The sequence below is a fragment of the Bradyrhizobium sp. Leaf396 genome (assembly GCF_001424605.1).
Lineage (GTDB): Bacteria > Pseudomonadota > Alphaproteobacteria > Rhizobiales > Xanthobacteraceae > Bradyrhizobium > Bradyrhizobium japonicum_C.
This window is the reverse complement of sequence record NZ_LMQJ01000030.1, coordinates 1-53,298: the sequence shown is the minus strand read 5'-3', so window position 1 is coordinate 53,298 and position 53,298 is coordinate 1. Positions and strand designations below refer to the sequence as shown.

The 53,298-nt window shown below is 62.7% G+C and carries 61 protein-coding genes and 6 pseudogenes (1 of these 67 only partly in view); 37 read left to right on the top strand and 30 right to left on the bottom strand.

Annotated features, from left to right (window positions below; translation table 11 throughout):
• Both ASG57_RS24150 and ASG57_RS24145 read right to left on the bottom strand, forming a co-directional pair.
• Positions 1–1,206, bottom strand: partial view of an SMODS domain-containing nucleotidyltransferase gene (locus tag ASG57_RS24150; protein ID WP_230646809.1) — the 5' portion only. 144 nt of this gene lie to the left of the window's left edge; the window shows 1,206 of its 1,350 coding nt (coding positions 1–1,206); the start codon lies at positions 1,204–1,206; its stop codon lies beyond the left edge, outside the window.
• Positions 1,203–2,685: pseudogene (locus tag ASG57_RS24145) on the bottom strand (phospholipase effector Tle1 domain-containing protein). Before ASG57_RS24145 ends, ASG57_RS24150 begins: the two are co-directional and overlap by 4 nt.
• 220 nt (positions 2,686–2,905) lie before the next feature.
• Here ASG57_RS24145 and ASG57_RS24140 point away from each other — a divergent pair.
• From ASG57_RS24140 to ASG57_RS24130, 3 genes are read left to right on the top strand one after another with little or no spacing between them, the layout of a single operon-like run.
• On the top strand, positions 2,906–3,478 hold the full coding sequence (locus ASG57_RS24140) for a sigma-70 family RNA polymerase sigma factor (RefSeq protein WP_230646810.1): 573 nt from the start codon (positions 2,906–2,908) through the stop codon (positions 3,476–3,478).
• A complete protein-coding gene (locus ASG57_RS24135) occupies positions 3,475–3,906 on the top strand; it encodes a hypothetical protein (RefSeq protein ID WP_057197825.1) in 432 nt (143 codons plus the stop codon). Before ASG57_RS24140 ends, ASG57_RS24135 begins: the two co-directional genes overlap by 4 nt.
• Before the next feature lie 26 nt (positions 3,907–3,932).
• Positions 3,933–4,667 carry an ImmA/IrrE family metallo-endopeptidase gene (locus ASG57_RS24130; protein WP_244490941.1) on the top strand — a complete coding sequence of 245 codons (735 nt, stop codon included), beginning with the start codon at positions 3,933–3,935 and terminating at the stop codon, positions 4,665–4,667.
• A 42-nt stretch (positions 4,668–4,709) separates the two neighbouring features.
• On the opposite strand, the gene ASG57_RS39865 is transcribed toward ASG57_RS24130, so the two are convergent.
• The 4 genes from ASG57_RS39865 to ASG57_RS24115 form a co-directional block, all read right to left on the bottom strand.
• Entirely contained in the window at positions 4,710–5,093 is a 384-nt protein-coding gene (locus ASG57_RS39865) for a hypothetical protein (RefSeq protein ID WP_349510064.1), read from the bottom strand.
• Complete coding sequence (locus ASG57_RS39860; RefSeq protein WP_349510063.1) at positions 5,035–5,499, bottom strand: exonuclease domain-containing protein; 465 nt, start codon at positions 5,497–5,499, stop codon at positions 5,035–5,037. Before ASG57_RS39860 ends, ASG57_RS39865 begins: the two co-directional genes overlap by 59 nt.
• 297 nt (positions 5,500–5,796) lie before the next feature.
• Complete coding sequence (locus ASG57_RS24120; RefSeq protein ID WP_057197820.1) at positions 5,797–7,158, bottom strand: type II toxin-antitoxin system HipA family toxin; 1,362 nt, start codon at positions 7,156–7,158, stop codon at positions 5,797–5,799.
• Positions 7,155–7,436: a helix-turn-helix transcriptional regulator gene (locus ASG57_RS24115; protein WP_063997019.1), complete on the bottom strand. Its 282-nt coding sequence runs from the start codon at positions 7,434–7,436 to the stop codon at positions 7,155–7,157. Before ASG57_RS24115 ends, ASG57_RS24120 begins: the two co-directional genes overlap by 4 nt.
• Positions 7,437–8,216: 780 nt before the next feature.
• Between ASG57_RS24115 and ASG57_RS24110 the strand changes: the two genes are divergently transcribed.
• Complete coding sequence (locus tag ASG57_RS24110; RefSeq protein WP_057197818.1) at positions 8,217–8,813, top strand: AAA family ATPase; 597 nt, start codon at positions 8,217–8,219, stop codon at positions 8,811–8,813.
• Positions 8,814–8,874: 61 nt separating this feature from the next.
• Entirely contained in the window at positions 8,875–9,081 is a 207-nt protein-coding gene (locus ASG57_RS24105; protein WP_057197816.1) for a hypothetical protein, read from the top strand.
• Between the two features lie 301 nt (positions 9,082–9,382).
• Here ASG57_RS24105 and ASG57_RS24100 read toward each other — a convergent pair whose 3' ends face one another.
• From ASG57_RS24100 to ASG57_RS24090, 4 genes are all read right to left on the bottom strand, one after another.
• Complete coding sequence (locus tag ASG57_RS24100) at positions 9,383–10,138, bottom strand: 4Fe-4S dicluster domain-containing protein (protein WP_244490944.1); 756 nt, start codon at positions 10,136–10,138, stop codon at positions 9,383–9,385.
• 241 nt (positions 10,139–10,379) lie between these two features.
• Positions 10,380–11,006: 4Fe-4S binding protein (locus ASG57_RS36290; RefSeq protein ID WP_156402798.1), on the bottom strand; the 627-nt coding region annotated here is incomplete at its 3' end.
• 9 nt (positions 11,007–11,015) lie between these two features.
• Positions 11,016–11,225 carry a hypothetical protein gene (locus ASG57_RS37045; protein ID WP_230646816.1) on the bottom strand — a complete coding sequence of 70 codons (210 nt, stop codon included), beginning with the start codon at positions 11,223–11,225 and terminating at the stop codon, positions 11,016–11,018.
• Between the two features lie 94 nt (positions 11,226–11,319).
• Positions 11,320–11,736, bottom strand: a complete 417-nt coding sequence (locus ASG57_RS24090) for a DUF2249 domain-containing protein (RefSeq protein WP_057197809.1) — start codon at positions 11,734–11,736, stop codon at positions 11,320–11,322.
• Positions 11,737–12,214: 478 nt separating this feature from the next.
• Here ASG57_RS24090 and ASG57_RS40120 point away from each other — a divergent pair, with 478 nt between their 5' ends.
• Positions 12,215–12,415: a DUF433 domain-containing protein gene (locus ASG57_RS40120; RefSeq protein ID WP_082529040.1), complete on the top strand. Its 201-nt coding sequence runs from the start codon at positions 12,215–12,217 to the stop codon at positions 12,413–12,415.
• Between the two features lie 153 nt (positions 12,416–12,568).
• Here ASG57_RS40120 and ASG57_RS24080 read toward each other — a convergent pair whose 3' ends face one another.
• On the bottom strand, positions 12,569–12,757 hold the full coding sequence (locus tag ASG57_RS24080) for a hypothetical protein (RefSeq protein ID WP_057197804.1): 189 nt from the start codon (positions 12,755–12,757) through the stop codon (positions 12,569–12,571).
• Positions 12,758–13,382: 625 nt separating this feature from the next.
• On the opposite strand from ASG57_RS24080, the gene ASG57_RS24070 reads away from it, so the two are divergent.
• From ASG57_RS24070 to ASG57_RS39355, 3 genes and pseudogenes are all read left to right on the top strand, one after another.
• On the top strand, positions 13,383–15,872 hold the full coding sequence (locus ASG57_RS24070; RefSeq protein ID WP_162250078.1) for a bifunctional diguanylate cyclase/phosphodiesterase: 2,490 nt from the start codon (positions 13,383–13,385) through the stop codon (positions 15,870–15,872).
• Between the two features lie 784 nt (positions 15,873–16,656).
• Positions 16,657–16,800: pseudogene (locus ASG57_RS39855) on the top strand (hypothetical protein); the annotation flags it as partial.
• A gap of 30 nt (positions 16,801–16,830) precedes the next feature.
• Positions 16,831–17,301, top strand: coding sequence for a Fic family protein (locus ASG57_RS39355; protein WP_057197797.1), 471 nt, complete (start codon positions 16,831–16,833; stop codon positions 17,299–17,301).
• 9 nt (positions 17,302–17,310) lie between these two features.
• On the opposite strand, the gene ASG57_RS24055 is transcribed toward ASG57_RS39355, so the two are convergent.
• Positions 17,311–17,733, bottom strand: a complete 423-nt coding sequence (locus ASG57_RS24055) for a MerR family transcriptional regulator (protein ID WP_057197795.1) — start codon at positions 17,731–17,733, stop codon at positions 17,311–17,313.
• 86 nt (positions 17,734–17,819) lie between these two features.
• On the opposite strand from ASG57_RS24055, the gene ASG57_RS24050 reads away from it, so the two are divergent.
• From ASG57_RS24050 to ASG57_RS39845, 6 genes are all read left to right on the top strand, one after another.
• Positions 17,820–18,245, top strand: coding sequence for a mercuric transporter MerT family protein (locus ASG57_RS24050; RefSeq protein ID WP_057197848.1), 426 nt, complete (start codon positions 17,820–17,822; stop codon positions 18,243–18,245).
• A 20-nt stretch (positions 18,246–18,265) separates the two neighbouring features.
• Positions 18,266–18,559, top strand: a complete 294-nt coding sequence (locus ASG57_RS24045) for a cation transporter (protein ID WP_057197793.1) — start codon at positions 18,266–18,268, stop codon at positions 18,557–18,559.
• Position 18,560: 1 nt separating this feature from the next.
• A complete protein-coding gene (locus tag ASG57_RS24040) occupies positions 18,561–18,809 on the top strand; it encodes a hypothetical protein (protein ID WP_057197792.1) in 249 nt (82 codons plus the stop codon).
• 146 nt (positions 18,810–18,955) lie between these two features.
• On the top strand, positions 18,956–21,061 hold the full coding sequence (gene merBA / locus ASG57_RS24035; protein ID WP_349510065.1) for a bifunctional organomercurial lyase/mercury(II) reductase MerBA: 2,106 nt from the start codon (positions 18,956–18,958) through the stop codon (positions 21,059–21,061).
• A 481-nt stretch (positions 21,062–21,542) separates the two neighbouring features.
• On the top strand, positions 21,543–21,944 hold the full coding sequence (locus ASG57_RS39850) for a hypothetical protein (RefSeq protein WP_349510062.1): 402 nt from the start codon (positions 21,543–21,545) through the stop codon (positions 21,942–21,944).
• 204 nt (positions 21,945–22,148) lie between these two features.
• Positions 22,149–22,520, top strand: a complete 372-nt coding sequence (locus tag ASG57_RS39845) for a diguanylate cyclase (RefSeq protein WP_057197788.1) — start codon at positions 22,149–22,151, stop codon at positions 22,518–22,520.
• Between the two features lie 265 nt (positions 22,521–22,785).
• Here the strand turns inward: ASG57_RS39845 and ASG57_RS39350 are convergent, their stop codons facing one another.
• From ASG57_RS39350 to ASG57_RS24000, 5 genes are all read right to left on the bottom strand, one after another.
• Complete coding sequence (locus tag ASG57_RS39350; protein ID WP_057197786.1) at positions 22,786–23,007, bottom strand: hypothetical protein; 222 nt, start codon at positions 23,005–23,007, stop codon at positions 22,786–22,788.
• Positions 23,008–23,401: 394 nt separating this feature from the next.
• Entirely contained in the window at positions 23,402–24,658 is a 1,257-nt protein-coding gene (locus ASG57_RS24015) for a helix-turn-helix domain-containing protein (RefSeq protein ID WP_156402793.1), read from the bottom strand.
• A 73-nt stretch (positions 24,659–24,731) separates the two neighbouring features.
• On the bottom strand, positions 24,732–26,147 hold the full coding sequence (locus ASG57_RS24010; RefSeq protein WP_057197782.1) for a site-specific integrase: 1,416 nt from the start codon (positions 26,145–26,147) through the stop codon (positions 24,732–24,734).
• Between the two features lie 88 nt (positions 26,148–26,235).
• On the bottom strand, positions 26,236–26,934 hold the full coding sequence (locus ASG57_RS24005; RefSeq protein ID WP_057197780.1) for a hypothetical protein: 699 nt from the start codon (positions 26,932–26,934) through the stop codon (positions 26,236–26,238).
• 1,033 nt (positions 26,935–27,967) lie between these two features.
• Positions 27,968–28,309, bottom strand: a complete 342-nt coding sequence (locus ASG57_RS24000; RefSeq protein ID WP_057197778.1) for a hypothetical protein — start codon at positions 28,307–28,309, stop codon at positions 27,968–27,970.
• Positions 28,310–29,165: 856 nt separating this feature from the next.
• Here ASG57_RS24000 and ASG57_RS39345 point away from each other — a divergent pair.
• Together ASG57_RS39345 and ASG57_RS37020 are read left to right on the top strand one after the other, a co-directional pair.
• Positions 29,166–29,309, top strand: a complete 144-nt coding sequence (locus tag ASG57_RS39345; RefSeq protein ID WP_230646813.1) for a hypothetical protein — start codon at positions 29,166–29,168, stop codon at positions 29,307–29,309.
• 70 nt (positions 29,310–29,379) lie between these two features.
• Positions 29,380–29,478 carry a DUF2958 domain-containing protein gene (locus tag ASG57_RS37020; RefSeq protein ID WP_082529036.1) on the top strand — a complete coding sequence of 33 codons (99 nt, stop codon included), beginning with the start codon at positions 29,380–29,382 and terminating at the stop codon, positions 29,476–29,478.
• 254 nt (positions 29,479–29,732) lie between these two features.
• Here the strand turns inward: ASG57_RS37020 and ASG57_RS23990 are convergent, their stop codons facing one another.
• On the bottom strand, positions 29,733–30,101 hold the full coding sequence (locus tag ASG57_RS23990; protein ID WP_156402792.1) for a hypothetical protein: 369 nt from the start codon (positions 30,099–30,101) through the stop codon (positions 29,733–29,735).
• Positions 30,102–30,998: 897 nt separating this feature from the next.
• Here ASG57_RS23990 and ASG57_RS38440 point away from each other — a divergent pair.
• A complete protein-coding gene (locus tag ASG57_RS38440) occupies positions 30,999–31,232 on the top strand; it encodes a PepSY domain-containing protein (protein WP_057197773.1) in 234 nt (77 codons plus the stop codon).
• Positions 31,233–31,249: 17 nt separating this feature from the next.
• On the top strand, positions 31,250–32,152 hold the full coding sequence (locus ASG57_RS23980) for a DUF1259 domain-containing protein (RefSeq protein ID WP_057197771.1): 903 nt from the start codon (positions 31,250–31,252) through the stop codon (positions 32,150–32,152).
• A 787-nt stretch (positions 32,153–32,939) separates the two neighbouring features.
• Here ASG57_RS23980 and ASG57_RS38080 read toward each other — a convergent pair.
• Positions 32,940–33,335, bottom strand: coding sequence for a hypothetical protein (locus ASG57_RS38080; RefSeq protein WP_156402790.1), 396 nt, complete (start codon positions 33,333–33,335; stop codon positions 32,940–32,942).
• 159 nt (positions 33,336–33,494) lie between these two features.
• Between ASG57_RS38080 and ASG57_RS23975 the strand changes: the two genes are divergently transcribed.
• Positions 33,495–33,686, top strand: coding sequence for a CsbD family protein (locus tag ASG57_RS23975; RefSeq protein ID WP_057197846.1), 192 nt, complete (start codon positions 33,495–33,497; stop codon positions 33,684–33,686).
• A 227-nt stretch (positions 33,687–33,913) separates the two neighbouring features.
• Here ASG57_RS23975 and ASG57_RS23970 read toward each other — a convergent pair whose 3' ends face one another.
• Together ASG57_RS23970 and ASG57_RS23965 are read right to left on the bottom strand one after the other, a co-directional pair.
• The gene (locus tag ASG57_RS23970) at positions 33,914–35,314 is read right to left on the bottom strand and encodes a TAXI family TRAP transporter solute-binding subunit (protein ID WP_057197769.1); all 1,401 of its coding nucleotides are present in this window, start codon (positions 35,312–35,314) and stop codon (positions 33,914–33,916) included.
• Between the two features lie 46 nt (positions 35,315–35,360).
• Positions 35,361–36,659, bottom strand: coding sequence for an Nramp family divalent metal transporter (locus ASG57_RS23965; protein ID WP_057197767.1), 1,299 nt, complete (start codon positions 36,657–36,659; stop codon positions 35,361–35,363).
• Positions 36,660–36,862: 203 nt separating this feature from the next.
• On the opposite strand from ASG57_RS23965, the gene ASG57_RS23960 reads away from it, so the two are divergent.
• The 7 genes and pseudogenes from ASG57_RS23960 to ASG57_RS23930 all read left to right on the top strand — a co-directional run bounded on the left by ASG57_RS23960 (position 36,863) and on the right by ASG57_RS23930 (position 40,295).
• A complete protein-coding gene (locus tag ASG57_RS23960; protein WP_057197845.1) occupies positions 36,863–37,201 on the top strand; it encodes a DUF1236 domain-containing protein in 339 nt (112 codons plus the stop codon).
• A 91-nt stretch (positions 37,202–37,292) separates the two neighbouring features.
• Positions 37,293–37,712, top strand: a complete 420-nt coding sequence (locus ASG57_RS23955; protein ID WP_057197765.1) for a hypothetical protein — start codon at positions 37,293–37,295, stop codon at positions 37,710–37,712.
• A gap of 143 nt (positions 37,713–37,855) precedes the next feature.
• Positions 37,856–38,176, top strand: coding sequence for a hypothetical protein (locus ASG57_RS23950; protein ID WP_162250077.1), 321 nt, complete (start codon positions 37,856–37,858; stop codon positions 38,174–38,176).
• Positions 38,177–38,199: 23 nt separating this feature from the next.
• Positions 38,200–38,400 (top strand): hypothetical protein, encoded by a 201-nt coding sequence (locus tag ASG57_RS23945; RefSeq protein WP_057197762.1) that lies wholly within the window; start codon positions 38,200–38,202, stop codon positions 38,398–38,400.
• 16 nt (positions 38,401–38,416) lie between these two features.
• A pseudogene (locus ASG57_RS37010) lies at positions 38,417–38,824 on the top strand (hypothetical protein).
• Positions 38,825–38,924: 100 nt separating this feature from the next.
• Positions 38,925–39,134 (top strand): hypothetical protein, encoded by a 210-nt coding sequence (locus tag ASG57_RS23935; RefSeq protein WP_057197760.1) that lies wholly within the window; start codon positions 38,925–38,927, stop codon positions 39,132–39,134.
• 132 nt (positions 39,135–39,266) lie between these two features.
• Positions 39,267–40,295, top strand: a complete 1,029-nt coding sequence (locus tag ASG57_RS23930; protein WP_057197758.1) for a glycosyltransferase family 4 protein — start codon at positions 39,267–39,269, stop codon at positions 40,293–40,295.
• A gap of 97 nt (positions 40,296–40,392) precedes the next feature.
• Here the strand turns inward: ASG57_RS23930 and ASG57_RS23925 are convergent, their stop codons facing one another.
• On the bottom strand, positions 40,393–40,620 hold the full coding sequence (locus ASG57_RS23925) for a hypothetical protein (protein ID WP_057197756.1): 228 nt from the start codon (positions 40,618–40,620) through the stop codon (positions 40,393–40,395).
• A 50-nt stretch (positions 40,621–40,670) separates the two neighbouring features.
• On the opposite strand from ASG57_RS23925, the gene ASG57_RS38075 reads away from it, so the two are divergent.
• Entirely contained in the window at positions 40,671–40,937 is a 267-nt protein-coding gene (locus tag ASG57_RS38075) for a hypothetical protein (protein ID WP_156402788.1), read from the top strand.
• Positions 40,938–41,070: 133 nt separating this feature from the next.
• Here the strand turns inward: ASG57_RS38075 and ASG57_RS40115 are convergent, their stop codons facing one another.
• Entirely contained in the window at positions 41,071–41,349 is a 279-nt protein-coding gene (locus tag ASG57_RS40115; protein ID WP_422866805.1) for a hypothetical protein, read from the bottom strand.
• A gap of 136 nt (positions 41,350–41,485) precedes the next feature.
• On the opposite strand from ASG57_RS40115, the gene ASG57_RS40110 reads away from it, so the two are divergent.
• Both ASG57_RS40110 and ASG57_RS23910 read left to right on the top strand, forming a co-directional pair.
• Complete coding sequence (locus tag ASG57_RS40110) at positions 41,486–42,067, top strand: DUF1236 domain-containing protein (protein ID WP_422866806.1); 582 nt, start codon at positions 41,486–41,488, stop codon at positions 42,065–42,067.
• Positions 42,068–42,091: 24 nt separating this feature from the next.
• Positions 42,092–42,412, top strand: a complete 321-nt coding sequence (locus ASG57_RS23910) for a hypothetical protein (protein ID WP_057197749.1) — start codon at positions 42,092–42,094, stop codon at positions 42,410–42,412.
• A gap of 415 nt (positions 42,413–42,827) precedes the next feature.
• Here ASG57_RS23910 and ASG57_RS23905 read toward each other — a convergent pair whose 3' ends face one another.
• On the bottom strand, positions 42,828–43,193 hold the full coding sequence (locus tag ASG57_RS23905; RefSeq protein ID WP_057197747.1) for a response regulator transcription factor: 366 nt from the start codon (positions 43,191–43,193) through the stop codon (positions 42,828–42,830).
• Positions 43,194–43,415: 222 nt separating this feature from the next.
• Between ASG57_RS23905 and ASG57_RS37005 the strand changes: the two genes are divergently transcribed.
• A complete protein-coding gene (locus tag ASG57_RS37005) occupies positions 43,416–44,291 on the top strand; it encodes a sensor histidine kinase (RefSeq protein WP_082529034.1) in 876 nt (291 codons plus the stop codon).
• On the opposite strand, the gene ASG57_RS38070 is transcribed toward ASG57_RS37005, so the two are convergent.
• On the bottom strand, positions 44,292–44,447 hold the full coding sequence (locus ASG57_RS38070; RefSeq protein ID WP_156402786.1) for a hypothetical protein: 156 nt from the start codon (positions 44,445–44,447) through the stop codon (positions 44,292–44,294).
• Between the two features lie 148 nt (positions 44,448–44,595).
• On the opposite strand from ASG57_RS38070, the gene ASG57_RS23895 reads away from it, so the two are divergent.
• The 4 genes and pseudogenes from ASG57_RS23895 (at position 44,596) to rnhB (ending at position 48,443) form a co-directional block, all read left to right on the top strand.
• Entirely contained in the window at positions 44,596–44,982 is a 387-nt protein-coding gene (locus ASG57_RS23895; RefSeq protein WP_057197746.1) for a response regulator, read from the top strand.
• 392 nt (positions 44,983–45,374) lie between these two features.
• A complete protein-coding gene (locus ASG57_RS38810) occupies positions 45,375–45,545 on the top strand; it encodes a hypothetical protein (protein WP_200948583.1) in 171 nt (56 codons plus the stop codon).
• A gap of 99 nt (positions 45,546–45,644) precedes the next feature.
• Positions 45,645–46,112 (top strand): hypothetical protein, encoded by a 468-nt coding sequence (locus ASG57_RS23890; RefSeq protein WP_057197743.1) that lies wholly within the window; start codon positions 45,645–45,647, stop codon positions 46,110–46,112.
• 1,486 nt (positions 46,113–47,598) lie between these two features.
• A pseudogene (gene rnhB / locus ASG57_RS38435) lies at positions 47,599–48,443 on the top strand (ribonuclease HII).
• Positions 48,444–48,449: 6 nt separating this feature from the next.
• Here rnhB and ligD (ASG57_RS23865) read toward each other — a convergent pair.
• The 4 genes and pseudogenes from ligD (ASG57_RS23865) to ASG57_RS23850 form a co-directional block, all read right to left on the bottom strand.
• Positions 48,450–49,397, bottom strand: coding sequence for a non-homologous end-joining DNA ligase (gene ligD, locus ASG57_RS23865; RefSeq protein WP_057197736.1), 948 nt, complete (start codon positions 49,395–49,397; stop codon positions 48,450–48,452).
• 12 nt (positions 49,398–49,409) lie between these two features.
• Positions 49,410–49,973 carry an MOSC domain-containing protein gene (locus ASG57_RS23860; protein ID WP_057197734.1) on the bottom strand — a complete coding sequence of 188 codons (564 nt, stop codon included), beginning with the start codon at positions 49,971–49,973 and terminating at the stop codon, positions 49,410–49,412.
• Positions 49,973–50,674, bottom strand: a pseudogene (locus ASG57_RS23855) (PHP domain-containing protein); the annotation flags it as partial. The pseudogene ASG57_RS23855 and the gene ASG57_RS23860, both read right to left, overlap by 1 nt.
• A gap of 40 nt (positions 50,675–50,714) precedes the next feature.
• Entirely contained in the window at positions 50,715–50,930 is a 216-nt protein-coding gene (locus ASG57_RS23850; protein ID WP_230646814.1) for a hypothetical protein, read from the bottom strand.
• 314 nt (positions 50,931–51,244) lie between these two features.
• Here ASG57_RS23850 and ligD (ASG57_RS23845) point away from each other — a divergent pair, with 314 nt between their 5' ends.
• Both ligD (ASG57_RS23845) and ASG57_RS23840 read left to right on the top strand, forming a co-directional pair.
• The gene (ligD, locus tag ASG57_RS23845; protein ID WP_082529033.1) at positions 51,245–52,135 is read left to right on the top strand and encodes a non-homologous end-joining DNA ligase; all 891 of its coding nucleotides are present in this window, start codon (positions 51,245–51,247) and stop codon (positions 52,133–52,135) included.
• Positions 52,136–52,170: 35 nt separating this feature from the next.
• Entirely contained in the window at positions 52,171–52,476 is a 306-nt protein-coding gene (locus ASG57_RS23840) for a hypothetical protein (RefSeq protein WP_057197729.1), read from the top strand.
• Between the two features lie 424 nt (positions 52,477–52,900).
• Here the strand turns inward: ASG57_RS23840 and ASG57_RS39340 are convergent.
• Positions 52,901–53,138 (bottom strand): annotated as a pseudogene (locus ASG57_RS39340) (hypothetical protein); the annotation flags it as partial.
• Between the last annotated feature and the right edge of the window lie 160 nt (positions 53,139–53,298).

Sequence of the window (53,298 nt, the reverse complement as noted above, 5' to 3'; positions counted from 1 at the left end):
GCGGAAGTACAGGCTGCCTTGACCCTTAAGCAACTGGCCCGCGGCCACCATCCGTCCACCCTGCACGTGGCTGGCGGAGCGCCACTCGGCCGTCACGGCGATTTCCGCCGGATGCGCGACGCTGCGCCAAGGCGGCGCCTGGATGTGGGGCGGTCGCGCGAAGCCGGCCGGAAGGATCGACAATCCGTAGTCGCGGACCATGTCAACTATTCCCCCGAGATGGGCCGCGGTCGAGTCCAGGAAGCGGCCGACGAGGGAGGTGCCCGCGCTTTCGCTCATCCCGTCCGCTGCGGCCTTCACCACATCTGCCTTGGCGAACTCCGGTCCGAACACCTTTTGCCACGCCTTGATGGATTCCTGGCGCCCTTCCATCGCGTGAGCCTCGTCGATCCATTTCCGGTAGCGCGCGATGACCGTGCGGAAGTTCGAATATTGCTCGTCGGTGCCGAAGAGCGGCGAAAAATCCTCGCTCTGGAGTTTCGGGTTCGTCACTGTCGGCCTCGTCGGGTACATCCGGAGTCGATTATCGAGACGGCCCATCAGCGTCTTGAGGGTGGTCGGCACGTCGGCGAACTCGTCGGTGCCTTTTTCAAACCACTGGATCTCGTTACCGAGCAGGGTCGTGAGGAGGACGGACGGGCAGGTGAAGGTCTCCTTGATGTCGCGCAGATACTTCACGAGGCGCGTCACCTTGCGGAAGGAATTGTTCCCCGAATACGCGTTCCTCTCCTTCATCCACTCGGTGTATTCGACCGGCGACGTAAGTTCGAAGCTTCCCTTGCGGTTGCAGACCTCCAGACTGCCTTCCCACAGCCGGCTGACGACGCAGGGAGCGAGGTCTACCCTGCGGTCCCCGGCGTAGGTGATCGTGATGCAGTAGTCCCACGTCTTCGTCTTGTCTTCGTAGGTCTTGCTGTCAGAGAAGACGCGGCCGAGGCTCTCCACGTAGTCGGCCGCGGTCCACCCATCGACCGGATCCACCATGACGAGCAGGTCGGCGTCGAACTCGCCGCCGTCGACGGGACGGATGATCGTCTGGTGCGCCCAAGATCCCTGCTCGACGAAGCTGCGGACCTTCGGCTTCCAGTCGGAATCACGGACGAACGACCTGAGCGCCGGGATGCTGGCTTCCAGGAGATCGATCCTGGTCTTGTTGAGGTTGACCGTATCCTTCAGGGATTCGTCAACTAGCGAGACCAGCTTCATGTCGCGTCCGCCTTGGTCGGATAGTACCGCTTGAAGTCGTCGTGTCCGGCCAGCGCGTCCGGTCGATACGGAGCCGATCCTGCCGAGCACTGCACGACCGACGGAAGCTCGAACCGCCGGCCGACCGTCGAGTGGACCTTGGAAGCGTTGCCGATGTCGCGAATCTTGACCTCCCAGTTCTGACGGCCGAGCAGATGGCGCAGCCACCTCCAGTTAGGCAACGAGCCGGCCATGGCGTCGATGGTGTCGCGCATGCCGGCGATTTCGCAGTGCTGCACGCCGCCGGCGTCTGGGCGGATATTCAGCGCCTGGCCGACGTCACCGGACCCTTCCATCTTGATTCCGTCGACGTAGATGGGGCCGGTGATCAGGCCGTCGGGGACCGAGATCGCTTCCCGGCACATCCATTCCAGCGCGACATCGGAAAGCAGGGACTCGGGCTCCGGATAGGAGCCGCCGACGTCGGAATGATTGCCGGCGAAAAGCCACTGGCGCAGCCGTTCGTGCCCGGGGAAGACAGGGGGGCCCTCGTTGCCGCCGCCCCAGCCGACGCGGTCGAAGTCCTTCCACCGCTCGTCGATCGCGTTGGCGGAGCGCGCGAACGCGACGTGTCGGCTGAGGAGCCGGTCGAAGTTGGCTCCCTTCCACTCTGCCTTGTGCGAGCGGGATTCTCCGGGGGTGGGGTAGTCGACGATCGTCTTGGTCGTGGACTTGTTCTGCCAGTACCAGAACGCGCCGAGCGCGCCAGCGACGATGACGATCTGCGCGAGAAAGCCGCAGAGCATGAAGCCGGCGCCCAGCCACGAACACAGCAGCGCGATCCCGACGGCCGGCCGGAATCCGCCGACGAACGCCGCGGCGGCGACGCCGGCGGCCAGCCCCGCCTGGATGACGAAGTAGCGCAGGCCGCTCGCGCCGAGGGCCGCCACGGTGTCGAAGACCCCGATGAAGTAGGGTGCGACGTTGGAGTCACTGCCGTCTCCGGAGCCGTATTTGATCTGGAAGCGCCGCGCCAGTTCGAGGCGCTCGGCTTCGTAGTGCTCGCGCGGATGGCCGGCGCCGTGCTCTAGCACGGTGTCGACCGCCTCCCTGGCGATGTCCTTGACCTGCTTGCGGTAGCGCATCAACGGTCCGTCCGGGCCCTTGGTCGGCACGCCGCAGAGCATCAGGAGGTTGGCCAGACTGCGGACCGTGTAGGCGCCGCGGCTGAAGCCGAACAACATGATCCGGTCGCCGGGTTCGTAGTGGTTCACGATGAATTCGTAGCAGTCGGCAATGTTGCGCCGTCAGTGCCGTGGTGCCGCTGTCGGTGCCGAGGCCCGCGTCGTAAAACACGACCTGCCGCGACGGATCGATGCCGGTCTCGGCGTGATCGCGCGAGATGCGGTACATCTTGTAGATGTTGCTGATCCGCTGCTCTGGACGGGCACCACCGTCCTGGCCGATGCCGTCGGAGAAGACGACGATGTTCTTGGGCATTGCCATACACTCCGGTGAGCGCACGGTCTTGGTTCCGCGACGCTTTCTGGTACGATTGACCGGCCGGTCGACCTCGTTTCGGCGCCGTCACGCTAGGTATGCCGCCGGGGTCGGTCGTTTCGGACTCTCCGGCGAAATTTTCGTCCGACTGTCCGAAAAGGCGATCCAGACCGGCATACAGGGGCAGTAGCCGCTAAAACCTATGAGCGACACGGAAGCCGTGAGCGGTACCCGACCGCAGGATCCAGAGCATCTCGCTGCCGAGGAGGTGCTGAAGGCGCTCGAGGTTTTTTCCGCCGAGGACAAGTTGCGTCTCAAGCTGATCGAGCGACGGCGCCGCTCCGGCACCGATTTCGGTGAGGGCGAACTCTACCACGAAGCCCTCTGCCTCACCCTGATCGGCAGGCGGAAGTGCCCGATCGACGTTCCCCTGATCGCCTTCCTCGCGAAGACGATGCAGAACCTAGCCTACCACCGTCGTGCGAAGCTGAAGCGCGAGCGGAAGAACGCGAAATCGAACGCGGAGGACATCCAGGATCTGCAGGTCCTCACCGACCAGCACAATCCGGAACTGTCGCTCATCGAACAGGAAGATACCGACACCGTGACCGCGATCTACGGATGCCTCGACGGAGACGAGGAAGCGCAGTTCGTCGTCATGGCGCTCGCGGACGGAAAACGAGGAAAGGAATTGAGGGATGAGATCGGCATCGATCAGGCGGCGTACGACTACGCCATGCGACGGATCAAGAAGGCCGTGAAGAAGAGGTTCCCAGAAGGGCTTTCGTCATGACCAGGAAGAATCGCGGACGCAACGAACTGCAGCGCATTTCCGACGCCTTCGACGAGGACATCCTGAACGCCTCGCCGGCGCAACTGCGGGAGCTCTTGGCCGAAGAAGGCCTGGACCAGACCAAGATCGTCGCGGAAATGGACGCCATACTTGAGCAGGCGAAGCGTTCCTTTGGAAGGGCCAAGCTCGATCAGGCCAAGACCGCGATAGCCGCCCGCGGGTCGGAGCCCTCGAACGTTTCCGCGATCGATAGGGAGTGTGTCCGAGGCAAGCTCGGAGCTATACGTTCCGGCGCCGGCGAAAACATGGAAGGCATGATGACGGCGGCCCGCCAAGGAAAGAAGCTCTCGGCGCGCGACGAAGAGGGCGCCCTAGACGACCTGGCCCAACTGGAAGCGCTAGAGAACGAAGGCGACCCGGGGGAATGACCGCAATCACTCCCGCGGAACGCATCTTGATCGATCTCGGCATATCGCAACCGAAGGATATCGATCTGGACGCCATCGCGTGGACCAGAGGCGCGGTCGTCAACTATCGTCCGATGGACGGATGCGAAGCGAGGATCATCGGCACGAAGCGCAAGGCCGTGATCTCGGTGAACAGCCTCAGCATGCCCGAGCGGAGGCGGTTTTCCCTGGCCCACGAACTGGGCCACTGGCATCACCATCGCGGCCGCATTCTCTTCTGCGGCAAGGACGAAGTATGCAACTTTCGCGACGACGCCCTCAACCCCGAGCGCCAAGCCGACGACTTCGCCTCCGATCTCATCCTGCCGGACTTCATGGTCACTCCGAGCGTGCGCAAGATGAAGCGACCCACATTGTCGGCCATTCGCGAACTCGCCGACGAGTTTCGCGTCAGCGACACGGCGACGGCCGTCAAGATCGCGTGCCTGAATCGGTTCCCCATAATCGTGATCTGTCACGGCAAGACGCGTCGGCGCTGGTTCAGGCGCTCGAAAATGATTCAGAACTGGTGGTTTTCGTCGGATACGCTCGACCGCGAAAGCTATGCCGGACACATGCTGTTCAACGGCGAGGCCGAGCAGAACTTTCCCAGGAAAACGCCCGCGGAAGCCTGGTTCAGCTTCAAAGGCTGCGACCGTTCGGAGGTCGAGGAGCAGTCATTCCTGCTGCCGAACGACGAGATCCTGACGATCCTCAAGTTACCCGATGAAGCAGTCGCTTAGACCGCGTCCGTGTCACCACACAGCATCGGCCGCTTGAGTTTGCTAGATCCTCGCCGAAAACTTCGTGAAAGCGGTCAGCGTCTGCATCGTCGGCGAAATGTCGCGCTGATAGATCTCGGCTTTTAGGAACGCGATCTCGTCATCGAGCGCGGTCTCGCAGACGTCGACGTACCAGCTCTTCGGACGACCGTCCGCGCCGTCGGACCAGCGGTAGCCAAGGCGCTTCAGCGAATCCTTCAATTCAAACGGCGACTGCTCGGCCCAAAGCCGGACCGTCTTCTTCCGTGCCGTCTCAAGCAGGAGTGCCAGCGCCGGCGCGCCCGTGGTCGGAAGCTCGAAGGCGAGCACTTCGAGCAGCGCGTGGCAGTCATCGACGGTGCGGTGCGCGTGGTGGAAGTAGCCGGCACCGTTCAGCAGGTAACCCAACTGCGCGCCGGCGAATCCGTGCTTGCGCCCAGTCGATCTCGCTCATGCTGCAGGCCCAGGCCTTGTGCTCGAACACTGGCCTGTAGCGCTCGGCGAACTTCCTGTCGAACGCACTGTTGTGCGCAATGACGATGACCGCATCGTCCGCGAAGGCCGTGATGGCCGAGTCGTCGAATCTTTGGCCGGCCACCATCGCGTCGGTAATGCCGGTTAGTGCCGTCACTTCCGCCGAGATGGGAGCGCTAGGCTCGTTGAACGCGGAGAGCGTGTCTCGCAACCCGACGATCCGCCCGTCCGTCGTGTAGTCGAACTTGACCATCCCGAGCTCGATGATCTCGTCCTTGGTGTGATCGAGACCGGTCGTCTCGGTGTCGAGCAGAACGCAGGTCCTGACCTCCTGTCCCATGCTGGGGACCTATCTCGGGCGCGCAGCCAGACGCCGCAGGATCCGGTAGTCCGGCGACCGGGCCAGCGCGTCGGCTATCGCCGCCAGATCTGCTGTACCCTGAAACATCTCGGTTCGGAGGGGTTGCGGCAGTGCGTTCATCCGCCACTACAATACCCGGCGCGCCCGCGATGAGATACTGCAAAAACAGGCGATCCAAGTGCTTTTCGGGAACGTTCAGCCCGCTGCGGGCAATATCCGGCGGTCACCCGGATCATCCGCGGACGGCTTAAGAGTGTGTCTCCTACATTCAAGCGCTCAGGAAAAGCCCAGAGGGCGCGCGCCTTGTGGCTCCGGATCTTCCTCCGGCTCGTCCTCGACGTCGCTCTTCAGATTCCGCAACATGTCCCGACAATTGACGGCGACGCAGTCCGATATCTGCTGATAGACCGGCGACTTCTTGAGCGCGTTCAATTCATCGACGACGGACGGCAGCGCATCCAGCACCGCCTGGGAAAGCTCCCCGACGCGGCGCCTCACCTGAGCGCCGGAGATCTGGTTCTCCTCCGCCATGCGGTCCCAGTGGCGCGCATGGATGTAGCGACCGCGGTTCTTGCCGGCGATCTTCATGGCTAAATTCCGGGTCACGTCCGGATAGATGTCGCCGTTCATCACGTCGTAGAGCGGCGCCATGGTAACGGCGCCGCCGGGTAGCAGCAGCAGCGAATAGTTCTTCGAGTGCGCGTCGACGTTTCCGCAGAGGATGTTGAAGACGAAGAAGTCGAGGAAGCGCGCGGCGTTGGCCGCGCCGTTGTCCGTTTTCCGGATGACGTCGAAGCAGTCCTTCATGCTCGGCCCGCGCAGCCTCGTCGCCGGGTTGGCTTCGTATTTCGTGGATGGAATGTGGCCGGTCGCCTGGCAGAAATCCTCCTGATGCAGCCTGCGTAGGCTGCGTCCCTCAGGAACGCGGTCGTAGCGCCTCACCAGCAGATAGTCGAGGTCCTCGGCCTTGCCGATCGTGCACTCGGCGACGGGTAGCTTCACCTTCGCCGCCAGGCGAAGACAGAAGGCCTCGTTCTCGACCGCGCTGTGGAAGTGCTTGTTGGCCGGTTTGAGGATGTGCGTCGTCGGCGCGCCGTCGAGCGCGAGGCCGATGCCTCCGTCCGGATACCGGGCGACGGGAAGCTTGTCCTGCGCGCCGGCGAGCGACATGTGGATGCCTTCCTCGCCGACCAGAAGCGGCTTCTCGGGAAGGCGGCGGATGGCCGCGGCCAGCTCGGCTTCGGAAAGCCGCCTGTAGCGTGGCGTCCGCTTCGGCCGCTGGTCGGCGGGCCGCAAGACTTCGAGCGCACCGGGGAGATCCTCTCCCAACTCCTCAAGAAGCGCGAACACGTTGGCTTCCGGAATCTTGAGGATGGTACCGACCGTCTTCAGCGTCCGACCTTCGGGCAACAGGTTCAAGAACCATCGGTACACCACGTCCGGTTCGTGGACGGGCTTCGCAAGCGGCATCCGGGTCGAGACGGCGAACGCGTTCGGATCCTTCGTCCACGCCTCGTCGTAGACGAACTCGATGTCTTGGATCTCCTCCGAGCGCCGGCGCAGCAGCCCGACGAGCAGACCGCCGTACCGGACTTCGAGGGTCTCTCCGGCCTCGCCCGGCTTCGGTTTGCTCGTCATGGTGTCGGGGAGAAGTTGTCGGGATCGAATGCTTCGGATTCCTCGGCCGCCGGCGGTGGCGTCGGCACGGGACTCATCTCCGGCGTCAGTCGGATGCCGAGCGCCTGCAGCAGGCGGAGGACGAGGCCGATCTGGCTGGTGTCCTTGCCGTTTTCGATATCGACGATAAAGCGGACGCCTACGTTGGCCGCCAAGGCAACGTCCTGCTGCCGGAGCCCCAAGGAGGCGCGCCGGTTCCGGATCAGTTCGCCGAGTTCTGCGGTGGATGTTATTGCCATGCCAATTTTCCCGAGCGGGAATATAGATTGGGTAATCGGAAAATGACAAGCTTAATTTCCCGAGCGGGAATTTTTGCGGTTTTTTGAAGGAACCAGGACGCGAAATTTCCCGAGCGGGAATTTCTGACAGTGCTGGGAGGCAAGTTACCGCAGAATTTACCGGTCGGTAAATCGGCAATTTCAAGGAGCACGCCTCGCCGTGGCTCCTAGGCAGAATAACGATCGAGTGCTAGGAGCGGAGAGCCGCAGCGACCCCTGACCGCTTAGGCTCAGTGAACGCGCCCCTGCAGTTGTTTAATGATCTCCCGCAGATCGTCCGCGTATTCCTCGACCATCCGAAGCATCTCGTCCGGACTCGGCAGCGCCGGTTTCGGTGGCCTCCTGCTAGGCAGCCTCTCGTTAGGTGATTTCATCCTCAGGATCGACCGGCGGCCCGCCGGGACGATTGACCTGGATCAAAGATCCCGCGCCCTCGCTCGCCATAACGCTATTATGAGACCAGCCACCGTGCCTCCTTCGCGATTGCGTCAGCAGCGTTAAGGCCAACCTCACCAAACCGTCAGCTAGTATGGTGGGCGGTCGCGGCCTTTACGAGTCGTTCGACACTCTGTCCTAGCTTGTTGATCGGCTAGGGGTTTTTGGATGGACCTACTCTCGCGAACGCGTGACGCCTTCTGAGGGCGCGTACGAGCGCAGCCACGCGGCTGCGGTCGAGCGTATCGGTCTCGAACACAAGAAATACGCGGGCACCACCACGCACGCCCTTCGTCATGGAAGGTTTTGGAGCCGCGCCTGAACGCGATGCCGCCCAGTCGCTGGTCCGAGATCCTTGCCGAGCTGGCGGGGCCCGGGAGGGTTCTCCAGCCCGAGCAGAACGCCGCTGCGGTCCAGATCATGTCCCGCCCGCTGGCGTGCCTGGTCGGCGGTGCGGGCACCGGTAAGACGTTCACCTGCAAGCTGATCTGCGACCTGTGGACCCGCTTCGGCGGGGACGTGCTCCTGTGCGCCCTCGCCGGCAAGGCGGCGCTGCGGCTGTCCCGTTCGACCGGCCGGCTGGCAAAAACCCTGTCCAGGACCTTGGCTAAGCTCGCCGAGCGCGACGACCTCGAAGCCACTCTCGTCGATGAAAACGCGTCTGAGGACGAAAAGCAGAAGGCCAAGCTGAAGCTGGGCGGCCTCAGCCGGATCGCCGACAGCACGCTGGTCGTGGTCGACGAGGCCTCCAGGTCGATCTCCCGACGTTCGAACGCCTGGTCAAACGGCTCCGCCCCGGCTGCCGGCTGCTCCTGGTCGGCGACGAGGCCCAATTGCCGCCGACCGGCTTTGGCTTGGTTTTTCACAAGCTCGTCGGCGATCCCTCGGTCACCTCCCGCCTGATGCAGGTCAAGCGGGCGCCACCGGCATTCCCGCGGCGGCCTCCGCGATCCGGACGGGCGGGATGCCATACTTCTCGCCCTTCGATGGCCCTATCCACGGGATATCGTTCGTCGACCCCTCTTCGGAAAGCCTGGCTGGCGCCCTCGACGACGTCATCGGCCGCTTGGGTGGTCCTGCCGACGTTCTCGTCGTGACCGCCATCATCGGCGGTGCGGCCGGCGTGGAAGCCGTGAACGAGCGCCAGCACACCCCGCCACATCGCCACTGATCGCGAGGAGTTTCGCGGCTTCTTCGGTCGACGCTTCTCGGTCGGCGAGCCAGTGATCTTCGGCCGCAACGACTACCGTGCCGGCATGTTCAACGGACTGCTTGGGCATCTACGCACGCATTCATCGACGACGACGAGCGCGATGCGCGACTGACGTTTCCGAACGCGGATATCAAGATCGAGCGACGGAACGGGATTCCGGCGCCTTCGTCTTATTGGGAAGCGGTCGATCTGCGCAACAGCCTGGGCGGAAACGACATCTCGACCTTCGGCCGTTCGCTCTAGACCCGCTTCTTGGACGCTACCTCTCAACGAACCGGTCCGTGGCGTAGAGCGTGCTACCGGTCTCGTCCCGAGCCGTGAACACGACGTCCTTCTGCTCGGCGTCCGCCGCCGTCAAGGTGACGCGCAAGGACTCCGAGGCGTCGGCGGCGACCTTGATGGGAGCGACACCATCACTGCCCACGATGGAGAGCCTTGCGTCGATGCCGCCGACGGAGAGCGTGTAGCGATGAGGGCTCGCCGACTTGTTGAGCAGCTTCACGGTGTAGGCATTGCGCAACGACCCGTCCGATAGCCGGACAGCTACGGGATCGCGATCGTGCTGGACCGACAATGTCGCGGTGGTCCTCATCGCGAATGCGACCCCGATGGTTCCGGCCAACGCAAGGCAGGCCGCCGTCAAGCCGACTGTCTTGGGCCGCAGCAGACGGTTGCGAAGGGACTCCTTGCTGCGGCCCCGCTCGATGTTCGCCCAGCTTTCGTAATCGATCAGGCCTCTCGGGCGCCTGAGCTTCGCCATCACGCCGTCGCAGGCATCGACGCATAGGCCGCAATTGATGCATGCGAAGTTCGGCCCCTCCCGGATGTCGATCCCGATCGGGCAGACCGCCACGCACTGGCCGCAGTCCACGCAATCTCCTGCCGCCTCACCCCGCAGGCGCAACTCGGCGGCCTTCTTCGCGGAGGTCCGCTGCTCGCCGCGATAGTCGCGATAGTTGACGGTGTAGGCCTCCGGATCCCAGATCGCACCCTGCAGGCGCGGCCAAGGACACATGAAGGTGCAGACCTGCTCGCGCGCGAAACCCGCNCGATAGTTGACGGTGTAGGCCTCCGGATCCCAGATCGCACCCTGCAGGCGCGGCCAAGGACACATGAAGGTGCAGACCTGCTCGCGCGCGAAACCCGCAAGCCCGTACGTCGTGCCCGTGAACACCGCGATCCAGGTAAGGGCGTTGGCGGAAAAGTTGCCGGCAGCCAAGTCGCGCAGCAGGTCCGGCGCGTCGGTGAAGTAGAANCGTCGTGCCCGTGAACACCGCGATCCAGGTAAGGGCGTTGGCGGAAAAGTTGCCGGCAGCCAAGTCGCGCAGCAGGTCCGGCGCGTCGGTGAAGTAGAAGATCAGCGTGCCGCCCGTCGCCAGCGAGATCAGAAGCCACGTCGCGTGCTTTGCGACGATCCGGACGGCTCGTTTCGGCGTGAGCGGCACTCCGATATTCTTCAGGCGCTGGCGCCGATCGCCTTCGGTCAGGCGCTCGACGAGCAGGAACAGATCGGTCCAGACCGTTTGGGGGCAAGCGAAGCCACACCAGAGGCGGCCCGCCAGTGCATTCGTGAGGATCAGGATGGTCGAAGCGAGCACCAACAGGCCCGTGACGAGATAGAGATCCTGAGGCCATATCTCGACGAAGAACGCGTAGAGGCGCCCGTTGGCGAAGTCGAGCAGCACCGCCTGGTCGGGCGCGTTCGGCCCCCGATCCCAGCGGATGAACGGCGTGACGTAGTAGATCGACAGCGTCAGCAGCAGGATGCCCCATTTGATCCGGCGGATCGGCCCCTGGACGGCCTGCGGCACCACGGGCAAACCGGCCGCCGCCGCAGCCTTCGCGCGCGCCTTCGCATGATCGATCTCGAGAGTGACCGCCATACCGTCAGTTCACCGCGGCGAAGCCCAGCGAGGCTCGAACGGCCGGTTCGATGCGGTCGGGCGTCCAGGGGGCTCGAATGTCATCGTCACGTCGACGGAAACGGCCCGTGAAACCTCGGACGCCGCCACCTGCGCCCCTCCCTTCGGGAACGAGGTCGCGGGACATCCCGGCGTCGTCGCCGTCATTGTGATGCGGACTGCGCCTCCGACAACGTCGATGTCGTAGACAAAACCGAGATGGACGATGTTCCTCCCAGTTCGGGATTGATCACGACGCGCAGCGCGTTGCGAACGCGTGCGATGGACTGATCCGTCATGACGGCGCCCTCACTGTCAACTCGTAAGTGGTCCCGTCGTGGCGAAAGCCGCGCTTTTCGAGCTGCGAGAACAGGAAGACGGGCTCCCTCGGGAGGGGCGAGGTCGCGGTTGTCGAGCTCCACGACAGGCTCGGGCCAGGTGGCGAAGTGCGGGTTCTCTCCGGCGCGAGATCCGGTGTCCGCCTTTGCTCCGACAGGTGTGAACAGCACTTCCCAATCCTCTCCGTCGAGGACGCGGTCGGAGTGGGCAAACCCTTCTCGGACATGACGGCGAAGAGGGGGACCGGCTTGAACGGCGCATAGAGGCGAAGCCCCTGTCCCACTTCCAAACCCTCGAGCGCGGCCATGATGAGCGAGAACGGCTCSCCGCCGCGCAGGATCGGGCGGACATCGAGATCCAGGTACTGGGTCATGGCGATCTCCTTCTCAGGTGGTGGCCGACAGCAGATGAAGCGTGACGTTCCGTCGCATCTCGGGAACTCAGGAGTTCAGTTCGGCGAATGGGCCGGCGACTGGCGCTCGCGTGGGCACTGCGCCTAGAACGTCTTCGCGCCCTCCGATTGACGCGAGCCACGGTATCCCGATGTTGAGGGAAGGTCGTTGCGCCATCGCAAAGAATCGGCGGACCCCGAGGGAGCGGGCCTCGCGCCCGGAGCAAGGCCGCTTCAGCGCCGATCGATCAGCGAAACGATCGAAGGCCGTCTAAGCTGGAGAATAGGATTTCGAGTGAGGTCGTCGCCTCAGAAAGAGGTCGTTTTTGTTTGCCGGTCAACTATTAATATTTCCAAACAGTAGAGGCACTTGGGTTAGGCAAGTGTTCATGGAGAGGGTCAAATGGGCATTGCAGAGGGCGCCGACCGTAAAGGCTGAAGTCGTTAGCGATCCTCCATCATGAGCGGGCATCCGGTCGTTCGCGGTACCCGCGTGCATGCCGAAACCATTCTCGCGTATCTCCGCGGTGGCCACACCGCCCAAGAGATTTTCGAGGATTATTCTAGTCTACCTGTAGACGGCATCGACGCAGTCGTTCGCTGGGCCGAGGCGACATATGGTGCGGACTGGAAGTCCAGCCCGTCGCCGGCAGTGCGTTGAAGGATCGTTTCCTCATCGATGAGTTGTCTGACCTCCGGCATGGTCGCGGCGGCCAAGACCCGGGGCTCTTTCACGCCGATCATGTCACTCATATCGCAAAGAAGGGCTGGCAGGACTGGAATCTTGTCCCGTTCGCCTTGGAGAACGACTACATCATCGTAACCAACAACCGCCGAGCCCGGCGATGGCGTGCAGCGGGATGCCACGCGCGAGCACCGCTTCGCCGTTTTGCCTGGCCCATCCGGCAAGCGCCAGCGCCAATACTGCGCCGAACGCCACCGTCGCGCATAGAGACGCGAGGCCGATCAGGAGGAACGTGCCGGGCCTGTCGGGCGCGGCCAAGCCGTCAAACCGAGATCGACCACGACCAGGCCGAAGCTGGCGACCAGCAGCACGGCCCCGAACAGCAGAACCCATGGTGCGGAAGGCAGACGGCCTCCAATGCCATAAACCCCGCAATCAGCGAGGCCACCCGCCGTCAACAAGCCGAGAGCCGGCAAAACCCATCGTTCGCGGAACACTGGCCTCGCGACGAGGACGGGACGCACTGGAACTACATTGGAGTAGGTGGGATGGTAGCACTCTCGCTGCAGCAATCTATTCACCGCAAGCCGCAGGTGATCGTCGATGCCTTCTTGGCGCTAGAGCGTACAGCGAAGCGCCTGCCATTCGACTTGTACGAAACTATTGGCACCTGGTCCCTCGGTACACGCTTGAGAGACGTCTCGGAGGGTGGAGCCGTGCTATCGATCTTAACTGCGACCGCGTCCATCGCTGCACCGGAGGTCGGACAGATGCAGCATCCGAGTACGTACCGGTCTTTCTTCAAAATTCCGCCCATAAGGCGAGCGCCCACAGATTACGCCTTAGCTGGTCCGAATGATCTGTGATCCTGTTAAGAAGTCCTAAAGCATCAATTCTAACTTGTTGTTTCCCCGAGTTCATTAGGATGTTTATGGGGGAAGCCATGAACCACGAACTCATGTTCGCGGCATTGAACGCCACGAACGAAGCCATTCTACGTTCGACGAGTAGCTCCGAACTTTACCAGCGAGTTTGTGATACCGCCGTCCACGGTGGCCACATCCGAATTACAGCTGTCCTTATCCCAAATGATGCCGGATCGCTAGACGTCGTCGCTGCAACGAGCGAGACGGGATTCATCCCGCAGATTAGCATTTCCGTCGATGAGGCTTCGGTCCACGGCCACGGACTTGCGGGACGGGCCTATCGATCCGGGCGTCCTGCCCTCAGCAATGACGTGGTTCAGGACGACACGTTGAAGCCGTGGCGAGAGCATTCGATTGCCTGCGGCGTCGGTTCGACCGTGGCGGTCCCGATTATCCAGCGCGCGCGAAGCATCGGCGTCTTTCTATTCTGCTTTGCAGCACCCGACTCTATCACTAGCGAAATAAGTGCGCTCCTCGAACGTGTGGTCGAGAATGTCGCATTCGCTCTGGAGAGGTTCGAGGGGGTCGAACGGCAAAACAGGGCGGAGCTCGCGCAGCGCGAGGCCGAGAACAAAGAAGCTGCGTTGCACCGTATGTACATCGCGCTTTGCAAGACAAACGAAGCCATGATGCGCGCCGGCTCACGTGAAGAGCTCTACGATCTTGTTTGCGAGGCAGCGGTTCTGGGCGGGCATTTTACCTCGACGACAATTGCCTTGACCCAACCCGACGATCACTTCTTGAAGATTGTATCCACCAAAGGACAAAACGCCGATCGGGTTCGCAGCACGGCGTTTTCGGTCTTGGCAGGCCATCCTCAGGGAAAGGGGCTAACCGGCACCTCGCTTCGCTCGAAACTACCCTGCATCAAGAATGACTTCTTGCGCGATGCAGGAACAAGCCACTGGCACGAGCTTGCAGAAAAAGGGGGGACACGCGCTGGTGCAAGTTTTCCTCTCTTCAGGGATGGCGACGCCATCGGAGTCCTGCTCTTCCTCGCCAGCAAGGAAGGCATCTTCACTTGCGAAATCGTTGAACTACTGGCCAGGTTGGCGGAAAACGTTTCCTTCGCCCTCCACAATTTCGACCGGGCAGACGCAAACAAGATCGCCGAAGAGCGCATCCGCTTCCTGGCGACCCACGATGCTTTGACGAGCATTCCGAACCGCTCGATGTTCAACACGATGATCTCTGAAGCGCATCAGCGCGCGAGTAGGGCACCGGGTCGCCGGTTCGCGGTTCTTTTCGTAGACCTTGATCGGTTCAAGATGGTCAACGACTCGCTCGGTCACACTGCCGGAGATCAATTGCTCATCGAAGCATCAAAGCGTATGCGCGCAAATATCCGGGCGGAGGACGTGTTGGCCAGGTTGGGGGGCGACGAGTTCGTGGTTTTGGTTGACCAGTTGGCCGGCAAAGATCAGGTCACCGCGATTGCCCAACATCTTCTGGAAGCATTCGAGTCACCTTTCCTCCTGTGCAGACACGAATGCCGCATCAGCTGTAGCATCGGAATCGCCATTTTCCCGGATGATGCGTCCGATCCCGAGGAGCTCGTCAAGCAGGCGGACACCGCAATGTATGCGGCCAAGGCAGGTGGAAAGAATGCATACCGCTTCTTTTCGATTGAACTGCAGTCACAATCGCTGAAGCACCTTGTTCTCGAAGCTGACCTGCGCCGAGCGATTGAACGCGACGAGCTGTTTCTGCATTATCAGCCGAAGGTAAATTCCGCGCGTCGCATTGTCGGTGTTGAGGCGCTTCTGCGCTGGCAGCATCCGCAGAAGGGCATCATCGCCCCCGCAGCGTTCATACCGATGGCGGAGGAGAGCGGCCTGATCATTCCGATAGGCAGGTGGGTACTGGAAACAGCTTGCCGGCAGAGTATTGTGTGGCAGTCTCTGGGATTGCCGGCAATCCCTGTGGCCGTCAATCTCTCGCCGAAGCAGTTCACTGATCATGAGCTGCTGGAATTTCTCGATCGGGTCTTGCGCGAGACAGGCTTAGCTCCCGAGCTCCTGCAACTCGAGGTGACCGAGAGTATGGTGATGCAGGACGTCACGCATGCGACTGGCCTCATGCAGGCCATCAATCGTCGCGGTGTTCGTCTGGCAATTGACGACTTCGGCACGGGCTATTCGTCTCTCTCCTTAGTGAAAAGTTTCCCGATTGACACGATAAAGATCGACCGTTGCTTCGTTGGCGGAATCGGTGAAAGCGCTCAAGATCGCGCTATTTCCGCAGCCATCATTACGCTCGGACAGGCACTCGGTCTGACCGTAGTTGCCGAGGGCGTCGAGACCGCCGAACAAGACGCCATTCTAAAGGATTTCAACTGTCATGAATTTCAAGGCTTCCTGTTCGGTCGCCCGGTTTCGGCCGATGAAATTTCGCGGTTGCTAGGTGGCAGCGATAGCCAGCGGGTCCCATCTCCCTCCCTCGTCTGGGCAGACGAAAGGGAAGAACGCGTTACGCCTGCCCTTCCGGCGTTTGATGATATCACCTAGTGCATGTCACGCTCAGTAAGGCCGTCCGTAAGCGGTGCGATGAGGATGAGGGCATGCGATCAAGCTGTCGATCAATAGTGAAGAGAGTGGGACTGATTGCGCGAATCCGCCGTAGAACAAGGGGTCCCAAATAGCACGGTCGGGATTGTGACCGCCGCCTTGTACCCGTTCTGCGATTCGGGGAGTCAACCTTGGGACTTCGGGGCGGTCGGAGACGTCTCGAACGGGCTGGGGCGGCGCCGATGTGGGCGGGCGGGGTCCCGCCCGCAAAACAGCGCTTCTTAAGCTTCGCCGTTCATAGTTCCTGTGATCGCAGGATCAATCGATGATAGGATCACGGGATCGCAGGACGGGCTCAAGGGGCCTTGGACGAGGAGCGGACGGGGTGGCGACACGGGAGAGCCTTCTCGGAACGGGGATAGCTTGGCCGAGTTGGCCGACCTCGTCCGAGTCATGAACAGCTACTACTCGAATCTGCTCGAGGGTCACAACACCAGACCTCGCGATATCGAACGCGCGCTTGCCGGACAGAAGATCGAACAGGACAAGCGGCCGCTCGCCCTGGAGGCCAAGGCCCACGTCGATGTTCAGCGAGCGATCGACATCGCGCACCGAACCGGCAAGCTGCCCGTGCCGGTGTCCGCGAAGTTCATCTCCTGGGTGCACAAGTGCTTCTACGGCGAAATGCCGGAGGATTCCGGTTCGTCGAAGAGAAGGACGGCGCCAGGATTCCGACCGTTCCGGGAAAGTTTCGCTCCGACCCGCATGAGGACGTCAACGTCGGTTGGCACCGGCCGCCGTCTTCGGCTGTCGTGCAAAGTTTCATGGACTATTTCGAGAAGCTTTTTCGCCAGCCGAGGCGCGCGCCGGCTCCCGCATCATAGCGATCCCCACTGCACATCACCGGTTCAACTACATCCATCCATTCATCGACGGAAATGGTCGAGTCAGTCGTCTGATGTCGCATGCCATGGTGCTGCGCGCCGGCATCGGCGGCGGCGGACTCTGGTCCATCTCGCGCGGGCTGGCACGCGGACTCGCCGGCCGCCATGAGTACAAGATGGCAATGAACGCCGCCGACAGCCCCAGGCGAGGCGACCTGGACGGACGGGGAAACCTCTCGCAGGCGGCTCTGATCGAGTTTTCGGAATGGTTCATGAAGGTCATGCTGGACCAGATACGCTTCAGCAAGGCGGTGTTCAGGCTCGACGGCATCGAGGAACGTTACAAGGATCTGCTGGTGCACCTCGGACTGGAATCGCGCGCCGTCGATCTCGTCGCTGCGGCGTTCAGGATGGGGCAATTGGAGCGCGGCGAAGCGGCTTCCGTACTGCGCGTTCCGGAGCGGACGGCGCGCACGACGGTCTCCAAGCTCACGCAGATAGGATTCTTGAAATCCAAGACTCCGAAAGGTGCGCTCCGGACATAGGCGCAGCCTTCAAGCGGCTTTCCCAAATAACGTCTCTATCAGCGGGCATTCTGGTAGCGTTCCGTCGGCGCATTGTGCGACCACGCCCTTCAACACCCGCTCCATCCGTTTCAGATCGGCGATCTTCGCCCGCACGTCATCGAGGTGGGCGGCGGCGACGGCGCGTGCCTCGGAGCAAGGCTGGTCGCGTTCGTCGACGAGGTGCAGCAACTCGCGAATCTCATCGAGGGAAAAGCCGAGCTCACGCGCTCGAAGCACGAAGCGAAGGCGACGCTCGTGCGTGGCGTCGTAGCTGCGATAGCCAGTCGACGTGCGCGGCGGCTCGGGCAGAAGGCCGACCCTCTCGTAGTAGCGCACGGTCTCCAGGTTGCAGCCTGTCCGCCGGGCGAGTTCAGCCCGCTGCAGGCCCTTCACCACAGCGTGATCGCGCACCTCAAAAATTCCTTGACCCTGTAGTGACTACAGACCGCATCTTATGTCGCAATGTGGATTTCGGCAAGGAACTGGAGACATCGGACATGGTTGCACCGCGATCTGGAACGGCAGATACAGCGCCCGCCGCGGCAGCTCCTGCATTCTCGAAGCGGACCGAGGTTGGACACCAGCGGCTGGTTGCTCTGGGCGGCATTCTCGGTGCGATAGCTGCCTCGTCCTGCTGCGTCATTCCGCTCATCCTGTTCAGCCTCGGCATTGGCGGCGCCTGGATCGGCAACCTGACGGCGCTCGCGCCGTACAAGCCGCTCTTCGTCGCCGGAACGGCGGCCGTGCTCGGGTACGGCTTCTATCTCGTCTACTGGAAGCCGCGGCGCGCTTGTGCCGATGGCGCCGCCTGCGCGCGCGCCATCCCCAGCCGGCTCGTCCAGCTCGCGCTGTGGATCGCGACCGTGCTCGTGATTGCCGCCTTTGCCTTCGACTATGTCGTCCCGCTGCTGCTTCGCGCTTGATACCAAGAGGAGACCAACCCATGAAGAAGAGCTTGAGCGTCCTTGCCCTGATCGCCTCGATGATACCTGCATCGACCGCGTTGGCCGCCGAACGGACGGTGACGTTCGCAGTCGACAACATGACCTGCGCTTCGTGTCCTTACATCGTGAAGACCTCAATGGCGGCGGTTCCCGGCGTCAAGAAGGTCGCCGTCTCGTTCCAAGCCAAAACTGCGACCGTGACATTCGACGACGCGAAGACGAGCGCCGACGTCATTGCCTCCGCCAGCGTGAACGCGGGCTATCCAGCCCATCTAAGGCAGCAGGGCAGTTAAGATGAGTGATCGCACTGCCATCAGCGCAGGCATGGCCAGCGCCGTCCTCGCCGCGATCTGCTGCGCCGCGCCGCTCCTTGCCGTCGGTCAGCCGTACGCGGGCCTTGGCGCGTGGGTAGCCGGTCAGGGCCTGGTAGTGCTTCCGCTGATGATTGCAGGCTTCGGCCTCATCGCTTGGAAATTCCATCGTCGCCACGCAGAGTCCGCTCGCTGCGAGGTGATGATTCACAAGGGAGGTGTGAAGCCATGAACGATTGCTGTGCCTCCTCCTCACCCCGAAACGAAGCTGTCATCCCAACGCCCGAGATACTGCCGAGCTATGCCGTACGGCCGGGCGTAACGTTCCCGGACTGGTCAGCGGTCACGTCGCACGTAACGAGGGACGCCTTGTTGGCCATGGTCGGGTCAGGCCACGTTCTCAATCGCTGGAGCGGCTACGATCCCGCCACGGATCGCGCGCGCGTTGCGCTGCTTCAACTCTACCTCGAACACGGACGAGCCCCGGCCGCGGACGAGATCGCTAACCGTGCAGGTCTCGATGAGACGGCCGTCCCGCTGTTGCTCGACAAGCTCCGCCGGCGCGACCTGGTCGTTCTCGACGGGGAGCGGATCGTCGGCGCTTATCCGTCACTGACCAGGACGGGGGCCATCAGGTCACACTGGAGGGGCGCGTTCTCAACGCTATGTGCGCAGTCGACGCGCTTGGCATCGGGGACCGATCGCGACATCTCGATCGCCTCGCGCTGCCGCCATTGCGGCGCGCCAATCCGCATCACCACACGGGACCGAGGGCAGGTGCTGGCCGATGTCGAGCCGCGGACGGCCGTCATGTGGCAAAGCGTTCGCTATGAAGGCGCATGTGCCGCGAGCTCGCTGCCCGACGACGCTGTTTTTTGCTCGGATGATCATCTCTCTGCTTGGCGTCGCGAGCGTTCCGCCGACGAGCCAGGTTTTCGGCTGCCGATCGAGGACGGGCTGGAGGCTGGCCGCGCTCTGTTCGGGCTGAGCCTCGCCGGGCTCGGTGTGACACAACGACCGTTCGCCGATCCGGAAACGAAGAGCCCGGTAGTCGCGAACCGCCCCTTCCGCAGAAGCGGTCACAATGGAGGCGCTTACGATCTCGTCGTGATCGGCGCCGGCTCGGCGGGTTTCTCGGCCGCGATCACGGCCGCCGATCAGGGCGCCCAGGTGGCTCTCATCGGCAGCGGCACCATCGGTGGCACCTGCGTCAATATCGGCTGCGTGCCGTCGAAGAGCCTGATCCGCGCTGCCGAGACACTTCACAACGCTCGCGTGGCGGCCCGGTTTGCCGGCATAACTGCTGAAGCCGAACTGACGGACTGGCGCAGAACCGTTCGTCAGAAGGACGCTCTCGTTTCCGAACTGCGCCAGGCCAAGTACGTCGATCTGCTCCCCGCGCACAACGGCATCGCCTATCGCGACGGGCCAGCTCGCCTCATCGATTGCGGAGTCGAAGTTGACGGCGCGCGTATTGCCACTGGTAAGATCATTGTCGCAACCGGCGCGCGGCCGGCAGTGCCCGCCATTCCCGGCATCGAGACCTTGCCGTATCTCACTAGCACGACGGCGCTCGACCTCGAGGAGCTGCCGCGCTCGCTGCTCGTGATTGGCGGCGGCTACACCGGCGCGGAGCTCGCTCAGATGTTCGCTCGCGCCGGCGTCAAGGTGACGCTTGTCTGCCGATCCCGTCTGCTCCCGGAGGCAGAGCCGGAGATCGGCGCGGCGCTCACAGGATATTTCGAGGACGAAGGCATCACCGTTGTCTCCGGCATCGCTTACCGCGCGATCCGCAAAACTGACGGCGGTGTGTCACTGACGGCCACGCGCGATGGCCAGGATATTGCGATCGACGCCGATCAGGTGCTGATCACCACGGGGCGCGCGCCCAACATCGAAGGCCTTGGGCTGGCTGAGCACGGGATCACCGTCTCGGCGAAGGGCGGCATCGTGGTCGACGACCGAATGCGCACGACCAGGGCTGGCGTCTATGCTGCCGGCGATGTCACCGGCCGCGACCAGTTCGTCTACATGGCCGCCTATGGCGCCAAGCTCGCGGCGAAGAACGCCCTCAATGGCGACAGCTTGCGCTACGACAATAGCGCCATGCCCGCCATCGTGTTCACCGATCCACAGGTGGCGAGCGTCGGGCTTACCGAGGCGGCCGCGCGCGCGGCCGGTCATACCGTTGGTGTCTCGACGATCGGCCTTGCCCAGGTGCCACGCGCGCTCGCCGCGCGTGACACTCGCGGGCTGGTCAAGCTCGTGGCCGACGCCGGCAGCGGCCGTCTACTCGGCGCGCATATCCTCGCGCCCGAAGGCGCAGACAGCATTCAGACCGCGACGCTCGCAATCCGCCAGGGGCTAACCGTCGATGACGTCGCGGATGCCATTTTTCCGTATCTCACCACTGTCGAGGGTCTGAAGCTCGCTGCGCTGGCGTTCAGCAAGGATGTCGCCAAGTTGTCGTGCTGCGCCGGCTGAGTACGGCCTTGATGCGACCATCGTTGCGAAGGGCGACTAAAAAGGTCGTAATTGCCAAAGGTCGCGCGCGAAGCGCTAAAGGAATGGCCGCAGGAGAACTGCCTGCGGCCCGCCGACAAGAGTTTGAACCGATGTTGAAATGCGCGTAACCCCGGTGCTGTAGAAATAGAAGCACGCGCAGAGTGCATTTTGAATTCCGTAGTTTTACGTGCCGTCGCGCTCCCTGGGCGGCGCTTCTCAATCGCTCCTTAAGCAATCGAGCAATTTGCCTAAAGTCGCCGCGCTTCATTTAGCGAAATCGAAGCCGGAAGTGGCGATCGTCGAGAGGCGCGAGGTTTTTCACCTCATTGATTTGGCGCCCACCGCAGCAAAAGACGTTGTCGACAGGAAGCCCTAGAGCGCTGCGATGCAATCGGATTCGAGAATCTATAGCCCTCCGCGCTGGGGAGTGACGCGATGGCTCGCCGACTGCGGTCCGGACGTGCTCGAGGACATTCGGGTAGCGCTGATCGGCAATCTCTACGGCACGTTGCCGGTCTTTATCGGCGGCATCCTGAATACCTTGTTGGTGGCTGGGGCCATAGCGGCGCGCTCCCCGACGCCATTGTTCGTCGCGTGGCTCGTGATCGAGATCGTGATCTGTCTCACTCGGCTCGCCGTATTGATCGTCGCGCGTCGCCGCGCGCTGAGGCATCGCCCTACGCCGACCGATGTCAACTTGCTCCTTTCGAATGCCTCGAGCGCCAGCGTCGGCTACGGGGCGCTGATCAGCCTGGCGATCGGCGACTGGGTGGCGGCAACGCTGGCCTGCGTATCGGCCGGAGCTATGGTCGGCGGATCTGCTTCCGCAACTTCAGTGCGCCGCGGCTCTGCGGAGCGATGATCGTGCTGAGCCTCGGCCCGACGATTCCGGGTGCGCTGATCGCAGCGCAGCCACTGATGCTCGTCCTGTTCTTCCCAATCCCGATGTATCTGGCGGCACCATGGTCTGCTTCAAGTTGAACCGGATGCTGATCGCGACCATGCGCGCCGAGCGGGAGAACGACCACGACGAGCTCACCGGGCTCGCTAATCGGGCCGGACTCGTATGCGTGGCCTTCTGCGCGAAGGCGACCTGCCGGCGCGGCTCGGCGGCGACGAGTTTGTCGTGCTCGCCGTAGGCTGCACGGCCGAAGAAGCGACGGCGTTCGGGCACCGCCTAATCGAGACTATCGGCGCGCCTTACGACCTCGGCTCTGGAACATTGGCTCGCGTCGGCGTGAGTGTCGGCATCGCGATGGCGCCCGAGCACGGAAGCGAGGCGGCCGACCTGCTGCGCGCCGCCGATGCCGCGCTCTATCAGGCCAAGTTCGACGGCGGGTCGCGGTGTCAGGCCGCGTCCGGAGACGACCTAGCGAGGCTCCGCTGCCTCGTTTCGCGCAGCGCAGCCGAACCTGCTCTCCAAAGCGCCGCGGCGTAGCTGATCTGTGATCACGCCGTCGTCCGAAAGGACGAAGGGGAGCGCCACGTAATGAGTGACTTCATACATCTGCCTCATCCTCACGATCCCGCGCCGTGCTCGCCGGCGCGGGAGATCAGCGGGACTTTCACCGCTTCTTCGAGAGTGGCGGCGGTTGCACCCTGGACGATGATCCTGTCGAGGTCGCCTGCGATAGCGTCTGAAGGCGGTCATTCAGCGTGTTCGGCAGCCGACCGAACCGGGCGTGCAGCACCATCATGATGTTCTAGATGGTGCACTCCTTGCGCACGTGCTCGACCATTCCTCTCAGCAACGGGTTCTCGTCCAAATCGACCGTGATCAGCTTCCTTACGCGCCCCCCACTGAATATGGTTGTACTAATTCTTGCTGTCGCGAGCCGTCCGCGCGCATAGTCCGTTGATACCTTCGCCCGCAGCTCGTCGAACTCGTGCTCGAGAAACTGGTGCGCGACGAGCATTGCCTGCACCGCCTCTCGGCCATCACCGCCGCAGGCTTCGATCGCCTAGTCGGCGGCGAACTCGACGTCGTCCTCGGCTGGCGTGGCGGGGTCGGACGCAACGGGCATGCCAAGTGTTCCTCGTCTATTCGCACGGAGTCAAGCGTCCGCAGATCCGCCAAGCCCAGGTGCTGTCGATCGAATTCGCCAGTGGCTCGTCACCAACGATGATCTCGAAGAGATCGCGCTGGAATCGACACGCCCATCGTGATCGACGAGTTCGTCGACAAGGCCGACAGATTACCGGCATCGCCTTGGGAGGGATGCGCTCGTTGGTCGGAGTCGAGGTCAGGAAGCCGAAGATACTGCCCAGCTCGTCGACCTACGAGCGAGCTGCAGGCGGACCATGCGCCGAGACCCGACCTCAGCATTCCGGCCGAACCTCGGTCGCCTTGTCGCGGTTGCCGCGGATGGAGCCGCGGCGGATCGGCGACAGCCCCGCACGGTCGAGATACTTTTCGAGGGTCTTCCTATCGTAGGGAAACTCGAATTCCTCCTGGAGGTAGCTCAGCAGCTCGCGCTTCTGCGGCGGACGCTCGAACTTGGCGAATTCGCGGTCGACGAGGTCGCGCCACTTCTCGGTCATCACCTCCTTCTTCGGCGATCTCTCGCCCGCTTCGTTGAGGAATTTGTTGAGCGTGGTGTAGCCGTATGGGAATTTCCGCTTCTTGAGCTGCTTGAAGAAGGCATGCCGGCTCTTGATCGGCGACATCTTCTCGTAGAGCTCCATCGTCTTGCGGCGCCATTCGGGCGTGAGCCTTCCGCGCTTTCGGTCGATGAGGCCTTCGCGGCCTTTCCGGCGGTAGCGCTTGAACCACATGTAGACCTGGTGGCGATCCAGGCCGAAGTACCGACCGATGGCAACCTGGGTGACGACTCCTTCGTCAAACAGCTTGACGGCTTCGGGCAGGTGCTGGCGCCGGAGCAATTGGCGATCGGAGTGTTGGAGCCGGCGGGGCTCCTTGCAGGCGCGGATGTCGGCCGCCAGGTTCGAGAGCCGCTGCTCCGCCTCGAAGAAGCCGATCGAATTGAGGTCGCGTAGCGGATGATACTGCTCCAGGCAATTCCTCAGGCGTTGGGTCGTCGGGGGTACCGTGAAGCCGGCGTCGGCAAGGCTGCGGCCTGTCAAAAGAAGGGCCGCGCCGTCGTCCACGGGATCGTGATACACGGCGTTGACGAAGGTGGCGGCGGAAGCCTCCATGAAGTTGTCGCAGATGCCCTTGCGCCTGGCGGCGCGGTTCAGGCTCAGCTTGACAGTGCTGCGATTTAGGCGCGCGCTCTTCGGGGTGACGAAGAGATAGCGCGAAGACTTGAACTTCTCCGGTGTGGCTTCGATGTAGCGAATCACCACCAGCCGGGCCGCCTCGATCAACGGGATGTCGCGGTTACGCGCTTCGAAGGTGTCGCGTACGCACACGATGGCTTGCCCGTCGGGCATGAACCTATCGCGGTGGAGGAAGGAGATCTCTTCGGGAGACAAAAGACAGCACGAGCGGAGCGCGGCCATGGCGGCGCGTCCGCACTGAAGCCAGTATTCCCTGGTGTGGCAAGTGTCGTAGGTCTGCGGGTCGAGCATGACCCGCAGGTTCGAAACGGAGAGGATGCACGCGGTCCCGCTCACGCCGCCCTCCCGACATCATTGTCTCGCGCGCGCTGAACACGCTGCAGGACCTTCACCTTCCGCGGCTGCGGCTTCATCGGGATATGGTCGTTGTAGAGGGGATAGTCCTCCGGATCCTTCTCCTTGGTGAGGTTACGGAGCCGCGCGCGGCGCGCGGGGTCGTCCCACACCTCGATGGCGTTGTCCTCGGAGGCGGGGGCGAAGTGCTGATAGACCCACCGAGGGTGTCCACCGTCATGCCCATCAGCTTGGCCGTTGAGTGGATGTCGACGCCGATGATGGCCGACCAGGTCGCGAGCGTGTGACGGAAGGTATGGATCAGGATCTCGTGGTCGAGCCCAGCTGCCTCGACGAGCTTCACGAACTGCTCGTGGATGCTCTTGTAGGGCTCGCCGTCGCGCTTGCGGATGATGTGGCGGTGGCCTTCCTTGTCATCAGCCTTCTTCCAGCGGTGGGCATGCTGCAGCAGCCGCTTTAGCATTTTGGAGCTGGGATGCATGTTCTTGGTGTTCTGCGGCTGGGCGTAGCCCGTCCGGTGCACCATGCCGGTCTCCACGTCGATGCTGCCGTGCTTGGGATGGCGCTTCCAGGTCGAACGGAACATGTTCTCGCTGCGCCAGCCGGTGTAGATCTCGACCCGGAACGCGCGTCCCATTCCGTTCGAGTGGTCCTTGGTGACCTTGTCGATGAAGTTTACCACCCGGCCGTCGGCCTTCACCCAGTCGCCCTTCTCCTTGTCCCAGACCCGGCCCTCGGTGGCGACGGTCTTGACCCAGGTGCCGGTCTCGCGGTTCCAGACGCGGCCGCGGGTCACCCAGAGCAGCCGCGCGGCTTCGCTGCGCAGCAGGTACGCGGTGCGCCGGACCTTGTCGGACGGGATGTCGACGTTGGGATGGAAACCGAGGTTGTTGTTCTCGTCGTACTCGCGGACAGCCCGCTGCAGATATTCGAGGTCCTTCTTGATCGTCGTGTAGCTCAGGCCCCGGCGGCCGCGCTCCGCGGCTTCCGTCGAGATCGCGATGCAGGCCTTGAAGTAGCCGGCGCAGGCCTTCTTCGACATCTGTCCGTAGGTGAGGCGGCCGAAATAGAGCCCGATCCGCAGATAGACGCGCGCCTTCGCCTTCCACTCGTTGTGCGCCTTCGCCGAGGCGATCACCGGCGGGCGCGGCCCCAAATCGTCGAGGAGGGCCGCGCCGATCAGCACCTCCTTGACCGGAATGGTGTGGAGGCGGCGGCGGTAGTCCTCCAGCGCGTCCGAGGTCAGGCGGTTAGCCGCATCCTCCAGGACCCACTGCCAGTTCCGCGCGAGCTCGGTCTGGTTGGCCGGCAGCCCGTCGGCTGCCGTCAGCTTGTCGGCGGCGGTCTCCGCGCGCGCGGCCGCCAGCGCGCGTTTGCCGGCCTTGTCCAGCGTCCGCAGGCCGGTCCGGTTGATTACGACCTCGACGATGTCGTGGGCGTCGTCGTGGGAAACTCCGTTCGTAAGAGTCATGGGTACTCCTTTCATTGACTTGAAGTCAATGATAGGTGCAACTCAGAACCCAATTCAAGTGTCTTCAAGTCGATGATAGCGACAAAGGTTACCGCAGGCTTTCTCCGATCGCTAAGATCGCGAGCTCCGAAAACTGCCGGATCTCGACATAATCCACGTTGGCGAGCCGGTCCTCGCCCGGGAACGCCTCCTCGCCCAACGTCGCCCGTTCACCGAACAGCATCTCGGATTGCCATTGCAGATTCATCCGCAGATGGATCGAAGCGGCGCGCCAGGGTGCGTAGATCTTGACCTGGAGACGGCTGTTCGGCACCTCCGCGGGCACCGGGATGTGCGGCTCGGGCGGCTTGGCGAAGTCGCCCCGGTCGGGCCTGGGGAAGAGCATTCCGGCGCAGGCGCGCTCGATGATCGTGGAGAGCACCACCCCGAGGGTGTCGACGGGCGTGATCTTCTTGGTGAACATCCTGGCGAAGTAGCGCGGCGTCAGCCCTGGCCGCTTGCCGGGCGGAAAACCGAGGACGTCGAAGCGGTGGGGGTCGGTCGGCAGCAGGGGAAGATTCCAGTAGTCCTGTATCGTGGTCGGCGAGTCCTTCAGCATCGTGCCCATCGACATCGCGAGGAGCAGCATCGCGGCGTCGCGGGCCGTCATGTGCTTGCCGCCCCGGCCGCGGCCCGTCACCTCGATGAGGCCGGCCTCGTGGAGGCGGCGGAGCGCCACGCGCACCGTCTCCTCGGGCTTCTTGACCACCTTCGCGACCGCCGCGACCAGTTGGGGGGATTTCGCCATGTTCCTTCTCCGTCCTCAAAACCATAGAATTATCCGCTGCAAGCGTAAAGGACCTACTTTCAAACGGGTCCGGATAACTATATTGGGCGCGATCTACTTCAATCCGGCGCCTTGCGGCCCGATTTGGCGATTGTGGTCAAATGCGGCGACGATCTCAGAAAATCGTTTTGTGGCAGTAGGTTAGGCTGCAATGCCGGCTTAGTACCGGCGTCTTATCAGGCGTCGAATATTTGCGATTTTGCTTCGATTAATACTTCCGCGGCCAAGTATTCATGCGTTCCGAATACTTTGGACGGCTCCGGCGCGATCCGCTGCGATCCGCCAATTGTGGCGGCGCGGCCCGCCTTTTGACAGTATTTAGGTGTGCGTGGCCGCTCGGCGCAGCTCGGTGAAACACTCTCCCCTGGTTCGCCGGCGCGCGGAAGGATCGGCCGGAGCGGGACCGCCCTCCCGACGGCCCCGAAAACCGGCCGGCGACGGACGGGTTTTTCCGGAACCGGCCCCCCCCTTCCTTTCAAGGATTCGAATGCATGCACCCGGCCGTTGTGGGCCGGCTTTTCCTGTCGAAGGGATTTTTCCCAAGGATTCGAATGTCGGAGAAAGGGCGGTGGGCGGGCCGGCGGCGAGGCGGACTTCCGGTCAGGCCGATCCCGGAGCTGCGGCGGGGCAGCCGCCCGACGGGCCTCCCGCCCGGACCACCTCGATGGGCGGTCAGCGCTCGACGCGATCTCTTCGCGGCGGCCGGGATCCCGGGCGTCGTCGGTGTCCTCGGGAGGCCGTCGGCGAGGGCGGCTGGCCAAATTGGAATGCGGCGCCACGTGCTGACCGCTCGCCGGGACCGACCGCAGCCGGCCGAGCTCGTCGGGGCGGTCCGGACCGGCTTGGGCCGCAGATCACCGGCGCCGGCGCGGATATGGTCGGGCGTCCTCGCGCCGCTCCGCCCCCCCCTCGTCCCGGACCTCCCCGCGCCCCCGGGCCGGTCACCGGACCGTCGCGGCGAAGGGCGAAAACGGGAGGCGGACCGCGCGACGTACTAGGCGATCTCGGTGCGCTCGTGACGCCGTTCGGTCGCCTCGACCAGATGCCTTACCAAGGTTTTTGCCGATAGCGGCTCGGTGCCGGCGCTCGAGCGCCTCTTCATCATCGAGCAGGTCGCCATCTCCTTCAGCGCCCGCTTGGTGGTCATGAACTTGCCGGCGATGACCGCGATCGCGAGCTGGCCGTCGCGGGCGGCGGTGCGCAGCGAGGCGGTGCGGAGCGGGCCCTTCGGCCAGAACAATTCGGCGGCCTCCGCGAGCGTCAGAAGTTCGTCGTCGGCCCAGCTCTCCGGATCGGGGCGTTCGCTGACGCGGCTTAGATCGGGCTTGGTGCCCATGGCCCTGAAGTCCTTAATTGTTATGGCGGCTTATTGAAATGGCTGGCCGGGCAGGACCGGTCGATCGCCGCCCGTCGTGGTGATGTCGTGTGCCGGATCGGGTGGGCGCCGGCTCCCCCGCTGGAGCGCGGCATGGCGGACGGGCCGCGGTCGTCGTGATGCGTATGGTCTCGATGGTGTCGGGTCTCTTCCGCGCCCGGGGGATCGTCTGTCGATCGTCGTGCAGCTCTGGTCGGGACGCGGGATCTTCATTGCAGCGCCTTATGGGTTGCTTCGAGTTCATGCTCTGATAGCACAAATTCTCGGAGGCGCAACAAGATCATGCTGTGGCGGCACGATCTCTTCGTGTTGTCATTAATGAGAGGTTAAGCTGAGATTCGAGATCGACTGGCGCTCGAAGCCGCGTCATGCCGCGCAGCCTCGAGCTTATCGCTCTCGGTCGCACTCCCGGCACCGAATGAATGCAACCAGTGCCTGCGGGCGGCGCGACGCGAGCGCGCCACGCGAGCTGATCGACGCGTTTCGAATTGCCCGGACCTCTGCCGCCGGCGGCTCGGCTCGATCGCGGTCTCGCGCCTTCCGCGATCGCGTCGTCGCCGCGACGGTCATGTCGCCGTCTCCTCGAAGGAACGAAGCCCCGAGCCTGCGGCAACTCACCTGGGGCTGTACGAGGCGCAAAACTTTCGATTAAGATTTTCCGGGTGGTCAATTTCTGGTCGTAACGGTTGATGGGGGACGCCGTGTCATTTCGAAAGTCGGCGCTGGCGGGATGGGGCACCAGCATTTCGCTCAATCTCACAAGGTAGCGAAACGCGGAAAGCGAACCCCAATCGGGGACAGGGTTCAGTTCCTGACGATGATGCATCCGGACGTGATCGCGGACATCAAGCAGGTTGCCATCGACGAGCATCGGGCGGCCTGGGATGTGATGGAGCAGGCCGCGCGGGAGTTCTTGAAGCGGCGACAGCGTGCCCGGCCCATAACGACATGGGACGGCTAATCCTTCTGCGAACTCAATCCTGGCCATCGAAGCAGTCCCATCGCAACAAATCCCGAAGGATTTACGAGGCATGGGCCTTCGCGTGGAGCGCGATCTCTACTTCAAACCCGAGAAGCCGCTTTCGGCTTATGCCGACGCGGCCGACCGGGAAGGCCGCATCATCGCCTGACCATTTTCATCACCAGTACTTCAAAAAACGAAAGCGCGATATATGCTATAGTGGTACGTCGTTGACTAGACGTACGTAGCCCTGCGACGCGGAAGCCATGCTCACGAATTGGACTTTGGTCCCTCTCATCCATTGGGCCGGGTGGGACGGCGGCAACGCGCTCCCCTCAAATCGCAGACTTCGCCGGGCCCCACGGGGCGCTGCCTCTTCACCTTTCTACAAGGGCGGTACCGCGCCAAAGATAGTCGCATCACTTACATGAGTACGCTGGACACCAAGCCGAGCATCAGCGCGATGACCGTCCGCCAGTCGTCGCGCGAGGGGCTGGCGACCGCCTCAGCGAAGGGCCAGAAACCGCCCAGGAGACAGGCGAAGGCAAGGTTGCCCAGAAGCGAACGGCGCATCATCTCATGTCGCCATTGCATCATTCCTTCCGTGCCCAATGCGATGCGGAATCGGCCCAAGCCCTCGAGTTCGGCAACAGCGTGAGTTCGGGCAACGCTGAGCATCCAAGCGAATATCGCAAGGACGAGGTAAGAGACCTTGGAGACGCCGAACAGGCCTAGCACCCACACAATGAGTCCGACAATCACTCCCTTGACTAGCGCGCCGCCGAGCGACAACCTCATTCCTTCAAGCTTTTGCGCAAGCCAGCTTGTTTTGTCCGCCCGTCGAGGCCGGTGAGGAGCGTGCTGCTTGGGACGTTATGGAAGAGGCCGCGACCGAATGGCTGAAGCGACGGAAGGCCAAACGCGGAAGTTAAAAATCGGGACCCGCAATTATCGCCCGTTGAACTCTCGGCCTTTCTCTTTATGCGTTGCCCGTTCGTGCAGACCAGGATTTCTATCTCGCGGGAGGAGACAAGCTGCTGCCAATATCGTTCCGCCAGCCTGGCGGGACTCGCAAGAAGAGCCGGAGCGCCCGGTCTCATCGATTGACTCTCGCCGACATTGAAGGACCTATTGTCGGGCCGTGAATAGTGCGGGAGGACGCATGTCACTCAGACCGCAACCCGGCAGTCCGAGCATGTGACGAGATGGCGGAGAGTGACGGTTCCTGACCGTCGCGTTCCAGCGGTGAGGTCGCTTCCGTTTCGGACGGCAGTGAAATTTTCGTGACGTTCGGTTTTCGCGCGCTCGGCGATCTTGGTTGACAGCCCCGCCGTCTGAGCTTTTTATTCGCGTTACGGGGATCTGCGATCTCCCCGCGAGGCGTCATGCCCAAGAATCGCGTCCTGGTCACCAAGGGCGCAGCATGTCAGCATCGTACACCTACCTTTCACCCGACAAACTGTTTCGATCGGTAGGCTCGGCGGCCGCGCCGACGCCTGGCCGTCGCGGCTTGGCGCGGCCTCTCGCACATATTCGACGACGCCCTCGCGCAGGTGAACCCAGTTCTCCTCCTACACGACCGATGTTGCCGCGACACGATCAAGAGATCGCAAGAAGGGCCGGCCAACAAGGTTAAGTGAGGCCGGATACGGGACTACTTCTGGGGCTGGGACAACCGGGAGATCAGACATGCGAACATCGACGATCTATCAGGTAGCGATATTCGTGGCGCTTGCAGCGGGACTCTCGCCTGCCCGCGCCCTGACCCAAGACGAGCTTGTCGCCAAGATCCAAGCGGCCGGCTACTCGCAGGTGACCGACGTCAAGTCGACCGCCGAGGGCATCACTGCCAAGGCTATGAAGAACGGCAAGCCGGTGACTCTCGTCGTCGACAGCAGCGGCCAGATCAAAGAGCGAAACTGAGATGGAGGACGCGCACGATGAAAAGCAAAATCTGGTCCCTGGCCGTGACCGGCCTCGCTCTCGCCTACTTGTCCTTCGTCTACATGGCACACGCGCAAGCGATCGATTGGCAAAAGGTCGACGAGACCCTCGGCCGGAAGGCCGCGGTCTCTGATGACGTCCACCGCTACGGCTTTCCACGTAGCGACCTTTCGGTGACCCTGGACGGCGTGACGATCAAGCCTTCACTGGCGCTTGGCGGATGGGTCGCCTTTAAACCTGGGCACGGTGGCGCCATGGTCATGGGTGACCTTGTGCTGCTCGAGACCGAAATTAATCCCGTGATGGCGAAGATGATCGCGAACGGTCTCGAAATCACCGCCGTGCACAATCATCTGCTGCGCGCGAGCCCGGCGACGTTCTACATGCACGTGGCCGGCCACGGCGACCCTCTCAAGCTGGCCTCGGCGATCCACGATGCGATGGCCGAGAGTAAGACGCCATTGACGGTCGCGCCCCCGGCGGGCCCGGCGGCCGCCGTGGATCTCGATACGGCGAAGCTCGACCAGATAATCGGCGTGAAGGGCCAAGCCAACGGCGGCGTCTACCAGTTCAACGTGAAGCGGAGCGACCCGATCACGCAGGACGGCATACCGTTGACGCCCGTCGGCCCGATGGGCGTGGCGATCGGGATCAACTTCCAGCCGAGCGGGGGCGGGAAGGCCGCCATCACTGGCGATTTCGTTCTGACCGGCGACGAGGTCAACCCCGTCATCCTGGCGCTGCGGACGCATGGCATAGAGGTGACGGCGCTGCACAGTCACATGCTCGACGAGCAGCCGCGGCTGTTCTTCATGCACTTTTGGGCGAATGACGATGCGATCCGGCTCGCCGAAGGCTTGCGCGTTGCGCTGGACAAGACGGCGAGCACGAAGAACTGAGGCGAAGACGCAAAGGACGCGATCCGATGTCCTACCGGGCCAGCCGCTGCTCGCCCTAGCGTTCATGTTGATCTCGTTGATGAGAGCGTCCGCCATGGCTCAGACCTTGAACTTCGATGACGCTCCCGCGGGAACGTCGCCATCCCCTTCTGGTTTCCGATGGCCGGTGACTACGTCGAAGAGCTGCATGGCGGCGCTCTCGACCTGAGGAACGTGCTTTCGCTCCGGCAAGTAGATCTAGATATCCCATCTCATTATGGACGGATCTGGACGCTGACGTAGGCCCGGCGACTGCCCTTACGCCCAGTTCACGGCAGGGTCGATATCCGATCGACGCGGTCGCAACGGCAACTGATCTGAAAATAGTACGGGCGAACGTTACAGAGTCTTTGAGAAACGGCAGGGATCGCCTACAATCGCAAGGTGGAGGTCGGATCACCCAATCGATGCTTTTCTGACGGTGGTTCTCGCCTCACCTAGAGGCGCGGCGCGCCTTGGTCGTCTCGACATCGCGATTTCGGCGATCGCAGGCCAGGGAGGTCATATCGACTGTCACACGGCTTTTCGAGATTCGGCCCGCTGCAGGCCATACTTCGGACATCGCTCGCAAATCCGCGCGGGCTCTGCCCGGCTGCGATGAGTTGGCGATCGCGCGGACAGAACCCGCGTTACGGCCGCCGGGGGGCCGCGACTGGGCTAACTGGGCGGCTCGCGGCAAGGGCCCCGCTCTTTGGCGGTGATCTTCCAGATGTCGAGGCGGGCGCATTTTAAGACGTTCGTCGACCCGTTATTTCTTCGGCGCAGAGCCATCCTTCAACGAAGCGTCGTAATCGGCCTGCGAGCTATTGATGTTTGATTGATTGCCTGTCGCACTGCTACCGGTTGTCGTCCCGACCGTGCTGGTTGTCTCGCCCGGAGCGTGGGAAGCAGCGCCAGGCCGGTCCTGGTTGCCGACGTAGCCAGATTCGCCGGAATTGCGGGTTTTTATGCCTTTATCCGCTTCAGTCTGCACGCTTTGAGGCTCCGTTTGCTGGGCGTCAGCAGCTATCGGTATGACTGGAAGTGCGAAAAGCAATGCCACAGACAAGTATCGCATGGCTGTTCTCCATCTAGGTCCCGCCGCTTCATCAACGTGCGCATCCCAGAACATTTCCGCCAAACTGATGAAAACTTGCGACTGCATCCTTGACACTTCTCTCGCCGAAAACTGGCAGGAAGAGCGCAATCTTCATCCTTTGTCCGCCGCTACAGCCAAGTCTTGCAGCCCAAGAGCGGTGCGCGTCTCGCAGGAACGACTCCGCGTCGGTTCGTTGTGGTCTTCTCCGAACAGAAGGGCAAGATAATGGACCGTGAACATGTGAAAGGCGCCGCCGACAAGGCAAAAGGAGCGATCAAGGAGGGGGCTGGCAAGCTTACAGGAGACAAGGACCTGCAAGCCGAAGGCAAGATGGACAAGGCTAAGGGGTCCGCCCACAACGCTGCGGGAGACGTGAAGGACGCCGCGCGGGACGCCGCTGACGCCCTCAAGAAATAAGTAGAAGAAGGTCTGAACTAGCCGCGTCGGGGCGGCTCTTTCTTTATTTCACTTCGAGGTTCGGCGGACTCCCGATGCGAACCTTGCGGTCGGCCCCGTCAAGGTCGATGCCAGCAATACAATCGAGGAAGTCGCATCTCTCTTCCTGTGAGGTCTAATCGATCGTGATTGATGGTCGGTGCTCTCGGCGATTTGTTGAAGCGATGCATTTGGCCTGAAGGGGTCCGCTAACGGCGAGACGCTATGGTTGGTCCCGCGGCCCTTGCCTCCATGGGGCCGCTCTGCAGCGCCGCCCGCCTTTCCGCGACCGCATGATCGAACAGGTTAAGGACGAGGCCGAACGCGGCCATGTCCTCCTGTTCGATGGCTCCCTCGTCGTAGCATTTGAGGGTTTCAGCGATGATCGCGTCGACCTCGCGCTGCGACGCCAGCAGATCCTGCTCGGATGCGGCACCGCGGACCTCGGTGACCACCGCGAGAAGACGGTTGCGGTAGCTGGCGTTGTCGTCGCGTTCGTCCCGGTTTAGATAACGCCGGAGCCAGGCGACCGCCGAGCCGATGCCGGAAAGAAGAAGCAGCGCGAACCAGAAGTAGTCGCTGTACTTGTCCAGAAAGGTCCGCTCCGTCCCGTTGATGACCGCCGCAGCTCCCCTGTGCACCGAGGGCTCCGCCTCCTTTTCCGTTTCCGGCTTTGTGATGCGCCCGGCCCCGGCGACTCGTTGCGTGATCGTATCGCGTACCGCGAAAAGCTGCCGGTAGAAGGCCGCCGCTTTGGCTTCCGATAGTTCTTTCCTGGCCAGCATGAGATGGTTGACGCTGATGGTGTCGATCTTGTCCTCGGGCCAGGGCGGGTTGGCGTTGAAGACGCTGCCGGGAATCTCCTCGGCTTCGTAGCGGGGGTGCCGGAGTGCGATCGCCTCGGATGCTTCGACCTGAAGAAACTTCGGTGCTCCGCGCGATCGGGACGTCGCGACGATGGCGGCAGTCGTGATCTTGCTGTCGAGGGGACCGACGGCGAGATACGCATCCAGCGTGGTGTCCTGCGCCAGCTTTGCGATCTCTTCGGTCCCGAATTGAGCCGTGGCAACCTTATCGACCGGCACGCCCGAGCCCTCAAGAATTGTTCGCAGGAGCGCGACGTTAGCGCCGGTCTTTCCGATGATACCGACCTTGTGTCCCGCAAGATCGGCGATCTCACCGACTTTCGCGGCGGCCTTCTTCTTGGAGTCCTTGCCCGCTCTTCCCGAAGGGGACCATAACACGACGTAGTTCTTGCGGAGGACCGCGAGCGTCTGCGCGTCGGCCGGCATCGCAAGGTCGCTGCGGCCGACGGCCAACTCGGCTTTGCCGGCGCCCATCAGCGCGAGCGATTCTGCTGCTCCCGCGGTGGTGATCGGCAAGATCCTGACCGTCCTGCTTTCCTGCTCGAAGGCCTCGGCCATCGCCTGAACAACCTGATGGTCCTCACTGCCTGAAGGGCCGACGGCGATCCGAAGGGTCTCGGGCTGCAGGATGTAGAAAAGGCCGGCCGCTGCAGCCCCGAAGGCGACGAATCCCGCAGCCAACAAGATCAGGAGCCTTCGTTGGCGTCGATCGGCAGAACCATTGACCGGGGCGGAAGACGACATCGGCAGACCTTTTCGACAGGGTAGCGCTATGCGGTCTCCGTGCGGATTATGACCATATCATCGAGCAAGCCATACCGACGATGCACAAGAACATCGCGGCGGTCGCGATCCAGCCTAGCCAATAGACCGGCCCCGAAATCAGCAGATCGCCCATGACCGATTTCCGCCGCACTAAGAGCATCATCACGGTCATGATCGGAGCGGCCAGTATACCGTTGATGACAGCGCTCCAATAGAGCGCTTTGATCGGGTCCAGCGCCGTGAAGTTGAGCCCGACGCCGAGCGCGACCGAAAGCGCGAGTACACCATAGAACGCGACAGCCTCCTTCGGCTTTCGCGACAGGCCGACCGGCCACTTGCGACCTTCTCCGATAGCGTAGGCAGTCGAGCCGGCCAGCACTGGGATCGCAAGAAGGCCCGTCCCGATGATTCCAAGCGCAAAGATCAACTCGGCCATTGCTCCCGCGACGGGCCGTAAGGCTTCGGCAGCCTGAGCTGAGGATTCGATGTCGGTCTTGCCGGACGCGTGCAACGTTGCTGCCGTCGTCATGATGATCGCGACGGCGATGACGTTCGACACTGCCATGCCGACAAGGGTATCGATCCGGATTCGCTTGACTTCCTCGTCCTCCTTCTCCGGTTCGCGCTTGAGCGGCTTCTTGTCCGGATTGATCTGGTGCTCCTCGGCTTCCTGGGAGGACTGCCAGATGAACAGATAGGGCGAAATCGTCGTCCCGAGGATCGCGACCAGGGTGGTCAGGAAAGGCCCGTTCCATTGGAGCTTAGGAATGAGCAATCCCCTCAGAGCCTCGCCCCAAGGCACCTTTACAAGAAAAAGCGCAATGACGTAGGCGAACAAGACCAGCGTCAGCCACTTCAGAATGGACACGTAACGCTCATACTGAAAGAAGATCTGCGCGATCACTGAAACAGCGCCGAAAATCACGACGTAAAGCGTGCCCGGCCCACCTATCAGAAGCCTGAGTGCATCGCCCATCGCTCCAAGGTCTGCGGCAACATTGATCGTGTTGGCGACGAACAGCAGCACGATCATGGACCAGATGACGGGGGCGGGAAAATTTCGGCAGACGTTTCCTGCGATGCCGTGGCCCGTGACGCGGCCAATGCGTCCCGAGATCTCCTGGATTGCCGCCATCAGCGGATAGGTGATCAGCATCGTCCAGCCGATGCCGAATCCGAGTTGGGCGCCCGCCTGACTATAGGTGCCGATACCGGAAGGATCGTCGTCGGAAGCCCCGGTGATGAGGCCAGGCCCGAGGCGCTGCAAGAAGTTGTCCTGATCTTTATTCTCGATCGGCTTCTTGCGCGTTTTCCTCCTCGCCACTCGTCGTCCTCGCTGCCGTGTATCCGATTCCGGAACTTACAACGTCGATGCAGGCGAATTTGTTCGGCGCACTCTTGGCGAGGCCGACTCCGCCCGGCCGCCCACGCTCTCGGGAAAAATAGGCAGTGGCCCTGCTGTTTTTCCGGAACCTTGCCATCATTAGCGGGTTCTCGCATGCCGCATCTGGCGGCGAGGAGAACAACATGAACCAGCTTCTACTGACGACGGCGTTGGCCGCGCTGATCTCGACGGGCGCGCTGGCGCAGTCGACGGTCGTCACCACCACCGGCACCGGTCACGCGGCCGCCGTGCAGATCGAGCCGGAATACCGCACCAAGATCCGCACTTACGTGACCGAGCACAAGGTCCGTCCCGTGCAGCAGAAGATCGTGGTCGGCCAGCTCGTGCCGCGCGAAGTCGAACTCGAGGCGGTGCCCGCCGACTGGGGACCTTCGCTCACCAAGTATCGCTATGTCTACTCGGGCGAGCGCGTGATGCTGGTCGATCCGTCGACCCGCACGGTCGTCCAGGAGATCGACTAAGCCTTCCCGGCGGGTCGCTGATCGCAGCGGCCCGCCACTCCATCCGACCCCCCCGCCGATATCTTGTTTTCCCGTTTGCGAGCGGCCGTCCATGCCGATCATTCGTTATTTCGTCTTCGTCGGCGGGTTCTTGCTGGCGCTGCTCTTCGCTGCGGATCGGTACCTGCCCGCTCCCGTCGAAGCCGCCGCCGTGGCCGACCCCGACAGGACCATCATCCGGATAAAATCGGCGAGGAGCCTCCCCGAGAAGATCGTCTTCGACACCAGCCAGCGGGCCGAGGTGCCGATGATCGCGCAGGCCGATCCGATCCCGGAAGAGCCGCCGCGGGAAGTGCGAGAAGCCATGGCCGCCGTGCCTGGAGCACCTTCCGGCGAGGCCCGGAAGGAAGCGCCGGCCCGCGCTGCGGCGGTCCTCACGCATCCGAAGCGGTCGGCAAAGCTGCAGAAACGAACGCCCGACCGGCGTCTCGCCTTCGAGCGGACCGATCCATTTGCCGGCAGATGGTGGTGAGCGGAAGCGCGACTAGTATTCAAAGGAAAAGGCCGCTCCCTTCACGTGCGTCTGCTCTCACCAGTGCCGGTAGTGCCGATGCCAGTGGTGTCGAACGACCGGATAGGAACCCACCTCGCCAGTGTGCTTCGGCAGGGGCCGTGGTGGCGACCGAGGCGAGACCAAGGGCGCCGACCATCAGCGCTGACATCGCAATCTTCTTCATGAAGGATCCTTCCACATGGTTCGAGCGCCCCGACCGCAACGGGAAAAATGGCAATGGTTTCGCCGTCCCAGCGGCGAGCGGGCAATGGATGCTCGGCGCGGGGGCAGCTTCACTCGAGAGCATCGAGCTTGGACCACAGCAGCAAGCTCTGGGTTGGGTTCAGTTCATGTTGCGCCGCGAAAGCTCTCGACGGCCTTCGCTTGATGTGATCGCGTTAACTTTGTTGAATTCGCCGCACAGCGTTTCCGCAGTAGGCTAAGTCTTCTTGCGTTGGGGGTTCCCATGTTCGATCCGGGCACGACGGCGCTCTTGCGCGCCGTATTCGACGAGGTCTGCGAAGACGTCTCGCGCCACGAAACCGCGGCGCGCACCCATGTAGCCTCAAGGATTCTGGAAGCGGCTACCGACGGTGACACCTCGCCCGAGAGGCTGAAGCAGGTCGGACGCGCGGCCCTCCACGACGCTCCGACCATGTGGCGATAGGTCGAGGAAGGCGGGGGTGAACTTCCAGGTCACCGTGCTCAAGATCCTGGTGAGCTATCCCGGCGGGTTCGCCGTCATGACCGATCTCAAGCGCGACATGGCGATTCTGGCGACGAGCGGGCGTGACTGGGCCGACCGAACCAAGCGCCTTGCCGCTCGCGTGCCGAAGCTCGACATCTTCTCCCAAGGACTAGTCGAGCGTCTGAATGGCGGATGGCGGATCACGGAGAAGGGCCGTGCCGTGCTCGAGTTCATGTAAGCTAAGCCTGCCGAGACGAGGACGGAGAGCGCTGCGCCCGCTGTGGAGCCCCCGGCTTCAAGTGCAGCGGCGTCTCCACCTCTCGCCGCCAGGCGCTCCGGCCGAAGCCAGCGCCTGCAGCGCCGCCGCGCGGCACGCGAGCGGGCCCGCGCAAAAGCTTCCTGAACGCCCGCTTGTGCATTGACGCACATGGCCGGGAAAAACCGGAAACTTTACTGACCGTGTCGAGTTGCCAGCGATCGGATCGGTCGCCGTGAGCGCAGAAATGGTTGACGATGTCGTGTTGAAGAACGCCACCGAGACCGCCTGGAACGTCTACCGGGCTCGGCGCCCCGATGTCGGCGCTCGCGACAGCCGACGCTGTTTGCTGGAGCGCCATCTGCACAGGAGATGGGAAGAGCGACAGAGCGATACCGAAGAGCTTGCCGCCTTTGGATTAGCCTACCTGCACCGGCTTCCCAAAGACGAATGTTGACGTGCATGAAAATGCTCGTCGCACGCGCGGCCATCGGAAGCACAAGGCCCGGTTGGACGCCGATCGCGATTTCGTTTCTGATCTCCGCGATCATCGTAATCGTCCTTCGCATCGCGTTCGGGGCCTAGCTCGATGCGGATCGCCCAGCTCGCTCCGTTGGCGGAGAGCGTTCCTCCGAAGCTATACGGCGGCACCGAATGGGTGATCGCCTGGCTGGTGGACGAGCTCGTCGATCGCGGGCACGATGTGACGCTGTTTGCGAGCGGAGACTCCGCCACGAAAGCCAAGCTCCACGCCGTATGGCCGCGCGCGCTACGCCTGGGGCGGAAAGGCGTCGATCCAAACGCCGCCTGCGCGCTCTTGATCGAGGCCATCGGCGAGCGCGCGCGCGACTTCGACGTGATTCATTCCCATGTGGATTGGCTGCCTCTGCCGGTCCTGAGCCGCACCGGAGTGCCGTTTCTGACGACCATGCATGGTCGGCTCGACCTTCCGGGCTTGCCCGATGTGATCGGGACCTTCCCAAAGGCTCCCTTTGTCTCGATCTCGGACAACCAGCGGCGTCCGCTTCCGGACGCGAAATGGATCGCGACGATTCCGCACGGGCTGCCCAAGGACCTGTTTCGTCCTTCCTACGAAGCCGGTGCGTACCTGGCCTTCCTCGGTCGGCTGACGGCGGAAAAGGGGCCGGAAGCTGCGATACGCATCGCACGGGCGGTCCAGATGCCGCTCCGGATCGCGGCCAAGATACCCCGGGCCGAGACCACCTACTTCAAGAAGAAGCTCGAACCCGAGATCGACGGAAAGAGTGTCCAGCTCATCGGCGAGGTGGACGAAATCCGGAAGCAACCTTTCCTCGCCGGCGCCGCAGCTCTCTTGTTTCCTATCGATTGGCCGGAGCCGTTCGGTCTCGTCATGATCGAGGCGATGGCGTGCGGCACGCCCGTGATCGCCTACCGTTCAGGATCGGTGCCGGAAGTCGTGGAGGACGGTGTCACCGGCTTCATCGTGGACGGCGAGGAGCAGGCGATCGAGGCGATCAAGAAAGTCGTGCGCTTGGATCGAAGAAAAGTCCGCGCTCGGTTTGAGGAACGATTTATCGCGAGCAGAATGGCGAGGGAATACGAGAAACGATATCGCGAGCTGGTCGCTGGCAGGTAACGCCGCCGAAGGAGTTCGGCCGAAACGAAACGGCCCGCCCGCCGTACCGGACGAGCCGCTCGCGGAAATGGTTTGTCGGAATAGAGCCGCCGAGCGATTACTGCTCGGTGCAAACCTTGGTGGTCTTCACGGCGGACTCGGCCTCCGTCTTGGTCTTGTAGACGCCGTTGCCCACGACCGTCGTGGTGGTGGTCGTCGGCTTGGTGTCGACGACGGTGCACTTCTTGGTGGTCGCGTCGCGGACGATGTAAAACTCGGCGGCACTGGCGGCCTGGGTGCCGAGAACGAAAGCGGCGAGCGCGCCGCACACGATCAGCTTCTTCATGGTGTCCTCCTCAAGGAGTCTGAAAGTTTCTGGTAACGAGGCTGGCTCGGTTGAAGTTCCACTTGTTCCCGGACTCGGCGCGCGATGAAACGGGGCTTTCAGGTGGCCGGCTTGCCCCGGTCGATGACCTGAAATCGCGCGGTGGCCAGTTTGGCTGGCGGCACGACGACCGCGTCGAAATCTGTGGCTTGTCGTTCCGCGCGCTTGCCCTTCCGCGAAGCAGCATCTCCGGTTCGTCGAAGAAAATTCCACGCTTGGATCTCGCGCCAATTGCCACGATTTCCCGACTCGGAACCGAAGGCCGCGCCGAGGGTTGACGTCCACATTTGCGAGGTTTCAGATGAACAAGCGCTTATTGTTGGCCACGACCGCTGCGGTCGCCATCGCGACTTCGGCGTTCGCGCAGTCTTCTCCGAGCACGTCGAGCACTAATCCGTCCGCGACGCAGCGTCAGCAGGATTCCACGTCGACCACGTCGCCGCCGACAACGTCGCCCGGCTCCTCGTCGGGGTCCGCGCAAAGCAATCCTTCGACGAATTCCGCCCAGACGCATTCTCCGTCCTCGACCGGCCAGACTGCGGCGGGCCAGTCGTCCAACTCCGGCGGCGGCATCAATACGACGCAGGCGCCTGCATCGAACAATTCGACCAACCAGGCGCAGACCAGACAGCCGTCCGGCCAGACCACGACGCCTTCCAACCAGGCGCAGACCAACTCTCCGTCGAGCACGAACAATCAGGCGCAGAGCGCCAATCCGCCCGCCTCGGGCACCAATCAGGCGCAGTCACCGGGTAGCGGCTCGACGAACACCGCACAGCAGCCGAATAATCAGCAGAACACGGCGGATCGTTCGTCGAATACCAACGTGAACGCGTCGGTGAACATCAACGCCCAGCAGCGGACCCGGATCAGCGCGTCGATCTCGCATCTGAACGTGCAGCCGCTCACCAGCGTGAACTTCTCCTTGTCGGTGGGCACCGTCGTCCCGCGCGACGTACGCCTGCAGCCGCTGCCGCCCGAGGTCGTCGAGATCGTGCCGCAGTACCGCGGTTACAACTTCGTCCTGGTCAAGGACGAGATAGTCATCGTGGAGCCGTCGACTTACAAGATCGTGACGGTTCTGCCGTACTCCGGCCGCTCAACGGCGTCGGCGCCGACGCGCAGCGAGCGGCGCAAGGTGACGTTCAGCGACCGCGATCGCGAGGTCGTTCGCAAGCACACAAAGGCGCACCCGGTCGAGCGCGAGAAGCGGGTGACCACCGGCAGCTCGGTCCGGACCGAAATCCGTACCGGCGAGCGCGTGCCTGAGGGCGTGGAGATCGAGGCTTTTCCGGAGGAGGTCTATCGGGATGCTCCGACCCTTCGTGAGTATCGGTACATCAACCGGGACAGTCGGACCTACATCGTCGAACCCCACGAGCGTCGCATCATCGAAGAGATCGACTAATCTAGCCAAGAAAGGAGAATATCCATGAAGACCATCGCACTGGGACTGTTCGCCGCCTCCCTTCTGGGATCGGCAGCGATCGCCGCCCCACTCAACCCGAGCGCGCTCGGCTCGACCGAGATCTCCTCCAACATGGAGCAGGTCCGGCTCGTCTGCAACGAGTACGGCCGTTGTTTCCGGACGCGCGGCCCGCGCTACGTTCAGCGATACTACGGCGGCGACGACGGATACGTGGTTCGCCGGAGCTACGGCTACTACGGCGGTCCCGGCTCCTACGACCGCGGCTACGGCTACTACGGCGGCGGACCGAGCATCGGTTTCAGCTTCGGTACCCGGAGCTGGTGAACTCAAGAAGGGGCCGCTCGTAGAGCGGCCCCTTCGACGTCTAATTCGTCAGTGCGGGAATGAGATGTCTGCTGTTGCCAGGCTCCTGAATCAAGGAGCAGCTGCTGGCCCGCCTGGAAACGGATCCAGGTCCGAACGAGCGGGCCGAGATCCAGGCGCTGCTCGCCAAGATCGAGACGGCACTCAAGCTGCTCGGCGCCCGGGATTCCGCGGCATCTGCGGTCGATGAATAGAGCCCAGCGAGCGATTTCCCCGAAGTTTTTCCGAAGGACATCCCGACGGGAATGAAGGCCCCAGCTCTGGGCAGCTAGGGGGCTATGAGCTGGGGCCAGTACGGGATTCGCCACTTGGCATTCGCGCCTTCGTTCCTCGGTTCGGCGCGGAACATTCGGTTGGTCGCAGGGAGCCGACGCAGTTAACTCGGGTTGCGACCCTTCATCTCGCCGAACTCCTCCACTAGCCGAACGATCTCCTCCGGATGAAACGGCTTCTTCACGATGCGACTGCCGGGGACCGGGCGTGGAGTGACGGGCGAGAAGCCGGTGGCGTAGATGACCGGCAGCTCCGGATCCTGTTCACGGTATCGCTCCGCAACCTGCCAGCCATCCAACTGCCCGGGCAGCCTGACGTCGGTGACCAGCACATTCGGGACCCGGCGTTTGCACCAGGCCAGCGCCTCCTCGCCGGTGCTCGCGTGTATCACGTGATAGCCCGCCTCGCGCAGCGCTTCGACGACGAATTCGCGGATCAGAGGGTCGTCCTCGACGAGAAGTATGCTCACTGCTGACTCTTGACGAAACGCATGTGTCTCGCATCGAACGGCGCAAAGGCTGGCGCGTTCCTGGCTTCGATGGCTCTTGCGGATGAGCCGGTCAGGTGGAATGGAGGCTCAGCAGGAACGGCTGTCCGCGGCAAGTAGTTTTCAATCCATGGACAGGCTCTATCCGCTGGTTCTGGAGCACTCGCTTCCGATCGTCGTCCGCTACGGCATCTCGGCGTGCACATGCTCGTCTGCGCCGTCCTGCAAATGGCGCTTCAGAGGCAGACGGGCGCGCCTGGCTACTTCCTGTTGCTCCCGGGCGTGTTTCTCTCCGGCCTGATCTTCGATCGAGGCTCGGGAATCTTCGCGGCCGTGATTGCCGTGGGGGTCGGCGCCTACGTCAGCTACGCGGGCGGCATCGGCCTCGAATTCCTGACCACGAATCCGCTCTTCGCCATTACCGCGGCGGGGACCGCCACGGTCGCGGAATTCCAGCGGGCGGAGCTCCGGCGGGTCATGCTGGCCGACAAGAAGAAGGCCTTGCTGCTGCAGGAGATGGCGCATCGGACCAAGAATAACCTTGCGATCCTCGGGGGCATGATCCGGCTGGAGGCGCGGCACGGCAGCCCCGAACTCGCGGCCGCGCTCGAGGCCACCGCCCGAAGGCTGCAGGTGATGGCCGAGGTCTACGACCACCTCTCGGTCAAGCAGGACTCCCGCTCGGTCAACATGCGCTACTTCCTGAACGACGTCGTCGAAAAGGTCTTCCAGTCCTTGGCGCCGTCAGGGCCCGTCGCCTTCCAGGTGGTCTGTGGTGACTTTTTCCTGCCGCACAACCATGCCCTTGCGATCGGCATGATCGCTAACGAGCTCGTCACCAACTCCCTGAAGTATGCCTTTCCCGACAATAGGGCAGGTCACGTCACGGTCACGCTTTCCAATGCGGATGAGATCGAGCTGTCGGTTGCGGACGACGGCGTCGGTCTGGCGGATGACTCCGCACCCGGCGGCCTGGGGTCGCGGATCGTCCAGCTTCTCACGCAGCAGTTTGAAGGCGAGCTCACCTACGAGCGGCAAGATCCCGGATTATGCGTTCGGGTCCGCGCGAATCCTCGCTAGTTACGACGCGCGCTCTAGGACTCGCAATCGTTCAAGCAGGGACTTCAGGGAAGGCGGAAGCTCCTTGTCGACGCGCAACATCTGGCCAAGCCGTTCGCCGATCTCTGCTGCGATCGCGCGGCCAGGCAGGTCGTCGGGGCGGTCTGGATTGCTCATCGAAGCAAGCTATCCTCCTCGCCCTTACCAACACTCGAGGTCAAAAAGCGTTGCGGTGCCCGTATCCCGAATGTTCACTTTTGAACAGTTCCATGGGAACCCGGTCGTCCGCGCCGCGTAGAATCGCCGTCTATAGCAGGGGCGCCCGGTGACCGAATCTCTCACCATCCTCGTGGCCGAGGACGACTACCAGATCCAGGAAATGGTTGAGGAGGCGCTGACCGAAGCCGGCTTCCGGCCGCAGATCCTGTCGTCGGCGGAAGAAGCCGCGACCGTTCTGAAAAGTGGCATCTATGAATTCCGGGCACGGGTCACGGATGTGAACTTGAGGGGCAAGACGAGCGGCTGGGACCTCGCGCGTCTCGTTCGGGAGCGGGATCCGGAGTTTCCCGTCGTCTACATGACTGGCATGTCCGCCGACGAATGGGCGAGGCTCGGAGTGCCCAAGAGCATTCTGCTCACCAAGCCCTTCGCGCCGGCCCAGCTCATCACCGCCGTCTCGCAGCTTCTCAACACGGGATCGGCCCCTCTCTGAGGGACCGGCTTCGTGGGCTTCAGAGCAGAGCAACGAGGGCGACCATGGCGAACAGACCGGCCGCCGTCACGCACCAGCATGATAGTTCAAGGAATCGCATATCGCGCCCCCGCTCGAACTTCCTGCCCGCGCGGACGCTACACCTGGAACCGGACTTCCGGAACCGAAACTTTTTCGTGCCCTCATGAATTCAGGACAGGGGATGCAAGCGAGGCGCAGCCAATGTCCAGCATGCCGATAGGCGACATGGTTCTCACGGTCGCCGTCATGACAATTGCCTTCGTGGGCGAGATCGCGGTGTTCGCCCTCCTCGGAATCTTCTGAGGAAGGGCGCGCCACTGGACGAGGCACGCCGGCGCACCGCCCTGAAGGAGCCTGCTGGAGTAAGTGCGATGTCGACGGTGGCGAACCTGCTCGCGCAGAAGCAACAGCTGCTCGAGCGACTGGAAAACGATTCGGGCCCGAACGAGCGCGATGAAGTCGAGAGATTGCTCGCCAAGATCGAGACCGCCCTGATGGTGCTGGAGTCCAACGACCCGGTCGAGGAAGGCGGACCGCTGTAGCTCTTCGACAGACGGACTTCTTGGAACGCAGGCAGTCGTTCAGCTTTTCCATCGCAGGACATGCAGCAAGGCGCTCGGGAAGGTTGGGAGGAGATTTCGATGAGAGTGACGGCACCGGCGATCGCGTTTGCATTCGCTGTCTCAGCATCGGCCATCTCGGCACAACCCGTCACGTGGACGACCTACAGCATTCCTCAGACCGGCACCTCGGTCGACTTCCCCTCCTCGATATTCACCGAGGAGGCGGGTCGACCGGATGGATATGGGCAGCACTTCCGGACCGCCGACGGCCGCGCCGACATCACGATACAGGCCGCCCCCAACGTCGCGAGCGATTCGCCAGCTGCGTTCCTCGCCAAAAAGCATCCGCCCCCTCGCATCCAGTACAAACGAGTGACTCCCCGCTTCTTCGCGGTTTCCAGCTACAAGGGCGACAAGGTCTGGTACAACCGCTGCAACTTCGCCGGCCAGCTGGTTCATTGCGTGCTGATCAATTATCCCGCCAGCGAGGAGCACGACTGGGACGACATCGTCACCCGCATCAGCCTTTCACTTCGCAGCAAGTAGTGGTCCGAAGCGGGCGCCGATCTCATCGGCTCGAACATGCGACGACGTAGGGTTTGGCGCTTCCGGAGGCTTGGGAAGACATCAGCCGTCATGGCCTCCGGAGTCCTACGGACCGACCCGCTCCGTGATCGTTTACCAACGGTGTGTATAATTCGCCGATGGACATCGAGTACGACCCCGAGCGCGAAGCTCAGGCTGCCATGACGCAGGCCGCGGCGACGCATGGGATCGAGCGGCAGCGCTGGATCCAGGTCGCGCAGGCCTGGCTAGAGCTCGCGCGCCCGCAACAAGATGCACGGTCTCCGGAGCCCTCCCATGCCGGGAGTGAGTCTCGGGCGGAGCCGCCTGCGATACTCTCACGTTCGCCAACGCGGTGTTGAGAAATTCGCGACCCGCTTGGGACGCGGAAGGACCATTCGAATGGGCGCGGGAGCACCAGTTGCGGCGCGCCGGGTTCGGCCATCAGACCGTTGGCGGCGCGGAGCGGAACAGGGCCGGCCCGGCAAGCGCTCGCCCGCAACTTCCGAACGTGGGCGGCCTTCGAATGGGCCGGACCGATAGCTCGCCGAAACGAATGAGCCGGGTGTTCGTTGTGGAAGTGCCGACAAACTTCCGGAGGAATCCATGAGGGAAGCGCTTCTTGCGCCGCTCGTTCTATGCGCTTGGATGTCCACTGCGACGGCTGCCGAAACGGATGCCGTGAAGTTCATCGTTGTGCGCGATCCGCTCACACACAAATGCTACGTCGCCGAGGCGGAATCGGCGCCCTCTTTCGCGGTGAGGATGGATGATCGAATAAGCTTCCCCACTCGGGAAGACGCCGCGATAGGTCTGCTCGGGATGAAGGCTTGCAGGCGTTGATGAGGGCGAATACGCTCGAATGATAGTAACGTCGGCCTCGCCGCTGTCGTTCACTTTGCACTTGACGGACGGCCGCAGGATCAGGACGTTCGCCGAGGCGGTGGCGTTCGTCGGCAGTTTGTCCCCCGAGGCAAGAAGTCGGAAGCATTGGGAACTGTCACATCGGATGCTGCAGAGGTGCCTGGAAAGCCCGGACTTCCTGCACGCTGCCACGATGTCGTTGCGCAGCGCGCTCCTGATGGACGGCCTATCTTGAGCGTCGAATCTGGCCCATGGCCGGCGACTTGTCGAACTCGTTGGAGCTCGCCCGTTTGCAAGGCTTTTGGACAGCCTAAGCGCTAGTCTGAGGCCGGGCTTTCGACCGCCAAAACGTGCTCAAGCGAAGGTGAACGGCAGCATGGTCGCCTGGTGGGGGAGGCCGAAGACAGCGGTTCGTTCCGTTCGAAGGTCGGCGGGTCGTAAATGCAGAAGCCGCGCAGAATACCGGCCCCCAGCTAGAGCTAGAGCCGGCGGTTCCTCTCGAAGGGGCGCTGCGCAGGCTGACGATGGCGGCCAGGCCCAACTTCAGACAATCGCCACAAAGTTTACGGACACGCTTTCCCAATTAGTCTGTGCGAAGGCCGCTATGTCCCAATATTCGCTCGATGTGTTGCGTCAGCGCTATGTCGTCGAGAAACGACCACTCGAGGCCAGCGTCGAACAGATCTTGCGGGCCGACACCCGCGCGGGTGCCCGCGCCATCCTGGCTTCGATCGATAAGAGACGCTTCGAAAACAGGTCCGAAGGGCAGCGCCTCCGCAAGATGCTCCGCTTCGAGACCCCTCTCTGGGACAGCCGCCTTCATGCCGTGGCAGGCGTGGACGAGGCCGGAATGAGCCCTCTCGCCGGGCCAGTCTCCGCTGGCGCCGTGATCCTGAAACCCGGCACGCGGATAGTCGGGATCGACGACTCGAAGAAACTCGACGCCGCGGCTCGCGAGGAACTCGCGAAGGAGATCAAGGAAAAGGCAGAGAGTTGGTGTGTGGCGTTCGTCGAGGTCGAGGAGATCGACGCGATCAACATCTATTGGGCTGGCATTCAGGCCATGCAGCGCGCCGTCCGGGGCTAGGGTTGACGCCGCAACACCTGCTGATCGACGCCAAGCGATTGAAGGAGATCGACATCCCCCAGCAGGCCATCATCAAGGGCGATGCCAAGTCAGCCAGCATCGCTGCGGCGTCGATCCTGGCGAAAGTCGAGCGCGACACGGTCATGCGAACTCTCGACATTCTTCACCCCGGCTACGGCTTCGCGGATCACAAGGGTTACCCCGTGCCGGCCCACTATGAAGCTCTTGCCAGGCTCGGTGCATGCGCAGCTCACCGTGGGTCGTTCGGGCCAGTACGCAAGGTTCTCGGGTTGCCGCCCCTGCCGCCGTGGCCTTCTGCATCCGAGCGAGCCGCCGGTGAACAGGCCGATCGCTTCGTCTAGACGGCACTATTCCCGCGACCAGCTCTTTTCACGAACGACGTCCTTGGCCTTTTTGTCGGACCGCTGTCCGAGATAGACCGGCTGGCGCAGCTCGCCCTTGCTGGTCCACTCCGCGAACTTCACTTCCGCGACCAGCGTGGGACGCACCCAGGTCGTGACCTGCTCGTCCTTCACCTTGGCAGGAAAGGGCGACTTGGGAGTCTTGAGTTTCATGAGCTTGCCGTGAAGCTCTTCGAGGTTCTGGTGGCTGAAACCGGTGCCAACATGGCCGATGTATCGCCATGCATCGTCCTCACGTACCGTCAGAACGAGAGCGCCGAAGAAAGGCCGGGTTCGCCTCGGCGCCGTGAAGCCGGCGATCACCACCTCCTGCCGCTGCGCGATCTTCACCTTCAGCCAGTCCGCGGTCCGGTGTCCGGACGCGTACGGACTATCGGCGCGCTTGGCCATGATGCCTTCGAGATGCCTTCGCTCAGCTTCTGCGAAGAACTTTGTTCCTTTACCTCCGCGATGCTTGCTGAACGCGATCAGCTTGTGGCGCGGCAGGATGGCCTTGAGCCGCTTCTTGCGCTCGAGGAGAGGCAGCGCGCGCCGGTCCTCGCCGTCCGCGAACATGAGGTCGAACGCGCAGTACAAGAGCTTGGCCTCATGGCGCAGGGCGTTCTGAAGCAATTGGAAATGGGAGACGCCGTCTTTGCCGATCGCGACGAGTTCGCCATCGATCACGGCGTCCGCCTTCACGCCCTCAAGCGCCTTCGCGACCTCGACGTCGGAGTGACTGATGATCTTCCCGTTACGGCTGTAGAGCGCGACCCGACCACCCCGGATTTCCGCGACCATGCGGAAACCATCGAACTTGTCCTCGAAGACCCAATCGAGATCGTCGAATGGCGAATCGGTCAGCGTGGCCAGCATGGGCTGCAGGCGAGGAGGCAGCGTCGATTTTCGGGCCATGGTAGGGTCTTTCTACACGGCCGGCAGCGGCCGAAACGAGGAGGACGGAAGGCGAATCCGCGCGGCATCACCAGCCGCGACCGTCCCGCCGGCCCGTACCACGCCCAGCACCCCGGACTTGAACGGAGGGCCCGTTTCCGCCGACGAGAGCACCTGCCGCTTGAGGCCAGCTCGGAAGCGGTCGATAAGGACGCAGGGGGTCCGCAGGCCTGTCAGCTCGACGACCGCGGATGGTCCGAGCTCGACCAGGGTCCCAAGGGGCATCCGTTCGAGATCCAATCCGGCGGTGGTGACGTTCTCGCCGAGGTCGCCGGCGCCAACCTCGAAGCCAGCTTCGAGGAGGGACGGGAAGAGTTCGGATGGGATCAGGTGGACCTGCCGGAGATTGGGCAGGCGGGGCCGGCGGCGTGCCAAATTGCGGTGCCGCACGAAGGGGCCGGCGTGGGCGTCGCCTTCGACGCCGTGGCCTTCCACCAGGATTATGCGCTCCTGAGTTGGTTTGCTGAAGTGGTGCCCGCGATCGGCGGCGACCGCCACGACGCTGCCCTCGAGCGCCAGATCGTGGCCCTGCGACATCAGGCGGCGCGGGCGAGCGAGCGCCGCTTCTGACGCAGGTAGCGCGTGATCTCCGGGAGCGTCATCGCGTTCAGGACCCGGTCGGCAGGGACGCCGCCCTTGCGGGCCATCTCGACGCCCCAGTGCATGTGGTCGAGTTCGGGGATCGAGTGCGCGTCGGGATTGATGCTCAACATGCAACCGAAGTCGAGGGCCGCCTGGTGCCAACGCCAGTCCAGGTCGAGCCGCCATGGGTGGGCATTGATCTCGACCACAACGTCGTGCTTGGCGCACGCCCGCAGCACCTTCTCGACATCGATTTCGTAACCCGGCCGCCGCTGGAGCTGCCGCCCCGTCATGTGGCCGATGATGATGGTATGAGGATCGGAGATGGCCCGAAGCAGGCGCTGCGTCTGCGCCTTGCGATCCAGCTTGAAGCGCCCATGGATGCTGGCGACCACGAAATCGAAGCGCTCGAGAACGTCGCCGTCATAGTCGAGCGACCCGTCCGCAAGGATGTCGGATTCGATACCCTTGAGGATCCGGAAGTCCTTGCCGAAGCGCTTGTTCAGTCGATCAGCTTCCCGGTGCTGCTGCGCGATCTCCTCAACGGAGAGACCGCCGGCATAGTGGGCGGACTTGGAATGGTCCGCCACGCCGAAATACTCGAAGCCCCGCTGGCGCGTGGCCTTGGCCATGGTCTCCAGCGTCTCGGTGCCGTCGCAGAAGACTCGCCACACCGCGCGCGTCTAGCGAAGGCATTCAGCCAGCCTCCCGGTCCGAGCCTTGCGGCGCCGCCGGAGCAAGGCGAGCGCCGGAGCGGTCACTTGGCCGGCGATCGAGAGAGGCCTCGAGCTTCTGGGCTGCGCGAAAATCCTCAAGGTGCTGGACATTGGGGCCGTAGGCAGCCTCCTTCTTGAGGAGATTGTAGATCCGGCCGGCCACTAGTTGCAGATGCTTCATCTTGCCCCGCGGCATGGATCTCGCTTTGCAGAGAGCTCGGACAGCGTAGGCGCGGAAATAGTCGAATGCGTCTGACATGATGTCAGTAACGCCCGCTCTCGCCGGGAGTTCGATGGGCTCTCCAAGACTGGATCGCCCGGCGCCCAGGCGCAAATGCCCGAAGAGTGGGGTCCCGGGAACTCCTCGCCGCCTTCGAGGTTGCGAGACTCGTTGATTGAGGCAGATTGACTGTCCGCCGTCGGGCCCATCGGCGGCGGGCTTCTCGTGAGTTGAGTAGCGTGGCAAAGCGTACAAAGGCGCCTCGGGGCGGAAAGTCCGAGGTCCCCACAATGCCGGGGTTCATCGAACCCCAGTTGGCGACCCTGAAGCTGAAGGCGCCTTCGGGACCCCAATGGATTCACGAGGTCAAATACGACGGTTACCGCATTCAGCTCCGGATCGATGACGACGATCGCCGAGCCTACACCCGCAACGGCTACAATTGGATCAGCAAATTTTCGAGGATCGCTGCCGCGTTCGACATCAAAGGCCAAGCTATTGTGGACGGCGAGGTCGTTATCATCCATGATGGGCGCACGAACTTCTCCGAGCTGCAGGCAGACCTCGGCAGGGGCGATCAGGATCGACTGGTCTACTTCGCTTTCGATCTGCTCTGGCGGGACGGCAGAGATCTGCGGAAGGAGCCGCAGATCGAGCGGAAGAGGCTGCTCAAGGATCTGATCGAGGAGCACGACCTCAAGGAGCCCGTCCTCTATAGCGAGCACCACGAAGGGGACGGCCAGGCACTGTTCGCGGCAGCCAGCAAGCTGAATTACGAAGGCATCGTCTCCAAGCGGGTGGACGCACCATACCGATCAGATCGAGTGGAGGCTTGGCAGAAGATCAAGGTCGTTCAGAAGGGCAAGTTTCCCGTGGTCGGCTTCATCAAGGACCCATCCGGCGTGGCCGCACTCTATCTGGGCAAGAAGGAAGGCAAGGATCTGGTCTACATGGGAAAGGTCGGGACCGGGTGGAGCCGAACCACCTCAGCGCAGATCCGAAAGGCGCTCGACACCGTGGTGAGCCCGAAGCAGAAGTTGACCAAGATCATTAGGAAGCCGAAGGCCACGTGGGTCGAACCCGAGTTTTATGCCGACATCGAGTACCGCGACATCACCTCCGAAGGTCTGTTGCGGACCAGCTCGTTCAAGGGGCTGAGCAAAGGAACGCGCCGATCATAGCCGCGTTTTCCTGCGGAGTATGTGGAGTACCGGTCATGGATCCGGAACAGCGAGTTGCGAAGGCCTTGGAAGACGCACAAGGCATCTTGGCCCGGCATGTCGAGCCCGGCCCCAGAGATTGCGAGCAAACCATAAACAAGCTGCTCGATGTGCTCGACGACGAAACCGTCGTGCAGGCCCTCAAGGATTCGAAGATGGAAAAGCCCACCACGGAACAACTCGACGAGCTCAAGAGGCTCAGTGCAATCGCGCGGGTGCCGGACGAATCAGAGATTGTCACTTCGAAGGAAGAAGCCGAAATCCGGATCCGCGATTTGAAAGACAAGGCTCGGATGGAATGAGACGATCCGAGGATGACCTCCAGAGCAAAGAGCTCGGTCGGTGAAGGGACCTGGATTTCGGACATCCGGCATGAACTCGATGGACACGTTCGATCCCGATAAGCCGTGCCGCGTTCACGATGGTCTCAATGACCAGATGATCGAATGGAGTCCCCAGTGGGCGTCGATTAACGCCAACACGCGTCGAAATGGGACGAAGGCGTCGTTGCCTGGGATGGCCTGTTGCTCGACGGATGGTCTATCATCCTCCATTCTTGCGGCCACTGAGCGGCCTCACGCGGAACCCGCGAATCCTTGCGGCTTGCATCGCCATCAGTTCGCAAGAGGAGCAGCCGATGGCGGCAGCGAAGAAGAGGACCGCGCGTGGACGCAAACGGGACCGAGCCCGATGCGGCGGGAGCGCTGGATCTCAAGCCATGGATAGATAGCCGCTGTTGATTGCCTGATCCACCGAGGGCGAGGGATCGACGGGCTCGCCGCCTACATGCGCTCGTTCCAGCTTCGCAGAGGAGGCGATCGGCTTGCTTGATCAATGCTTCGCCTTCAGCGCGAGCCGCTGCAGACGGCGGTCAGAATGGTCCTCATCGCGCGTCCGTTGCCGAGCTCCTTCCCTAAAGCCTTTCGGTCGCACCGAGCGGCGTCGGGGGATGCTTCGGAGCCATACCGAACGCGAACTATCAATCAGACAGGCTCGAAGGACGGCCAGCAGCCGTCCTCCTCATAGCTATAGCGCGACAATCTGGGTGGGAAGCGCGCGACAATCAGGATGGCGAGTCGGTGTCGCGGCGAGGTGATGATTGCCGCGATGATTGTCGCGCGCAA

What these genes read in the sequence shown, in the direction of transcription:
- ASG57_RS24135 (WP_057197825.1), top strand. Translation starts at nt 3,475, where the DNA reads ATGACCAGGAAGAATCGCGGACGCAACGAACTGCAGCGCATTTCCGAC.
- ASG57_RS39860 (WP_349510063.1), bottom strand. Translation starts at nt 5,499, where the DNA reads ATGGGACAGGAGGTCAGGACCTGCGTTCTGCTCGACACCGAGACGACC.
- ASG57_RS24120 (WP_057197820.1), bottom strand. Translation starts at nt 7,158, where the DNA reads ATGACGAGCAAACCGAAGCCGGGCGAGGCCGGAGAGACCCTCGAAGTC.
- ASG57_RS24115 (WP_063997019.1), bottom strand. Translation starts at nt 7,436, where the DNA reads ATGGCAATAACATCCACCGCAGAACTCGGCGAACTGATCCGGAACCGG.
- ASG57_RS24105 (WP_057197816.1), top strand. Translation starts at nt 8,875, where the DNA reads ATGCCATACTTCTCGCCCTTCGATGGCCCTATCCACGGGATATCGTTC.
- ASG57_RS24100 (WP_244490944.1), bottom strand. Translation starts at nt 10,138, where the DNA reads ATGTGTCCTTGGCCGCGCCTGCAGGGTGCGATCTGGGATCCGGAGGCC.
- ASG57_RS40120 (WP_082529040.1), top strand. Translation starts at nt 12,215, where the DNA reads ATGAGCGGGCATCCGGTCGTTCGCGGTACCCGCGTGCATGCCGAAACC.
- ASG57_RS24070 (WP_162250078.1), top strand. Translation starts at nt 13,383, where the DNA reads ATGAACCACGAACTCATGTTCGCGGCATTGAACGCCACGAACGAAGCC.
- ASG57_RS39355 (WP_057197797.1), top strand. Translation starts at nt 16,831, where the DNA reads ATGTCGCATGCCATGGTGCTGCGCGCCGGCATCGGCGGCGGCGGACTC.
- ASG57_RS24050 (WP_057197848.1), top strand. Translation starts at nt 17,820, where the DNA reads ATGGTTGCACCGCGATCTGGAACGGCAGATACAGCGCCCGCCGCGGCA.
- ASG57_RS24045 (WP_057197793.1), top strand. Translation starts at nt 18,266, where the DNA reads ATGAAGAAGAGCTTGAGCGTCCTTGCCCTGATCGCCTCGATGATACCT.
- ASG57_RS24040 (WP_057197792.1), top strand. Translation starts at nt 18,561, where the DNA reads ATGAGTGATCGCACTGCCATCAGCGCAGGCATGGCCAGCGCCGTCCTC.
- merBA (WP_349510065.1), top strand. Translation starts at nt 18,956, where the DNA reads ATGGTCGGGTCAGGCCACGTTCTCAATCGCTGGAGCGGCTACGATCCC.
- ASG57_RS39845 (WP_057197788.1), top strand. Translation starts at nt 22,149, where the DNA reads ATGCGTGGCCTTCTGCGCGAAGGCGACCTGCCGGCGCGGCTCGGCGGC.
- ASG57_RS24010 (WP_057197782.1), bottom strand. Translation starts at nt 26,147, where the DNA reads ATGACTCTTACGAACGGAGTTTCCCACGACGACGCCCACGACATCGTC.
- ASG57_RS24005 (WP_057197780.1), bottom strand. Translation starts at nt 26,934, where the DNA reads ATGGCGAAATCCCCCCAACTGGTCGCGGCGGTCGCGAAGGTGGTCAAG.
- ASG57_RS24000 (WP_057197778.1), bottom strand. Translation starts at nt 28,309, where the DNA reads ATGGGCACCAAGCCCGATCTAAGCCGCGTCAGCGAACGCCCCGATCCG.
- ASG57_RS39345 (WP_230646813.1), top strand. Translation starts at nt 29,166, where the DNA reads ATGATGCATCCGGACGTGATCGCGGACATCAAGCAGGTTGCCATCGAC.
- ASG57_RS37020 (WP_082529036.1), top strand. Translation starts at nt 29,380, where the DNA reads ATGGGCCTTCGCGTGGAGCGCGATCTCTACTTCAAACCCGAGAAGCCG.
- ASG57_RS38440 (WP_057197773.1), top strand. Translation starts at nt 30,999, where the DNA reads ATGCGAACATCGACGATCTATCAGGTAGCGATATTCGTGGCGCTTGCA.
- ASG57_RS23980 (WP_057197771.1), top strand. Translation starts at nt 31,250, where the DNA reads ATGAAAAGCAAAATCTGGTCCCTGGCCGTGACCGGCCTCGCTCTCGCC.
- ASG57_RS38080 (WP_156402790.1), bottom strand. Translation starts at nt 33,335, where the DNA reads ATGCAGTCGCAAGTTTTCATCAGTTTGGCGGAAATGTTCTGGGATGCG.
- ASG57_RS23975 (WP_057197846.1), top strand. Translation starts at nt 33,495, where the DNA reads ATGGACCGTGAACATGTGAAAGGCGCCGCCGACAAGGCAAAAGGAGCG.
- ASG57_RS23970 (WP_057197769.1), bottom strand. Translation starts at nt 35,314, where the DNA reads ATGTCGTCTTCCGCCCCGGTCAATGGTTCTGCCGATCGACGCCAACGA.
- ASG57_RS23960 (WP_057197845.1), top strand. Translation starts at nt 36,863, where the DNA reads ATGAACCAGCTTCTACTGACGACGGCGTTGGCCGCGCTGATCTCGACG.
- ASG57_RS23955 (WP_057197765.1), top strand. Translation starts at nt 37,293, where the DNA reads ATGCCGATCATTCGTTATTTCGTCTTCGTCGGCGGGTTCTTGCTGGCG.
- ASG57_RS23945 (WP_057197762.1), top strand. Translation starts at nt 38,200, where the DNA reads ATGTTCGATCCGGGCACGACGGCGCTCTTGCGCGCCGTATTCGACGAG.
- ASG57_RS23935 (WP_057197760.1), top strand. Translation starts at nt 38,925, where the DNA reads ATGGTTGACGATGTCGTGTTGAAGAACGCCACCGAGACCGCCTGGAAC.
- ASG57_RS23930 (WP_057197758.1), top strand. Translation starts at nt 39,267, where the DNA reads ATGCGGATCGCCCAGCTCGCTCCGTTGGCGGAGAGCGTTCCTCCGAAG.
- ASG57_RS23925 (WP_057197756.1), bottom strand. Translation starts at nt 40,620, where the DNA reads ATGAAGAAGCTGATCGTGTGCGGCGCGCTCGCCGCTTTCGTTCTCGGC.
- ASG57_RS23910 (WP_057197749.1), top strand. Translation starts at nt 42,092, where the DNA reads ATGAAGACCATCGCACTGGGACTGTTCGCCGCCTCCCTTCTGGGATCG.
- ASG57_RS37005 (WP_082529034.1), top strand. Translation starts at nt 43,416, where the DNA reads ATGCTCGTCTGCGCCGTCCTGCAAATGGCGCTTCAGAGGCAGACGGGC.
- ASG57_RS38070 (WP_156402786.1), bottom strand. Translation starts at nt 44,447, where the DNA reads ATGAGCAATCCAGACCGCCCCGACGACCTGCCTGGCCGCGCGATCGCA.
- ASG57_RS38810 (WP_200948583.1), top strand. Translation starts at nt 45,375, where the DNA reads ATGTCGACGGTGGCGAACCTGCTCGCGCAGAAGCAACAGCTGCTCGAG.
- ASG57_RS23890 (WP_057197743.1), top strand. Translation starts at nt 45,645, where the DNA reads ATGAGAGTGACGGCACCGGCGATCGCGTTTGCATTCGCTGTCTCAGCA.
- ligD (WP_057197736.1), bottom strand. Translation starts at nt 49,397, where the DNA reads ATGGCCCGAAAATCGACGCTGCCTCCTCGCCTGCAGCCCATGCTGGCC.
- ASG57_RS23860 (WP_057197734.1), bottom strand. Translation starts at nt 49,973, where the DNA reads ATGTCGCAGGGCCACGATCTGGCGCTCGAGGGCAGCGTCGTGGCGGTC.
- ASG57_RS23850 (WP_230646814.1), bottom strand. Translation starts at nt 50,930, where the DNA reads ATGCCGCGGGGCAAGATGAAGCATCTGCAACTAGTGGCCGGCCGGATC.
- ligD (WP_082529033.1), top strand. Translation starts at nt 51,245, where the DNA reads ATGCCGGGGTTCATCGAACCCCAGTTGGCGACCCTGAAGCTGAAGGCG.
- ASG57_RS23840 (WP_057197729.1), top strand. Translation starts at nt 52,171, where the DNA reads ATGGATCCGGAACAGCGAGTTGCGAAGGCCTTGGAAGACGCACAAGGC.